We start from the raw sequence: 56,175 nt of genomic DNA, 5'->3' as shown, positions 1-56,175 counted from the left end.
ACGAGGCGCTGGCAGTCGTCGAACGTGCCGTCGACGACGATGTTGTGCACGTTGTCGTCGAGCAGCGAGTACATCTGGGCGCGCTGGAAGATGCTCATGCGTCCCTGCGGCGAGAGCATGAACACCGAGAGCCGGTCCCGGCCCCGCAGCGCGTACTCGGCGGCCGAGCCGGTGTCGCCGGAGGTGGCGCCGAGGATGTTGAGGACCTCGCCGCTCTGACCGAGCACGAAGTCGAGTGCCTCACCGAGGAACCGCATCGCCATGTCCTTGAAGGCGAGCGTCGGCCCTTCGGAGAGGCCGACCAGCGTGATCCCGTCGTCGAGTGCGTGCAGCGGGACGACCTCCTGCGACGCGAAGGCCTCGGGACGGTACGCCGCGTGGCAGAGCCGGCTGAGGTCGTCGCGGGGGATGTCCGTCGCGAACAGGCCGATCACCTCGGTGGCGAGGTCGGCGTAGTCCAGCGGACGCCACTGCTCCAGCAGGGCGGCAGTGAGCTGCGGCAGCTCCTCGGGAACCGCGAGCCCGCCGTCGGGAGCGAGCCCTTCGACGAGGATGTCGCAATACGATCCGAGCCGGCCGCCGCGTGTGGAGATGTACTGCACGTGTCGTTCCCTCGTCCTTCGAGTGTGGATGTGTTTTCAGCCTAGGCGACGCGGCTACGCAGCCGTGGCAGCGACGGCGCTCTCGCCGAGCCAGGCGGCCAGGACCGCGCGGCGCAGTACGTTCGCGCGCTCGGCGAACCCGCGCTGACGGCGTACGTACTCGGCCTTGCCCTCGGGCGTCTCGATCGCGACGGGCTCGGCACCCCAGGGCCGCATGTCGTACGGCGACGCCTGCATGTCGAGCAGGCGGATGCCGCGGGCCAGCTCGAACGCGTCGAGCAGCAGCTCGCCCGGCACGAGCGGGCCGAGCTTCATCGCCCACTTGTACACGTCCATCCCCGCGTGGAGGCAGCCGGGCTGCTCCAGCTCGGGCTGCGTCTCGCGGGTGGGCGCGAAGCGGTTACGCGGCACGGCGTCGGGGGTGAAGAAACGGAAGGCGTCGATGTGGGTGCAACGCAGGTCGTGCGCCTCCACGACCGCGTCGGTGCCCCGGCCGCCGAGGCGCAGCGGGACCTCGTGGCGCGTCTCGTCCTGCCGGTAGACCATGGCCCACTCGTGCAGCCCGAAGCAGCCGAACTGGCCGGGGCGCGCAGCGGTGGAGCGGAGGATGCGCTCGATCCCGCGCAGCAGTGACGTCTTCTCGGCCTCGAACGCGGCTTGGTCCACCACGAGGGAGCCCGGGGTCGTGCCAGGGGCGTACCAGCGCCAGGAGGCGCGTGGATCGCCCGCGGCCTCCGCCAGCTCGACGCCCGGCCCGGGATGCCACCGGCGCAGCACGCGCGGTGCGTACGAGTAGTAGGTGAAGAGGAAGTCCTCGACCGGGTGCTTCTCGCCCCGCCCCGCCCGCTCGCGATGCCCGGCCGTGAGCGCGTCGGCGCGCGCGGCGTGGGCCGCCTCGCGGGCGCGCCAGTCGGCGGGGTCGAGCAGTGTGGTCACCCCTCGAGGATAGGCCAGGCGGGCGACGGCATATCAGGCGAGCGACTCCAGCGGGTTCGCGGCCAATTTCGCGCGCACGCCGCCGAGCACCAGGCGGTGCGCCTGGGTGTCGGGCTTGCGCTGGGCCTGGTCGGCGACGCCCGCTCCGAACTCGGCGGCCAGGTCGAGCCTCGGGTAGGCGCCCACGACCTCCCGGCGCAGGCCGAGCGGGAGGTCGTCAGCACGCGCACCCGAGATGTCGAGCCCCGTGGCGGTCTCGAGCAGGTAGCCCTCCTCGTCGAACGCGGGGTCGACCGCGGCCCAGTTGTGCCGCACGATCACCTCGTGCGCGCGGGTGCGGCGGGCATGCTCCCAGCCCGCGCCGGCCGTGAGCGCGACGGCGACGTGGCCGCCGGCGTCCTCGTACGAGAGCGCGACGTTGTCGAACTCCGGCACGATGCCGATGTCGTGGAGCAGGGCCGAGACGTAGAGGAGCTCGTGGTCGATGTCGTCACGCCCCTCCAGCTGCGCGAACGCCTCCGCCCACAGCCACGACCGCACGACGTGGTTGAGCAGCGCGGGGGAGTGGTAGGCGGCGGCGAGCTCGCGGGCGGCGTGCGCGGCCTGCGTGTCGGGTGCGGCGGGCAGATCGGAGAGCAGCATCCCTCCATCCTGGCAAGGCGCCCGCCCTCGCGCCGCTCAGATCCAGCCGGAGGCGGGGGAGATCCCGCCAGATGGCGCGGGGTCAGTCGCGGGTCGGGTCGAGCACGGCGATGCCGACGGGCGGGGCGGAGGCGGCCGCGGGCAACAGCAACGCCGCCTCCGCGAGGCCGACGTGCGAACCGACCAGCGCCTCGGGCGACACCGCGCCCGACGCGACGAGGTCGAGCATCTCGGCGTAGTCGGCGGCGGCCATCCCGTGGCTGCCCAGCACATCGAGTTCCCAGCCGATCACGCGGTCGAGCGGCAGCACCGGTCCGCCGCCGGGCAGCAGCCCGATCTGCACGTGCCGTCCGCGCCGGCGCAGCGAGTGGAGGGCCGCCCCGGCCGTCGCGGGCGAGCCCACGGCGTCGACGGAGACGTGCGCTCCCCCTCCGGTGAGCTCGGCGATCGCCGAGGGAGTCCCGTCGCCTGCCTCCAGGGTGTGCTCGGCGCCGAACCTCCTGGCCAGCTCGAGCGCGGCCGGTGAACGGTCCACGGCGATCGGCCGCGCACCCAGGGCGGCGGCGATCATCACGGCGCTGAGCCCGACGCCGCCCGCACCGTAGACGGCGATCCACTCGCCGGGCTGGATGCGCGCCCGCGCGGTGACCGCCCGGTACGCGGTCGCGAACCGGCAGCCGAGACTCGCCGCCGCGGCGTCGTCGATGTCGTCCGGGAGGGCGACCAGGTTGAGGTCCGCGGCACGCACCGCCACCAGCTCGGCGTGCGATCCCCAGTGCGTGAAGCCGGGCTGCGTCTGGTCGGGGCACACCTGCGCCTGACCGCTCCGGCACCACTCGCACCGCCCGCAGCCGTTGACGAACGGCGCCGTCACCCGGTCACCCGGCCGCCACCGCTCCACGCCCGCGCCGACGGACTCCACCACGCCGGCGAACTCGTGCCCGGGCACCTGCGGCAGGCGGACGGTGTCGTCGTGCCCCGCCCAGGCGTGCCAGTCGCTGCGGCAGAGACCGGACGCCGCGACGCGCACGATCGCGCCGCCCTCCGGGGCGACGGGATCGGCGACCTCCGCCACCCGGACCGGTCCGGCGAACGTGTCGTACAGCAGTGCTCTCATGGGGCTCCCGGAATCAGCGCTGCACGGCGCGGCAGGCGAGGTGGACGGCGAGGCGGGTCTCCGGGTCGCCGAGGTCGAGCCCGAGCAGCTCCTGCGCGCGGGCGACCCGGGTGGAGACGGTGTTGCGGTGGAGGCCGAGGGCGTCGGCGGTCGCGGCGATGCCGGACTCGTGGTCGAGGTAGGCGGTGAGCGTCTCGATCAGCTCGGGCCCGCGGGCGATCAGCGGCGCGAGCAGGGACTCCGCGGCCGGGACGAAGGTGTCGCTCTCGGTCCAGGAGAGCAGGAGCTGCTCCAGGCCGAGCGCGTCGATGCGCACGAAGTGGCCGGTCGCGGAGCGGTCGGCGGCGATGCGCGCGGCGTCAGCAGCGCCGTCGATGGTCGCGACCAGCCCGGCCGACCCGCTCTCGAGCGTGCCGACGCCGGTCGCGACGTTGAACACGCGGCGGGCGGCGGTGTGCAGGGCGTGCAGGGCGCGCACGTTCTCCTCCACCCGGCTCGGCGCGGGAGGTGCGGCGAAGCTGAGCCAGCCGGTCACCCCGCGCCCGCTCGTCGCCGCGTGGGAGTCGACCGGCAGCGCGGTCAGCTCGCGGGTGACGAAGCGGAGCAGTTGGAGGGTGTCGACGCGCGAGCGGCCGATCAGGCGGAACCCGAGGTGGTAGCCGCTGGTGCGCCAGCCGCGCTCGACCATCCGCTGCTCGAGCTCCGCGTCGCGGCTGTCGCGCAGTTCCAGGAAGTCGCGGAGCAGGCCGGACGACACGGATGCGTCGTTGACGTCGGCGACCTCGTCGATGAGGATGCGCGCTGCGACCGCGGGCATGGCCACCTCGGCGGCGACCGCCAGGGCGCTGAGCTGCTGCTGTCCGAGCCCGCGCCCGAAGACGGCGAGGCGCAGCCCCGCACGGCTCGGGGAGTCCACGCGCACGGATGCCGCCGCCCCCTCGGGCAGCGAGACGGTGTCGATCCAGGGCGCGAAGTCGATCGCGGCGTGGACCGTCGCGGGCAGGGTCTCACCGGCCTCCAGGAGCACGCCCTCGCTGTCGATCAGGGCGACGCCGTGCCCGACGCTCGCCGAGAGGTGGCGCAGCAGGTCGGCGAGGTTGTCGGCGTGGTACTCGATGGACTGCGCGACCCGGCGCACGTAGCCGAGGGTGAGCGCGTCCCGGCCCTCCAACAGCTCCCAGCCCGCACGCGCGAGCGCCATCGGCTCCTCGGCGTCGAGCAGGGCGAGGCCGAGGCGTTCCGCGAGCGAACGGGTGCCGGGGCCGAACGCCTCCGCGCCGGGCAGCGCCAGCCCGCGGTAGCCGCGGTCGCGCACGCGGCGCACGAGGGCGTCCTGCTGCCACGGCGTCGCGGGAGGGGCGACGGTGAGCACGGCGAGGGCGCCTCCTCCGTCCGCAGCGAGCTCGGACTCGGTCGACGCGACGACCAGCTCCCGCCACACGACGGAGGGGTCGGCGGCGGCGATCGGGCGCAGTCCGCCGTTCGCGGGATGCGCGAAGAGCGCGGCGAGGTCGAGCTGGTCGTTCACGCGGCCACCTCCAGCCCGGTCAGGCCGAAGCCGGCGGGCGTGACGTGGCGCAGCCGGTCGGGCGACGCCGTCCACCACCCGGGAGCCGGGAGGGCGAGCACCGTCACATGGCGCGCCAGCGTCACGCCGTCCACCTGCAGGATGTCGCGGGAGATGGAATCGAGGGCCACGATGATCTCGGGGCTCGCGGCCGTGGTCTCGCCGTCGCGCACCACAGCCAGCAGCTCGGAGCGCGCGACCAGCCGCAGCAGCGCGCCGTCGTCGCCGTCGAGCTGGATGGCGCTGACGTACGGGTCGTCCGGCAGCGGCACGACGGCACTCACCCGTCCCGAGCCGAGCAGCCGCCCTCCCGTCGCCGCGGCCAGCTCGTGGGGAGAGAGGGAGCGGTCGGCGGTGGCGTCGCCGAGGGCGAGCGCCCGCTCGAACGTTCCCAGCACGGCGTGCTCGGCCAGGTCGCCGACCGTGAAGCCCGCGACGAGCACCGCGCCCCCTCCACCGGCCTGCACGATGGCGGAGCGCACCTGGCTCTCGACATCGGCGGGGCGCCGGGTGTCGATCACCACGACCCCGCCTCCCGTGTCGCACACCGCGACGACGCCGGGGAGGGCGTCGACCAGCAGCGAGACCTGGTCGAGGCGGGGGAGCGCGCGGCCCATCAGATCGGCGTCGACCAGGGGGAGGCGGTCGGCCAGCAGCAGGGGAGTCAGGCCGTTCATCCCGGCGCCTTCGAGGGCGCACACGGCGGCGGCGCGGACTCCGGTCCAGCGCTCCGCGGCGGCGACCAGGGGAGCGAAGACATCGGCGCCCGGGAGGCGCTCGGCGAGCAGGTACGTGGAGCCGGCGAACGCCACCGCCACACACGGCGTCGCGGGATCGAACTCGGCGGGGGTGCGCGGGGTGATCGGCCAGGCGGGCGCGTCCTGCACCATCAGCTCGAGCATCGTCGTGCCGCCGCCTCCACCTGAGCCGAGCAGCGAGAACCCCCTGGCGAGCGCGGGCAGGCGCTCCGGCCCGAGGGTTCTCATGCCCTCCAGGGTAGGCGGTGCGGGCGCCCGCCTGCGCGAGCGCCCGCGAGTCGTGGTGCTGCTCAGACCAGCGCCGAGGTCTCGACCGGCACGAACTCCTCGGTCAGCCCGAACGCGCGCGGACCGAACGCCGCGAGCGCCTCTGGCGTGCGCATCATCTCCGGCGTGGAGATGCCGAGCACCCGCACCCGCTGGCCGTAGCGCAGGCCCTCGGTCGTGATCGGCTCGCCCGACTCGATGTCGGTGACGCAGATGAGGTCGGGCACGATCGCGACGAGCTCGCCGTCGCGCAGGGCGATGAGGTTCTCGTTCTGGAAGCGGATCTCCAGCGTCTCGGAGGCGCTCGCATCCAGCGATGAGATCGTGGCGCGGCCCTTGGCGAAGCCCTCGGTCGTGCGCCGCTCGACATCCGTCACCTTGCCGGAGAAGAGCTCGCGCACCTCCGAGTAGAGGGTCGTGGAGAGGGTCTGCGCGATCGCCTCGAACGGCGAGCGGTGCTGCTCCCGCGCCTCCCGGATCGCCCGGCCCAGCGCGAGCGCCATCGAGAGCGTGCGGGGGACGGCCGTGCGCTTCACGTCCGCGCCGGTCATCGCGTACTCGGCGATGTGCCCGACGCCGCCGAGACGGATGGTCACGCCGCGCGCGAGCCACTCCATCTGCCGGTCGTCGTCGCCGGTGTCGATCACGACGGTCTCGCCGCGCTCGCCCGCGAGGGCCAGCGGGGATCCGTGCACACCGTAGACCGCGAACGTCTCCATCGAGAGCTCCGGGAAGGCGCGGCCCATGCCGTCCGCGTCCACCACCGGCAGACCGGTCTCGGCCGCGACGATCAGCGGGATCATCGAGTTGATGCCGCCGCACTCGATCGGCATCGTGGCGTCGGCGGTGCGGCCGAGGTGCGCCTCCAGCGTGCGCAGCGCCAAGGTCGGCTCGGTGCCCGCGGGGATCTTCTCGATCATGACGGTCGGCGCGCCCATCTGGGCCGTGGGGATGACGAACAGATCGTCGTCGAGCTCGTCCGGATCGAGGATGGTGATGCCGCGCTCGCCGGGACCCTTCTGATCCAGCACGCGCGCGACGAGCATCTGCCCGATGTAGGGGTCGCCGCCGCCTCCCGTGCCGAGCAGGGTGGCGCCGCGGGCGAGGTCGGGGAGGTCCGCGGCGGTCAGCGTCCAGCTCATGCGGCGGCCTCCTCGAGGGTGCGCTCGGCGGTGCCGTCGAAGCGATGCGAGGGGAGGTCGTAGCCGAAGTAGCCGGGGCCGACCATCGCGAGTGCCTCGGCGCTGTGCCAGCGCGGGTCGCTGGGCGCGGCGATCACGCGGACGCGCTGGCCGTAGCGGAGGGCCTCGGTCGTGATCGGCTCGCCGCTCTCGGCGTCGAGCACGATGATCAGGTCGGGGGTCGTCACGAAGACCTCGTCGCCCGCCTGGGCGATCAGGTGCTCGTTCTGGAACGACAGCGCGAGGGTCGAGTCGGCCGCCGAGCCCGTCGCCGTGCCCTCGATGCGGGCGCGCCCGCGGGCGAAGCCGGCGGTGGTGCCGCGCTCGACGTCCACGACCTTGCCGCCGAAGAACTCGCGGCCGCCGAGCAGCGCGACGGTCGCCGCGACCGGGTCGGCCTTGGCGGTGCGCGCCTCCGCGATGCCGGATCCGATGGCGACGCAGTGCGCGAGGGAGCCGGGGACGAGCGCCTCGCGGGCGACCGTGCCGGTCATCGGGAAACCTGAGATCATGATCGAGCAGCCCATCTCGACGCAGGCCACGCGCGCGATGCGCTCCGTCCAGTTGTTGTCGACGGTCTGCAGCACGCCGACGTTGCCCTTCTCGTCGGCGAACGCGAGCGGGGAGGCGGTGACGCCGTACAGGGTCGGGAGCACCATCTGCAGCTCGGGGAACGCGCGGCCCATGCCGTCCGCGTCGATGAGGGGGAGTCCGAGAGCGGCCGCGGCGGCGACCGGGATGGTGGAGTTGACGCCGCCGACCTCGGCGCACGCCACGTGCGTGACCGGGCGGCCGAGGTAGGTGCCGAGCGCGGCGACCGGGGCGATGACCTCGTCGAGGCTGGGCAGCTTCTCGACCATGACGGTCGGCGCGCCCATCATCGCGACGGTGAGCACCAGCGCGTCGTCCGGCACCTCGTCGAGGCCGACGACGGTGACCGGTCCGTGCTCGGCGAGCGCCTGCTTCGCCAGCAGCGAGCCGATGTAGGGGTCGCCTCCACCACCCGTGCCCAGCACCGCGGCGCCGCGCGAGAGGTCGCCGATCGCGTCGGCCGTGAGCGTCCAGCTCATACCCGCACCTCCATCGCCAGATCGCCGACGGCCTTCACGCGGATGCGCGTGGCGTTGCCCGGCAGGTAGGGGATGGGGACCTCGTCGAAATCGACGATCGCGACCGACGAGGGGGAGGCGCCGGCCGCGATCGCCTTGTCCACCGCCTCCGCCCGAACGGCGGCGATGGCCTCGTCGCGACGGCCGGGCTCGACGGCGTACACCTTGTCGATCTCGCCCCCGACCTGTGCGATGGAGGCGCCGATCGCGTTCGCGACGGCGTAGTTCTCCGGCCGGTGCACGGCGCCGAAGATCGGCAGCTCGTCCGGCAGGAGGATGGACCCGCCGCCGACGGCGACGACGGGGATGGGGTCGGGGGAGGTGCGCATCCGGTCGACGGCCTCGGCGACGCGCTCGGCGATCCGGTCGAGCACGCGCTGCACGAAGGCGGGATCGAGGTGCGCGACCTTCGCGGGGTCGCCGACCTGCGCGCGCCCGGCGGCGACGGCGATGTCCGTCGCGGTGAGGGTCGAGCCGCCGAACACCAGCGCCTCGGTCGTCAGCCGGTAGCCGACCGACTCCGGGCCCACCTCGGCGGTCTCGGTGTCGACGATGGAGCCGCCGCCGATGCCGAGCGAGAGCACGTCCGGCATCCGGAAGTTGGTGCGGACGCCCGCCACCTTGACCTCGTTCGCCGTCTCGCGCGGGAACCCGTTGACGAGCAGGCCGATGTCGGCCGTGGTGCCGCCGATGTCGACGACGGCGCAGGTCTCGAGCCCGCTGGTGAGGGCGGCGCCGCGCATCGAGTTGGTCGGGCCGGAGGCGAAGGTGGCGACGGGGTAGAGGCGCACGTAGTCCTCGTCCATCAGGGTCCCGTCGTTCTGGCTGAGGAAGATCGGCGCCTCGATGCCCTGGGCGCGCACCGCGGAGGTCAGGCCGTCGACGATCTCGCTCGCCAGCTCGCGCAGTGCCGCGTTGATGATCGTGGCGTTCTCGCGCTCCAGCAGGCCGATCCGGCCGATCTCGTGCGACAGCGAGATGGCGACGTCGTCGCCGAGCTCGTCGGCCAGGATGGCGGCGGCGCGGATCTCGACGTCGTGGTTGACCGGCGAGAAGACGGACGAGATCGCGACGGACCGCACGCCGTGGGCGGCCATGTCGGCGGCGATGCCCTTGAGCTCCGCGACATCCAGCGGGGAGATCGGGCGTCCGTCGAACTCGTAGCCGCCGTGCGCGAGGTAGCTGCGGGCGTCGATCGCCTCGATCAGCGCCTCCGGCCAGTCCACCAGTGGCGGGAGCGCCTTGGTCGCCGGGAGGCCCAGCCGCAGCGCGGCCGTCGGCGCGAGCCGCTTCGCTTGCACGAGCGCGTTGATGAAGTGCGTCGTGCCGATCATCACCGCGTGGATCTCGGAGCCCTCGAACGAGCGCGCCTCGCGCAGCGCCTCGATGGCGCTGACGATGCCGGCGGTCACGTCCGGGCTGGTCGAGTTCTTGACGCCGGCGAGAGGGGTCCGGCCGTCCATGAGCACTGCGTCGGTGTTCGTTCCGCCGACGTCGATGCCGATATGCATGGTGTTTCGCTTTCTGCCGCGGTGACGGCGGGGTGGGGCTGGTGGAGACGGGTCGAGCTGGTCAGCTGGAGGCGACGGCCTCCGAGCCCGGCGTGCTGCCCGCGGCGGTGCCGTCGGCGGCCTCCGGGGTGTCCTGGATGGTCCGGGCCCGGCCGACGCCGCGCACCCAGCCGAGCTTGCCGGCGATCGTGTACAGGATGATCGAGAGGAAGAGCGACCAGAGGGCCGGGATGCCCCAGGTGAAGAAGTAGCCGAAGAGCGACGATGCGAGCCACACCACGAGGGTGGCCGGAACGATGCGGGGCGCGAACTCGGGCAGCCGGCCGGAGGCGCGGGTGGCCTCCAGGTCGCCGCGCCAGCGCCGCACGAAGAAGTACTCCGCGACGATGATGCCGGCGATCGGCGGGAACGCGACGCCGAGGATCGTGAGGAAGCCGGTGAACTGCGACAGGATGCCCGCCGCCGCGAGCACCGAGCCGACGATGCCGAGCACGATCGTCGTGGTGACGCGGTTGAGGTTCTTCGCGAACGCGGTGGAGATGAAGTTCACCAGGCCGAGGGTCGACGAGTACAGGTTCCAGTCGTTGATCTTCAGCGTGCCGGTGATGACGATGATGAGGCCGACGAAGCCGATCGAGGAGGTGACGATCGCGACGATGTCGCCGGTGGCCGCCGCGTGGGCGAGCAGCACGCCCGCCAGGCCGATGACGAACTCGCCGAGGGTCACGCCCACCACGGTCTGCTTGACGACGTCGGCCTTGCTGCGGTTGAAGCGCGTCATGTCGGCGGTGATGATCGCTCCGACGATGAGGCCGCCCGCGACGATGCCCGTGCCCGCCCAGACCGACATCGTCGGGCCGGGAGCCGGGGAGGTGAGGAGGTCGCCGAGCGAGTGCTTGCTCAGCTCGCTGATCACGGACCAGCCGACGAGGATGAGGAAGAGGGGGACGGTGATGTTCGCCAGCCACTGCATCCCGACGAAGCCGTAGGCCACGATCGCGGTCACGGCCAGGCCGAACAGCAGGCTCCAGACCCAGATCGGCAGCACGCCCGGCATGAGCGCGTCGAGGGACTGCGCCGAGATCGCCGACTGGATGCCGAACCAGCCGATCAGGCTGATGCCGATCGCGAGGCCCACCAGCGCGGCGCCGACCTCGCCGAAGCCGGTCCACCGGGCCAGGAGCGCCGTGTTGAGCCCCTCCTTCTGCCCGATGATGCCGACGATGCACATGATGATCTCGAGGATGACCGAGCCGAGGAGCAGAGCGAGGGCGGCTTCCCCGAAGGTCATGCTGTAGCCCAGGGTGGCCCCGAGCAGGAACTGCGAGAGGGCCGAGACCTGGCCGAACCGCTGCACCGCGATCCCGAACCACGGTTTGCGCGCGTCGGGGGTCACACGGGAGAGGGCGAAGTCGTCGGCAGGAGCTGTGCGTGCCATGAGGGGAGTCCTTCTGACGGGGGACGGGTGTGGGGGTTTCGAACACCGTAAACCGACCACCGGCAACGCGGAATGTGCGATCTGCACGAAGTTGGGATGGTTCTGTGCGGTGTGCACAGCGCGCGGATGGAGCGGAAACGCTCTCGCGGCTCGTTTCCGAGTGCCGTACAATTGTCCGTACGAGAGAGGAAAGACCATGACAGCGACCGAACGCCTCGAATTCCGGGTGTCACGCGACCACCTCGACCGTATCGCCCGTGCGGCACAGCTCTCCGGCGAGAAGGTCGGCGCCTTCGCGCGCGACGCCGCCGAGGAGCGTGCCGAACGGGTCCTCCGCGCGTACGAGGCGACCACCACCGTGCCGGTCGAATTCTTCGACGACCTCTGGCACGCGCTGGATGCTCCCGCCGTCCCGAACCCGGCGCTGGCTGCTGCAGGCGAACGTCTCCGCGGTCTCGAGCGTGGCTGATCGACTCCGCTCAGAACGGTTCGACCCGGCGATCCACGACGTCTCGTCCTTCGCGTGCGGAGAACCCGCGCTGGATACGTGGCTCCGCGATCACGCCGCGGACGCTGATCGCCGGCATACCGCGGCCACCTGGGTGTGGGTCGCCGATGGCGAGGTCGTCGGGTATTACGCGCTCTCTGCCCACAAAGTGGCTCGGGCAGAGGTGCCCGGCTCGATCGGTCGTGGAGGGCCTCGCGAGATCCCGGCCGTCTTGATCGGCAAACTCGCTCTGGCGGAGCGCCTGCGCGGCCGAGGTCTCGGCGATCTCCTCCTGGCGGACGCCCTCACCCGTGTACTCGCGGCTACCCAGCACGTCGCTGCGCGCGTAGTGGTGGTCGACGCTCTCGTCGAGAATGTGGCCCGCTTCTACGAGCGGTTGGGCTTCGTGCGCGTGCCGGGCAGCCTGGTGCTGGTGCAGCGGGTCCGGGATGTGCGGGCTGCGCTCGCACCCGACGCCGAGTAGGCCGTCGTCTCGTTCAGCGACCGCCGAGCACCCGCACGACGGGCCGGTCGGCGTCCGCCCAGTGCAGCGCGTCGAGGTCGCCGGGCTCGACCCAGCGCAGGAGGTCGTGGTCGGTGCTGCTCTCGGGCACCGACCCCTTGAAGTCGGCGGCATAGCAGGCGAGGTCGATCGCGCGCGTGCCGACGATCGTGGTCGTGCGGTCGAGCAGGGCGCCGACCCGGACGGGCACGCCGAGCTCCTCCCGGATCTCCCGCTCCAGCGCCTCCTCGGGCGTCTCGCCCGCCTCCACCTTGCCGCCCGGGAACTCCCAGCGGCCGGCGGCGTCCTTCCCCGGCCCGCGACGGCAGGCCAGCACACGTGAGCCGTCGGAGATCACGGCCGCGACCACGCGCAACGGCTCGGAGGCTGCGGCGGAGAGAGGCATGGGTCCATCCTTGCCCGGATCCTCGTCGGGCGGGCACTAGCATCCAGGTATGTCGGCTCCCGTCAGCGCGCGGCGTGCGCCCATCGTGATCGGGTTCATCCTGAGCCTGCTCGTGCAGCTCGCGATGATCGTCGTGGGCGTCTGGCTCGTGCTGCTCGCCGAGGACGACGACTCCACCCTCCTGCTGCTCGCCGTCTGGTGCACCATCGGCACCCTGTACGAGATCGTCGTGCTGATCGTGCTCGGCCGGGCCGCGCGGCGGCCGCCGGTCGAAGGCGACCGCCCCTCCCGGTTCGAAGTGGGCCGGGTCGCCCGGCTCGTGTCGATGACCGCGACCATCCTCGCCAGCCTCATCGGCTTCACCGCGGCGGTGCAGGTGCTCGGCCTCCACAACGACCCGGAGGTGGGGTCGATCACCGACATCGTCGGCGTCTGGTCGATGCTGCTCGCGTGGGGGTTCCTGCACTGGGGCTTCTCGCAGATCTACTACCAGCGGTACTACTCCAGCGACGTGCCCATCCTGCGCTTCCCGGCGACCGAGCATCCCCGGTTCGTGGAGTTCGTGTACTTCGCGTACACGCTCGGCACCTCCTTCGCCGCGTCGGATGTGGAGGTGCTGACCACCCGTCTGCGCTGGACCGTGCTCTGGCACTCGGTGCTCAGCTTCTTCTTCAACGGCCTCATCATCGTGCTGGCGCTCAACACGATCACCTCCTTCAACAAGTAGGGTCCGCGCCGCGGGCGGTGCGGCGGTCCCTGCTGGCAGGATGGTCGGGTGAGCGCATCCATCCCGACCGTCCTGCTCGTCATCGACCTGCAGAAGGGGGTGCTGCCCGGCTGCTGGGACGCCGACGGCGTCGTCTCCCGCGCCGCGGGTCTCGTCGACCGCGCCCGTGCGGCGGGCACACCGGTGGTCTGGGTGCAGCACGAGGCCGACGACCTGCCCGCCGGCAGCGACGAATGGGCGTTCGCCGACGGGCTCGACCCGGCCGACGGCGAGCCCGTCGTGCACAAGCGCTACCGCGACGCCTTCGCCGACACCGACCTCGACGAGGTGCTCGAGGGTCTCGACGCCGCCCGCCTGGTCGTCGCCGGCGCGCAGAGCGACTACTGCATCCGCACCACCACGCAGAGCGCGGCCGTGCGCGGCTACGACGTCACGTTGGTCGAGGACGCGCACACCACCACCGACGCCGAATGGGACGACGTCGAGATCACCGGCCAGCAGATCGTCGCCCACACCAACCGTTACTTCTCGGGCCTGCGCTACCCCGACCAGCAGTTCGCGGTCGAGCGCGCCGCCGAGGTCGAGTTCGGGTAGTCGCCGTCGGGATGCGACCGCCGGGGGACGGGGGAGGGATGACGGGACGACGACGCGGTCGCGCCCGGCTGCTCGCGGGCGCTGCGCTCGCGGGGTCCCTCGTCGCGGTGCTCGCCGGGTGCGCGCCGGCGCAGGACCGGCCGCAGTTCTGGTCGCCCTACGGACCGCCCGAGTTCCGCCAGCCGGGTGCGCCGCTGCCGTTCGTGCCGTCGCAGGCGCCGGAGCCGCCGCCAGAGGCGGAGGGGGAGGCCGATCCCTCGCAGGGGAGGGTCGACCTGGTCGATCCCGACGTGCTCGTCACGCACACGTTCGTCCTCTCGGACGGGACGGCGGTGACCTGCACCCTCCAACTGGCCGCGGCTCCGGACGGCGTCGTCGATGACGGCGGCGCGGCGGCCGGGCTCGCCACGGAGGCGCTCCGGACGACCGACTGGGGGACCGTCATCTCCGCCCCGAGCGAGCTGCCTCCGTTCACACCGGAGCAGGCGTCCGCCGGGCAGTCCGAGGCGTACCAGCGGTCGGATGAGGCCCTCCGCCGCATCGTCATCGAGCTCTTCGACCGCATCGACACGGGCGGCTTCACCGTGATGGGGCAGAGCTCCTGCGGCTGACTCCGGAGAACCGGATATCCGGAGATACGGAGATCTGGTCCGACGCGCCGCCCGAAACGCCGGAACTCCGGAGGTCCGCGCCGTCAGAGGCGGGAACTCCGGAGTTCCGGGGTCGAGCGGGTGGAGGGGCGAGCTAGACCTGCGCGCCGAGCTTGAAGCCCTTCTCCTCGTCGCCCGCGCGGGTGTACGAGAAGCCGTCGGCGCCGATGGTGACCTCCATCTCGGAGTCGTCGGTGCGGGTGACGAGCGGCTGGGGGTTGCCGTCGAGGTCGAGCACCAGGGAGGCCTCCGTGTACCAGGAGGGCACGACGGGGTTGCCCCACCAGTCGCGGCGCTGGTTGTCGTGCACGTCCCAGGTGACGACCGGGTTGTCGGGATCGCCGGTGTAGTAGTCCTGGGTGTAGATCTCGACGCGGTGGCCGTCGGGGTCGCGCAGGTAGAGGTAGAAGGCGTTGGAGACGCCGTGGCGGCCGGGGCCGCGCTCGATGCGGTCCGAGAGGCGCAGGGCGCCGAGCTTGTCGCAGATGGCGATGATGTTGTGCTTCTCGTGCGTGGCGAACGCGACGTGGTGCATGCGCGGGCCGTCGCCGCCGGTCATGGCGGTGTCGTGCACGGTCGGCTTGCGGCGCATCCACGCGGCGTAGGTGGTGCCCTCCTCGTCCTGGATGTCCTCGGTCACGCGGAAGCCGAGGTCCTCCATGTACGCGACGGCACGGGGGACGTCCGGGGTGACCTGGTTGAAGTGGTCGAGGCGGACGAGCGCGCCGGGCGTGTAGAGGTCGTAGCGCCAGGCGAGTCGCTCGACGTGCTGCACGTCGTAGAAGAACTCGTACGGGAAGCCGAGCGGGTCCTCCACGCGCACGCTGTCGCCGATGCCCTTCGTGAAGCCCTCGGACCGGCGCTCGATGCGGCAGCCGAGCTCGGTGTAGAACGCGACGGCGCGGTCCAGGTCTTCTGGGCTGCGCACGCGGTACGAGAAGGCGGCGACGGCGGCGACCGGGCCCCTGCGCAGCACGAGGTTGTGGTGGATGAACTCCTCGAAGCTGCGCAGGTAGACGGCGTTCTCGTCCTCCTCCGTCACGACCAGGTCGAGCACGTCGACGTAGAAGTCGCGGCTGGCCTGCAGATCGGTGACGACCAGCTCCATGTAGGCGCAGCGCAGGATGTCCGGCGGGGCGGCCTGCGGGGTCGGGATGCGGTTCGCGGGAGCGGGGATGGGGCTGCTCATGGTGGTTCTTTCTCTTCGTCGAGTGGATGCGTGGGTCAGTGGGCGCCGAACGTGGGCGTGTGCACCGGGCCGAGCGTGATGTGGACGGCCTGCTGGTCGGTGTAGAAGTCGATGGAGCGGTAGCCGCCCTCGTGGCCGAGCCCGGAGGCCTTCACGCCGCCGAACGGGGTGCGCAGGTCGCGGACGTTGTGCGAGTTGAGCCACACCATCCCGGCCTCCACGTTCTGCGAGAAGGTGTGCGCGCGCTCGAGGTCGTTGGTCCAGATGTAGGCGGCGAGGCCGTAGCGCACGCCGTTGGCGAGCTCCAGCGCCTCCTCGTCGGAGTCGAACGGGGTGATGGCGACGACGGGGCCGAAGATCTCCTCCTGGAAGATGCGCGCGTCCGGCTTGACGTCGGCGAACACGGTCGGCGCGACGTAGTTGCCGTGGTCGAGGCCCTCGGGGCGGCCGCCGCCGGCGAGGAGCCGGCCCTCCTGCTTGCCGAGCTCGACGTAGCTCATCACCTTGTCGTAGTGCTCGGGGTGCACGAGCGCGCCGACCTCGGTCTTCGGGTCGTGCGGGTCGCCGACGACGATGTTCTTCGCGCGGGCGGCGTAGCGCTCGCAGAATTCGTCGTACACGGCGCGCTCGACGAGGATGCGGGAGCCGGCGGTGCAGCGCTCGCCGTTCAGCGAGAAGACGCCGAACAGGGTGGAATCGATGGCGGCGTCCAGGTCGGCGTCGGCGAATACGACGGCGGGGGACTTGCCGCCCAGCTCCATCGAGAGGCCCTTGAGGAAGGGCGCGGCGTTGCCGAAGATGAGCTGGCCGGTGCGGCTCTCGCCGGTGAACGAGATGAGCGGCACGTCCGGGTGCTTCACCAGGGCGTCGCCCGCCTCCTCGCCGAGGCCGTTGACCAGGTTGAACACGCCGTCGGGCAGGCCGGCGTCGCGGAAGATCTCGGCCCACAGGCTCGCCGACAGCGGAGTGAACTCGGCGGGCTTGAGCACGACGGTGTTGCCGGTCGCGAGCGCCGGCGCGAGCTTCCAGCTCTCCAGCATGAAGGGCGTGTTCCACGGCGTGATGAGCCCGGCGACGCCGATCGGCTTGCGGTTCACGTAGTTGAGCTGGCTGCCCGGCACCTTGTACGCGTCGTCGCGCTGGGCCACGATCAGGTCGGCGAAGAAGCGGAAGTTCTCGGCCGCGCGCCGCGCCTGGCCGAGGGCCTGGGTGATGGGGAGGCCGGTGTCGAAGGTCTCGAGCTCGGCGAGCCGCGCATCCTGCGCCTCCACGGCATCCGCGATGCGGTTCAGCACCCGGGCGCGCTCACGGGGCTTCATGCGTGGCCAGGGGCCGTCGGTGAACGCGCGGCGGGCGGCGGCGACGGCGAGGTCGATGTCCTCCTTCTGACCCGCGGCGGCGGTGACGTAGGTCTCGTTGGACACCGGGTCGAGCACGTCGAACGTCTTTCCCGAGACGCTGTCGACGAACTGTCCGTCGATGAAGTGCTGGATCTTCCCGGGAAGGTTCTCGGGGACGTAGTGCTGCGCCATGCGCGTGCTCTCCTTCAGGGTGGGGTGGTCAGTGGGTGTGCTTGTGCTCGCTCTGGTACGCCTGGAAGGCGTCCAGGGTCGCCAGGCGGTGGCGCCGGGCGGCGAGCTCGATCTCGAGCGGGTCGGCGCCGCCCTCGATCAGGGTCAGGATCTGCTCGTGCTCGTCCACCGACTCCCGGGCGCGGCCGGGCACGAAGCCGAAGGTGGAGTCGCGCAGCACGGTCAGGCGGTTCCAGCCGCGGTGCACCAGGTCGAGGATGTGCGGGTTGGGGCACTCCTCGAACAGCACCGAGTGGAAGCTCTGGTTGAGCTGCGTGAACCGGTGCGGGACGAAGTGGTCGAGGCTGGCGATCATCTCGGCGTTGACCGCGCGCGCCCGCTCGATGTGGTCGGCCGTGAGCAGCGGAGCGGAGAGCTGGGTCGCCGCCCCCTCCACGAGCGCGAGGGTCTGCATCGTGTAGGCGTACTCGGTGTCCTGCAGCAGCGCGACCTGGGCGCCGACGTTCTTCTCGAACGTGACGAGACCCTCCGCCTCCAGCCGCCGGATCGCCTCGCGCACGGGGACGACGCTGATGTCGAGCTCGCCGGCGATCTGCCCGAGCACGAGGCGGAAGCCGGAGACGTAGCGGCCGTCGTCGATGCGCGCGCGGAGGAACTCGTAGGCGAGCTGCGATTTGCTCGGCGCCGTGGCTGCGGACCTCACCGCTGCGTCAGCCATGCGCGGTACCGTTCCTTCCACTCCGCGTTCATCGGGAACAGTCCGTCCACCGGGTGCCCGGCCGCGACCTGATCGGCGATGTACTCCTCCTCGCGCTCCTGCTCGATCGCGTCGGCGACGACCTCGGCCACGAGCGCGGGAGGGATGACGATCAGGCCGTCCGCGTCGCCCACGATCACGTCGCCCGGCTGCACGGCCGCGCTGCCGCAGGCGATCGTGACGTCGGCCTCCCACGGCACGTGCTTGCGGCCGAGGACGGCCGGGTGCGCGCCGCCGTGATAGGTCGGGATGTCGAGGGCGGCGACCACCGCGAGATCGCGCACGCCGCCGTCCGTGACGATGCCGGCCGCGCCGTTCACCTGGGCGCGCAGGGCCAGCACGTCGCCGACGGTCCCGCTGCCGCGCTCGCCGCGGGCCTCGATGACGAGCACCTCGCCCGAGCCGACCGCGTCGAACGCGCGCTTCTGGGCGTTGTAGCCGCCGCCGTGGCTCGCGAAGAGGTCCTCGCGGTTCGGGATGTAGCGGAGCGTCTTCGCCGTGCCCACCAGCCGGGCGTCGGGCCGGGTCGAGGCCAGGCCGTCGATGGAGACGTTGTTCAGGCCGCGCTTGCGCAGCTGGGAGCTGAGGGTCGCGGTCGCGACGCTCGCGAGAGCAGCGCGCAGGTCGTCGGTCAGCGCGAAGGGCGGTTGAGCGGGCGTCGGGGGCGTGCCCCACGCCTCCGCGCGCTGGTGGTCGTCGACGCTGGGCTGGGTGCCGAAGTCGCCGAACGGGACGCGGCCCTCGGTGATCCGGGTGACGAGCCGGCCGCTGGTCGGGGCCCCGGGCGCGCTCGGCGCATCCACCTCCACCTCGACGGTGTCGCCGGGCTGCGTGACCGACGAGCCGGCAGGGGTGCCGGTGAGGATGACGTCGCCCGGCTCCAGCGTCATCAGCTGGGAGAGGTCGGCGACGAGGCGGCCGAACGGGAAGAGCAGGTCGTCGGTGGTGCCCTCCTGCACGAGCTCGCCGTTGAGCCAGGTGCGCACGCGCAGCGCGTCCGGGTTCACGTCGGCCGCCGGGATGACGTCCGGGCCGAGCGGCGTGAAGCCGTCGCCGCCCTTGGAGCGCACGTTCGATCCTTTGTCGGCCGCGCGGAGGTCGTAGAGGCCGAAGTCGTTCGCCGCGGTGACGCCGGAGACGGCGGCCCAGCCGTCCTCGGGCGAGACCCGGCGGGCGGTGCTGCCGATGATCAGCGCGATCTCGCCCTCGAAGGCGAGCAGCTCGGTGCCCGCGGGGCGCTCAAGCTCGCCGCCGGTCGCGGCGACGGAGGACGCGGGCTTGAAGAAGTACGAGGGCTGGGCCGGGGTGCGCCCGCGCTGGGCGGCGCGCGACCGGTAGTTCAGGTGCACCGCGATGATCTTGCCGGGGCGGGCGAGCTGGCTCACGGGGTGGTTCTCCTCGTCGTCGGGGATGGTGGTGCCGGTGGGGCCGCTACGTGCGGCTCAGACCGTATTCGAGATTGTATACGATCCGTGGAGGTCGTTCAAGGACTGTGGGGAAGGGAGGGGATTCGGGCTCGGCCGAGACCGGACAGCGGGGTGCGGAGGAGATCGAAGGAGCGGGGGCCGCGATCTCCTCCGTTGCCGACGCGGCGCGCACACGCAGGCAGCGGAGGAGTTGCGGGCCGTTTTCCGCACGAACTCCTCCCGAGCCTGCGCTGCGAGCTGCCCACGAGCGGATCTCCTCCGTTGCCGACGTCAGTAGCTCGCGGGAGCCGTGCCGTCGGAGCCGGCGTCCGGCACGAACCGTTCGGCGAGGGTCTCCGAGGCACGCGCCAGCAACGTGACGTCCGAGCCGACGAGCAGATAGGCGGCGCCCGCCGCGGCGTAGCGATCGGCGGTGGCGGGGTCGAACGCGTTGACGCCGACCGGGGTGTCCGCTGCGCGGCCGGCCGCGATGACGGACTCGACGGCCGCCACCACGTCGGGGTGGTTCTGCTGGCCGAGCAGGCCCATGGATGCGGCGAGGTCGGCGGGGCCGACGAGGAGCGCATCCACGCCCTCCACCGCGGCGATGTCCGCGGCGACGGCCACGGCCTCCGCCGTCTCGATCTGGACCGTGAGCGAGACGAGGTCGTTCGCGCGGGCGAGATAGTCCGGGATGCGGCTCCAGCGCGACGACCGCGCCAGCGCGCTCCCGACCCCGCGAACCCCGTGGGGCGGGTAGCGGACGGCGCGGACCATCGCGGCGGCCTGCTCGGCGGTGTCGACCATCGGCACGAGGATGTTCTGCGCGCCGAGGTCGAGCAGCTGCTTCAGGATGACGGGGTCGCCGATCGGGGCGCGCACCACCGGGGTGACCGGGTAGGCGGCGACGGCCTGGAGGATGGCGAGCACGGACTCCAGCCCGATGGGGGAGTGCTCGCCGTCGATCACGACGACGTCGGTGCCGCTGCCGGCGACGATCTCGGCGACCAGCGGGCTGCCGGAGCACACCCACTGCCCGTACTGGACACGGTCGGCGGACCCCAACCGGTCGGCGAAGGTCGGGGCGGCGGTCAGACGAATCGGCATGTCACGGCTCCCAGGGTTCCGTAGTCGGCGTGGACGGTGTCGCCGCGCTCGACCCACATCGGGCGGGTGAAGGAGCCGGCGAGCACGATGTCGCCGGCCTCCAGGCGCGAGCCGTGCTGGGCGAGCTTGTTCGCCAGCCAGACCACACCGTTGGCGGGATGGTCGAGCACGGCCGCGGCGACGCCGGACTCCTCGATGGTCTCGTTGCGGTAGAGCAGGGCGCCGACCCAGCGCAGGTCGACCGCGTCGACCGGGACGGGACGGCCGCCGACCACCATGCCGCCCATCGCGGCGTTGTCGGAGATCGTGTCGACGATCGTGCGGCCCTGCATCTCGATGCGGGAGGAGAGGATCTCCAACGCCGGCACGACGTACTTCGTCGCGTCGAGCACGTCGTACAGGGTGATGTGCGGGCCCTCGAGGGGCGCGCCGAGCACGAAGGCGAGCTCGACCTCGATGCGCACGTTCGAGTATTGGTCGAAGGGGATGACCGAGCCGGTCTCGTAGACCATGTCGGCGAAGATCGCGCCGTAGTCGGGCTCGGTGATCCCCGTCGCCTGCTGCATCACCTTGGAGGTCAGGCCGATCTTGCGGCCCACCAGGCGGCGGCCGGCGGCGAGGCCGCGCTCGACCCACACCTTCTGCACGGCGTAGGAGTCCTCCACCGTCATGTCGGGGTGCCGGGCGGTGAGCAGGGGCACGGTCGTGCGGTCGCGTTCGGCGGCCGCGAGCTCGTCGGCGATGGCCTGGATGGTCGTGGTGTCGAGCACCGCGGGGCTCCCTTCGACGTCGGAGGAGGGCCGTTGAGGCCCTGGGTGGATCGTATATCATCCCGTACACCCTGACCACGGGTGATGCGCGATCCGGCAACAGGGATGCGTGGATTTCCTGTTCCAGGTCGCGCCATGTCAGGCTTCTCCCGTTGTTTTTCTCCACTGGTTGCCTTTCTTGTCAACAACTGTAGAATTACCGCCACGACACAGCGGAGTGTCAGCCGTACCCCGGTCGACGACCGTCTCCACTGTGCTGTTTCGAGTTCCACACCCGCCTTGCGAACCGAGAGAAGACAAGATGAAGAAGGCACTGATCGCGGTGGCCCTGGCCGCCGCGACCACACTGGCGCTGAGCGCCTGCGGCTCCGGGGGGAGCGACACGAAATCGACCACCGGCGCCGCCGGCGGACCGCTCAACATCGGCAACTTCGCCGACGTCACCAGCTGGGATCCCTCGCTGGCCGACATCGGCTTCGACGGACCGTACCTGTCCGCCGTCTACGACCCGCTGATCGCCTCCGACGGCGACGGCAAGCCCGTCCCGGCCCTCGCCACAGCATGGAAGGTCTCGGACGACTTCAAGAAGGTCACCCTCACGCTCCGCACCGGGGTGAAGTTCTCCGACGGCGAGAAGTTCGACGCCGACGCGGCCGTGAAGAGCCTCGACTACCTCAAGCAGGGCGCGCGCAGCGGCGAGGCCTACGAGAACGTCGAGAAGTTCGTCGCCGTCGACCCCACCACGGTCGAGATCGACCTGACGCAGCGCGACGACACCCTCCTGTACTTCATGGGGATCGGCCGCAGCTACATGATGGCGCCCAAGGCGATCGCCGCCGGCACCCTCGCCAAGGAGCCGGTCGGCTCCGGACCGTACACGCTCGCCTCCTCCAGCGTCGCGGGCTCCGAGTACCACTTCACCAAGGTCGCGAACCACTGGGACGCCAAGCAGTTCCCGTTCGACCCGCTCGCGATCTACCCGATCCAGGATGCGACCGCCCGCGACAACGCGATGCTCTCCGGCCAGATCAACGTCAACTACGCCGACGACACCGCGCTCAAGCAGGCGTCGGAGAACAGCTGGAACGTGGCCGCGAAGGTCTCCGGCTGGGTCGGCCTGCAGTTCACCGACCGCACCGGATCGAAGTTCAAGCCGCTCGGCGACGTCAAGGTGCGCCAGGCGCTGAACTACGCGTTCGACGGCGCGAACATCCTGAAGTCGGTCGGCAACGGGGCGGGCAAGGTCTCGAACCAGGTCTTCCCGGCCGGGCTGCCGGGCAACCTGACCTCGCTCGACGACATGTACAAGACCAGCATCAGCAAGGCGAAGTCGCTGCTGGCCGAAGCCGGCTACGCGAACGGCTTCGAGCTGCACATGCCGATGTCGCAGGTCTTCCAGGTCTGGCAGCCCGTCGCCGACCAGGTCTTCAAGGACCTCGGGATCACCGTCACCTGGGACGACATGCAGTACATGGACTACCAGAAGAACGCCCCGACCTACCCGATGTTCGTCGCCTTCCTCTCGATGGACGCCAACCCGGTCGCGACCGTTCAGCGTCAGATCAACCTGCCGCAGTGGTACAACCCGACCCCGCAGGTGGACCAGTTCCCCGACGTGGAGGCCGCGGTGAAGAAGGTGCTCACCGCCGACCCGAGCGATCAGGAGAAGCAGATCGAGGCGCTCAACACGCTCGTCACCCAGAAGGCGTGGTACTCGGTCTGGTACCAGGCGAACAACAGCTACGTCAGCACCTCCGGCATCCAGGTGACCCCGGTCGTCGGGATGATGTTCCCCACCCTGCGGCAGATCGCCGTCAAGGGATAGCTGAGCGGGCGGGCCGCGCCACCAGCGCGACCCGCCCCTCCACTCCACCACCGCCATCGACCGCCACCGGCATCGACAGGAACCCCGCACATGATCAGATTCACGGTCAAGAGGCTCGTCTCGGGCGTGATCCTCCTGGTCGCCGTCTCCGTCGGCACCTTCTTCCTCGCCCATCTCGCGATCGGCGATCCCACCGCGGGCCTGCTCGGCAGCGCGGCCACGCCCGCCCAGCAGGCGGCGCTCGCGGCCAAGATCGGCACGGACCGCCCGCTGCTCGTGCAGTTCTGGGACTGGGTGAGCCATGCCGCCGTCGGCGACTTCGGCACCTCCTGGCGCAACTTCCAGCCGGTCGGCGCCCAGATCGCGCTCAAGCTGCCGGTCACCCTCTCGGTCGTCACGGCGGCGACGCTGCTCTCGGCCGTGTTCGGCGCCCTCTTCGGAGTGGCGGCCGGTCTGCGCCCGAGCAGCGTCCTGGACAAGGTCGTCACGGCCGCGTCCGTCATACTCTTCGCGCTCCCCGGCTTCTGGGTGAGCCTCGTGCTGGTGATCTGGTTCGCGGTCGACCTCAAGTGGTTCCCGGCCGTCGGCTATGTGCAGCCGGCGCTGAGCGTGGAGGGCTGGCTACGGTCGATCACGCTGCCGGCCATCGCGCTCTCGCTCGGAGCGATCGTCATGATCGCCGAGCAGCTGCGCAACGCGATCATCTCCGCCAACAGCCAGGACTACGTGCGCACGCTGCGCAGCCGCGGTCTCTCGCAGCCGCGCGTGGTCGTGCACCTCGTGCGCAACGCGGCCCCCGCCGCCCTCACCGTGCTCGCCCTGATGTTCGTCGGCCTGCTGGGCGGCGCGATCGTGGTGGAGCAGATCTTCTCCCTGCCGGGGATCGGCGCCCTCACCTCGGGCTCCTCCCAGAACGGCGACATCCCCATCCTGCTCGGCATCACGGTCGTCACGGTCATATTCGTGGTGATCGTGAACTTCCTCCTCGACGTGGTGCTCGGCTGGATCAACCCGAAGGCGCGTGTGCAATGACGGCGACCGAAGTGATCATCGACCCGCGGGACTCCGCGAAGGCGGCGGCCACCCCGCGCCGCGGCTCCACGTTCGTGCGCTTCCTGAAGCGCCCCGCCGGCGCCGTGTCGTTCGGGATCCTCGTGCTCGTGCTCCTCGTCGCGGTCTTCGCCCCGCTGCTCTCGCCGCACGACCCCAACTTCGTCGACCTGGCCCTCACCAAGGCGCCGCCGAGCGCGGCCCATCCGCTCGGCGGGGACAGCTCGGGCCGGGACGTGCTGAGCCGGCTGATCTGGGGCACCCAGTCCACCCTCTGGGGCGCGTTCGTCACGATCGTCGTCGCGCTCCTGGTCGGCGTGCCCGCCGGACTCGCGGCCGGATACTACGGCCGCGCCTTCGACCGCACCGCCGCCTGGGTGAGCGACGCCCTCCAGGCCGTCCCCGGCATGATCATCCTGCTGATCGTCGCCGCGGGCACCCGTAACGACTTCACCGTGCTCATGGCCACCCTCGGCGTGTTCATGGCGCCCGGGTACTTCCGGCTCACCCGCTCGACCGTGCTGGCCGTGCGCAACGAGCCGTATGTGGATGCGGCGCGCGTCTCGGGTCTCGGCGATCTGCGGATCATGTCGCGCCACATCGTCAAGGCGGTCTACGCGCCTGTCATCATCCAGACCGCCCTGACCGCGGGCCTCGCGATGGGCATGCAGGCCGGTCTGCAGTTCCTCGGCATCGGCGGCGGCAAGACGCCGGGCTGGGGCGCGATGATGAACGAGGGCTTCCGCACCATGATGACGAGCCCCCTCCTGCTGCTGTGGCCCTCGCTCGCGCTCGGCATCACGATCGCGGCGCTCGCGGTGCTCGGCTCGACGCTCGCCGACGTGGTCAGCGTGAAGACGCCGGTCGCTCGTCGTCGCCGACCGCGCCGGACGCCCGGCTCCGAGCCGGCGCCGGTCACCACCTCCACCGGAGCGGTCGCCCACAAGTCCGTCGACTCGGCGGTGCAGCTCACCAACCTGCACGTCTCGTACGCGAAGCCCGACGGCGGCGAGGTGGAGGTCGTGCACGGCATCACCCTCGACGTCGCGCCGGGCGAGGTGCTCGGCATCGTGGGGGAGTCCGGTTCCGGCAAGTCGCAGACGGTGTTCAGCATCCTGGACCTGCTGCCCGCCGGCGGCGCCTGCACGGCCGACGCCATCTGGATCGGCGGCCGGGATGTCACGCGGCTGAACCATCGCGACCGCCAGCGGCTGCTCGGCCACGAGGTCGGCTACATCCCGCAGGAGCCGATGTCGAACCTCGACCCGTCGTTCACGATCGGCTCGCAGCTGATGGAGCCGCTGCGCACCGTGCACAAGCTCTCCCGGAGCGAGGCCCGCGCCCGTGCGCTCGAGATGCTCGAGAAGGTCGGCATCGTCGACCCGCCGCGGGTCATGAAGTCGTACCCGCACCAGCTCTCCGGCGGCATGGCCCAGCGGGTGCTGATCGCGGGCGCCATCGCGGGCAAGCCGTCGGTGCTGGTCGCCGACGAGCCCACGACCGCGCTCGACGTGACGGTGCAGGCGGAGGTGCTCGAGCTGCTGCGCGAGCTGCAGCAGGAGTACCGGATGGCGCTCGTCATCGTCACCCACAACTTCGGCGTCGTCGCCGACATCTGCGACCGCGTCGTAGTGATGCGCGACGGCGCGATCGTCGAGATCGGCGCCGTCGACCGGATCTTCGCCCGGCCCACGAGCGACTACACCCGCGAGCTCATCGCGGCCTCCCTCGACGGGGCCGAGAGCCGCGCCCAGCTGGATGCCGCGCAGACAGCCGCGGGCACCTCCGACACGCGAAAGGCGGTGCTGGCATGACCGCCGCATCCATTCCCGTACCCGGCACTCCTCTGCTCCGGGCAGAGAACGTCGTCGTCGACTACGGTCAGCGACGCGGTTCGTTCCGGGCGCTGAAAGAGGTGTCGATCGAGGTCGGCGCCGGCGAGTGCGTCGGGCTGGTGGGGGAGTCGGGGTCGGGCAAGTCGACCCTCGGCAAGGCGATCCTCGGGCTGGTCCCCGTCACGAGCGGCACCATCACGTTCGACGGGCGCGACATCACCCGGCTGAAGGGTGCGAAGCGGCGGGAGCTGGCGTCGAGCATCCAGGTCGTGTTCCAGGATCCGTACGGGTCACTGAACCCGGCCATGACGATCGGCGAGATCCTCGCCGAGCCGCTGACGACCGCGGGCGCCGGACGCCGGGAGGCGCGCGCGACCGTGCAGGAGATGCTCGACCGGGTGAAGCTGCCGGCGGCCGTCGTCGACCGCTACCCGAAGGAGTTCTCCGGCGGCCAGCGCCAGCGCATCGCGATCGCCCGGGCGCTCGTGCGCAAGCCGCGCCTGATCGTCTGCGACGAGCCGGTCAGCGCGCTCGACCTTACGACGCAGGCCACGATCATCGACCTGTTCATCGAGCTGCAGCGCGACACCGGGGTCTCCTACCTGTTCGTCTCGCACGACCTCGGCGTCGTGCGCCGCATCTGCCACCGCGTGGCCGTCATGTACCACGGCGAGATCGTGGAGACCGGCGACGGCGAGCAGATCACCCGCGACCCGCAGCATCCCTACTCGCGCCGGCTGCTCACGGCGTCGCCCATCGCCGACCCGGCCAAGCAGGCGGAGCGACGGGCGGCCTGGCTGCGGCTGCGCGAGAGCGCGGCGTGACCTCCGAACGAGCGCCGGAAGGGCGGGCATCGGGCCGCTAGGCTGTGCGGTGAGCGCTGCCTCCCGGGCGTGTCCGTCTCGCTGGGCCGCCGGGATCCGCTCTCGTCACCAGACTCCCGCCCGACCCGAAGGATCCCCGTGCGTCGACGCCGCCTCCTGCCCGCCACCCTGTCCGTCCTCGGAGCGGTCGCGACCGCCGCGTTGCTGGCCGTCGCGCCGACCGCGGCCGTCGGTGCCCCCGCTCCGGTCTGCATCACGGACTGCACGGTCACGTTCGACACGCCCTCCACCGGCATCGTGGGGATCCCGGTCGGCGTCACGTCCGTGTCGGCGACCGTGACCGGAGGCGCTGGCGCGCCCGTGGCCGCGCAGATCAGCCCCGACCCCGCCGGCGTCGGTGGCACCGGCGGCAGCGCGACCATCGACCTGGGCGCGGCGTACGCCGGGAAGACCCTCGGCTTCACGGTCGGCGGCGTCGGCGGCGGCAGCTCGATCTCCGGCGACGGCAGCACGCTCGCCATCGCCGGTGGTGGCGGCGGCGCGGGCTACGCGGGCCTCCTCACCCTGCCCGACCAGGTGTTCGCCTCCTACGCGGGAGGCGCGGGTGGCGCGCCCGCCACGACCGGCGTCACGCCCGGCGGTTCCGGCGCGGCCTTCGGCACCCTTCCGGCCAACGGCATCGGCGGCAGCACCGTCGGCGGCGCCGGCGGAACGGGCGTCGCTCCCGGCACCGCGGGCCTGTCGCCCGCGGGCGGCCTTCCCGTGGCCGGCGGCACCGGCAGCACGATCACGATCGGCGCCTTCGACCGCACCGGCGGCGCAGGCGGCGCCGGATACGCCGGAGGAGGCGCGGGCGGTGTCATGCGCAACGTCTCCAACGGCGACCTCGACATCGACGTCGTGGCCCCGGGAGGCGGCGGCTCGGGCTACCTCGCTCCCGGTCTGACCGCGACCGCGAACTCCGGCAACCCGGGCATCGCCGAGGTCACCGTCACCTGGTCGTTCTCGCCCGCCGCGACGACGACGGCGTCCACGGTCGCATCCGTGCTGCCCGGCGCCACCGTACCCGTGTCGGTGACCGGCCTGCCCGCCGGCGTCGCCTTCACCGGAACCTTCGACGGCACCACAGTGTTCTCCGGGACCTCCGACGCGAACGGCGCCGCCACCTTCTCCTTCGTCCTGGCGAACACGCAGCGCGCCGGCTCCTTCCCGATCCAGATCGTCGCCGGCACCGCCGTCGTCGCGAGCACCGCCCCGGTGACCGTCGCCGCGGTCGCCGCGACCGCTGCGAACCCGGCCGCTCCGGGAGCGGCGACCCTCGCCGCGACCGGCTCGAGCGTCCCGTGGATCATCGTCGTCGTCGCGGCCGTGCTCGTCGTGGGCGGCGCGGTGCTGCTGGTGATCCGGGCACGCCGCGGGCGGGACGCGGGGTAGACGGCTCGGGCTCTCCAGCGGCAGCCGAGCTGTCGCCACGGCTGTTGATATGCATGCATTGCGCAGCGCAGAAACCGTGGACAGCGGATACTTTGCACCCCTATGATATTCGAACAACAAAATGTTGAATATTAGCTGCGACGCCGGAGTTTGCGTGTCGAGCCATCCGAGGTGCGCGCAGCATCTGCGCCCGGATGCTCGGATCGCCGCCGAGGTAGTTCTCGCGAGCATCAGCCAGCACATCGCGTGCGGTACGGCTGCTCGCTGTTCTTGATCTGCTGACGAGCCGTTGTCGCCGCCTTTCGATGATGAGAGGAATGGCCTTGAAAGCAAGACTGAGACTGAGCAGGGCGACCACCACAATCGTCGGTGTCGCGGCGCTAGCGGCCTCATTGCTGGTCGGTGGCGCCGCGAATGCTGCGGTCGTCGGTGACGACGACACGTTGTCGGGGGGTGTCGTGTCGGACGGTCCCGGCCCTGACACCGTCCAGTTCCCCGATGGAACCTACGTCGAGTATCCGACGGGCTCTCTGACGATCACGCGCACGGTGACGGGGACGTCGACCGAGCTTCCCGACGGGACGACAATCGACGTTCGTAACGCGGGCGCAGGTGGCATCACCCCGCCGGCTGTCTACCCTCCGGTGACGATCTGGTACTCCCGTGCAGCGGTTGAGGAGATGTGGCGGGCGAAGAACAACATCAACAATGTCTGCCGGGTCCTGCCGCTGTCATTCTTCGCCTCGCTCGGGTGCAGCGCGCCCGGCAATCTAGCTGACGCGTTGGACCAGGCTCACTACCAGCAGAAGCGGATCAAGGCTCTCTACTACCAGTGCATCGGCGCCACGTACTGCAGCTACTACACCTACACGGTCGCCGCGTAAGGGCCCCTGGGCTGCCAGAATCGACTCCGGCGGCCCTGCCGGTAGTGAGTCAGGAGAGCTCGTGCAGTATCGGATCACCTCACCTCAGGGCAAGGTCACGTACGTGGTCGTGGGGTACGTGGTCGCGTTGACCGCCGCGGTGGTCGGGGCGTTGGCGGCGAGTCCGGCGGTCGGAGTGGTGGTGTATTCCGTCGTCGTCGTGCTCCTCGTCTGGTGCGGGACCCGCCTGTTCCGAGGCGAGGGCGAGGACCCGAACGGGACGCGACCGATGTGGCGCATGACAGCACGACCCACGGCCGGCTTCGTGTTGGCGATCCTCCTGATCCTGCAGGCCGCGTCGACGGCGATCAATGCTGCATCGGCGCAGCGGCTCGCCCCTCTGTACGTCGTCGCCGTGGTGCTCTCCCTCGGATTGGCCGCGGCCTATCTCAACTCCTCACTCCGGCTTCGGCGCACGACGTAGCGAAGACGAGCAGACCCTAACGCCCCACCGCCAGCAACGGTCGCGCCGCCGAGAACGCGCACGCCCCGGCGATGGTCGCGGCGATCGCGATGGTGAGCGCCATGCTCAGGGCGGTCGTTCCGCCGAGCGCGGCGAGCGGGCCGACGATGGGGCCGACGGTGAAGGTCACGGTGCCGAGCACCGCGGCGGCCGTGCCCGCGCGCATCCCGTGGCCGTTGAGTGCGAGCGCCGTGCCGTTCGGTCCGCCGACGCCGGAGGCGAAGAGGAAGCAGGCGAGTGCCGTCAGCACGCCCGCGACGCCCCAGCCGAGGAGCACCCCGGCCAGCAGCAGGAGCGCGGCAGCGACGGCGGCGACCTGCCCGATCAGGTACAGCCGCGCGGGGCCGAGGCGGCGGACGAGCACTCGGCTGAGCTGGGCGCCCGCCAGGTTGGCCAGGGCGTTGAGGGCGAAGAAGAGGCTGAACTGCTGCGGGCTGAGGCCGAACTCGTCCTGCAGCACGAAGCTCGACATCGAGAGGTACCCGAAGAATGCGGCCCCACCGGCCGCCGCGGCGATGACGATGACGAGGAAGAGACCGTCGCGCGAGAGCGCCCGGAAATCGGCGGCCGTCCGACGCAGCCCGCCGCCGTGCCGCAGCCCCGGCGGCAGGGTCTCGCGCAGGCCGGTGAGCGCGAGGATGAACAGTGCGGCGCCGATCCCGGCGAGCACTCCGAAGATCCCGCGCCAGTCGAGCACGAGGGCGAGCGCGCCGCCGATGACCGGCGCGATGATCGGGGTGGAGGCGCTGACGAGCGCCAGCAGCGACAGCATCCTGGACAGCTCGACGCCGCTGTACATGTCGCGCGCGACCGCCATCGTGATGACGAGCCCGGCCGACCCCGCAAGCCCCTGGAGCAGGCGAGCGACCAGCAGCACCTGGATGGTCGGGGCGAGCGCGCACACCAGCGACAGGATCGCGAACAGCGCGACCCCGACCAGCAACGGCCGGCGCCTCCCGAACCGGTCGGAGAGCGGACCGGCGACGAGCTGGCCCACGCCCAGCCCGACCATGCAGACCGACATCGTCGCCTGAGCGAGCGCGTCGCTCGTGCCGAGTCTGCCGGCGAGCTGGGGGAGCTGCGGGAGGTAGAGGTCCATCGACAGCGGGCCGAACGCCTCCAGCACGCCGAGCACGAGGATGCTGCGCCGCACGCTCATCACGGGGCCGGCAGCACCAGGTGCAACGCCCGCGCCGGAGGCGGAGGCCGCTCCCGCGTCGACGCCCGGCAGCCCGCTCACGGCAGCCGCAGCACGCGCCGCACCCAGCTGTCGCGGGCGTCGAGCGCGGCGCGGGAGACGATCGCGTCCGGCGAGAAGCCGGAGAAGCCGTGGTACGCGCCCGACCAGACGTGCAGTTCGGCCTCGCCTCCCGTCGCCCAGATGCGGCTCGCGTAGTCGATCGACTCGTCCCGGAAGACCTCGGCGGCGCCGACCTCGACGTACGTGGGCGGCAGCCCCGAGAGATCGGCGGCGCGGGCCGGAGCCGAGTACGGCGAGACCCGGTCGGTGAAGCGATCGGAGCCGAGGATGGCGTCCCACGCGGTGTCGTTGTTGTTGCGGTCCCAGGCGCCGATGCCGTCGTACTGACGGCTCGACGGCGTGCGGTTGCGGTCGTCGAGCATCGGGCAGTTCAGCAGCTGGCCGGCCAGAGCCGGGCCTCCGCGGTCGCGCGCCATCAGCGCGACGGCCGCCGAAAGACCGCCGCCCGCGCTCGCGCCCGAGACGAGGAGGCGGGCGGGATCGATGCCCAGCTCGTCGGCGTGCTCCGCCATCCACACCAGCGCGGCGAAGCAGTCCTCGCCCGCGGCGGTTCCGGGATGCTCGGGCGAGAGCCGGTACTCGACGGCGACGCCCACGACGCCGTGCCGTACGGCCAGGTCGATCAGCTCGCCCGTCCCGAAGAAGCGCGTGCCGAGCACCTGCCCGCCGCCGTGGATGCCGAGCACACCGGGCGCGCCGGGCGCGGCATCCACGGGCCGGATGACCGTGACGGCCACCTCGGGCGCACTCGCGGGACCGGGGATGACGCAGTCCTCCCACGTGACGGGCGCGTCGGCGACCTGCTGCTCGACGGGCGGGATGATCGTGGCGAAGTGCGCGCGGTTCGCCAGGATCGTGTCCTCGCGCAGGGGGATGCGCTCGACCAGGTCGAGGAAGGCGGCCAGGCCGGGTTCGAGCTCCCGGTCGTACGGCACGGGAGGCGGTGCGGCGGTCATCAGAGGCCCAGCACCCGGCGCAGCCAGGAGAAGCGCGCGTCGAGCGCGGCCCGGGTCAGCTCGCTCGCGGGAGCGTACATGTCGAAGCCGTGGAAGCCTCCCGACCACACGTGCAGCTCGGCCGCGCCGCCGACCGCCCAGATGCGGGAGGCGTACTCGACGTCCTCGTCGCGGAACGGCTCGGCCGCCCCGACCTCGATGTAGGCGTGCGGGAGGCCGGAGAGGTCGTCCGCACGGGTCGGCGCGGCGTAGGCGGGGGCTTCGGCGCTGAACGCCAGCTCCTCGCCGAGCACGCACTCCCACGCGAGCAGGTTCGCCTCCCGCGTCCAGGTGCCGATCCCGGCGTACTGCAGGCTGGAGACGGTCGTGTTGGTGTTGTCGATCATCGGGCACAGGAGCAGCTGGCCTGCGAGCGCGGGGCCGCCGCGGTCGCGGGCGAGCAGCGAGATCGCGGCGGCGAACCCGCCGCCCGCGCTGCCGCCCATCACGACGATGCGGTCGGGATCCGCGCCGAGCTCGCGGGCGTTCGCGGCGAGCCAGACGAGCCCGGCGTAGCAGTCCTCCACGCCGGCCGGGTACGGGTCCTCGGGGGCGAGGCGGTACTCGACGTTCACGGCGATCACTCCGAGCTCGTCGACGAGCTGCACCAGGCGGCCCGTCTCCCAGCTGCGGTGCCCGACGATCATGCCGCCGCCGTGGATGTTGTAGAGCACGGGCAGCGCCGGCTTGGTCGCGTCGTGGCCGCGCGGGGTCAGCACCGTGATCTCCAGGTCGGGCGCACCGGCCGGGCCGGGGATGACGCGGTCGTGCGCGTCGATCGGGAGGTCGCCGATGACCTCCTCCGTGCTCGGGAAGGCCGTGGCCGCCCCGTCGCGGGTGAGCGGGATGGTCTCCCGGCTGAGCGCGGGCTGCGGGTCGGCGGCCATCGCGTCGAGCACGGGGGCGATGTCGGGGTCGAACGGGACGGGGATCATCGGTGACTCCTCAGCGGTGGTGGGTGGATGGAGGGTGTGGCGCGGAGCGGCTCGGGGCTCAGGGGCCCTCGGGGTCGACCGCATCCCGGTCGGCCCAGAACGGCGCGACCCGCTCGCGGATGACGTCGGCGCCGATCGTCTCGAGCAGCGCGACGGCCTCGAGGTTGGCCTGCACCTGCTCCAGCCGGCTGGCACCGAAGAGGGTGGTCGCCGTGGCGGGGTGCGTCAGCGTGAACGCGACGGCGAGCTGCGCCGGGGTCGTCCCGAGGTCGTCCGCCAGCGCGACGAAGGCGGGCACGTCGGCGACGATCCGCTCGCGCACCGCACCCGGGTCGCGGCCGACCTCGCGGCCCGGCGTGGTGTTGCCGGCGAGGATGCCGCCCTCCATCACGTCCGACGCCTGCATCGAGAGGCCCTGCTCCCAGAGCCGGGCGAACGGGCCACCATCGGGGATGGAGCGGCGCGCGACGCTGTACTTGAGCTGCGCCAGCTGCGGGCCGGGCACCCCTTCGGCCGCCGCGATGTCGATGAGCGACTGGATGTTCGTCGCCGACCAGTTGTTGACGCCCCAGGCGCGGATGAGCCCGGCGTCCGCGAGCTGCGCCAGGTCGAGCACTAGGTCGCGCAGCTCCAGGTCGTCGCGCCGCAGGTCGCCGAGCACGACGAGGTCGGCGTGCTCGCTGCCGACGCGGAAGAGGGCGTGCTCCAGCTGGGGGCGGAAGCCTCCCTCGCCGAAGCCCTCGAGCCAGAGCTTCTCCGAGAGCAGGTAGCGCTCGCGCGGGATGCCGGCGGCGCGCACGATCGCCGAGAACAGCACGTCGGTGAAGACGGGCGGCTGCATGCCGCGGAAGCCGTAGACGCCGACGTCGAACAGGTTCACGCCGCGCTCGACCGCGAAGGAGACCATGTCGACGGCGTCGGCGAAGTCCATCCGGTCGTAGGTGTGCCAGGAGCCGAGCGCGAGCACGCTCGCCTCCAGGCCGGAGGTGCCGATGGGGCGGGTGGGGATGCGGGAGGTCACGCTGCTGCTCCTTCTGCGCTCAGCCGAGGCGCGGGTCGATGACGGCTTTGATCTCGCCGAGGGCGGCCATGGTCGCGATGCGATCCGACGCCTCGGCGAGGCCGACCGGGGCGCTGAACAGGTCGTCCCACGGCATCCGGTCGGCGAAGACGCGGAAGAAGTCGACGGCGCGGGCGTAGTCGCCGATGTCACCGTTGAGGGAGCCGACGACGGTGAGCTCCTTGCCCATGATCGCGCTGAGCGCGACGGGGTCGCCGACCGGGCCGGTCGAGCCGACGACCACGAAGGTGCCGCGCGTGGCGGCCATCGCGACGGCCTCCGGGCCCACGCTGCGCGCCCCGGCGAAATCGAGCACGAGGTCCGCGCCCGCACCGTCGGTGAGCGCGAGGACGCGCTCGATGGTCGCCTCCGATCCGCCGGCGATGTCCACGACCTCGTCGGCGCCGAACCGGCGGGCCGCCGCGAGCCGGTCGGCCGGCGCCCCGACGGTGATGACCTGGCCCGCGCCCGAGAGGTGCGCGACGGCCGTCGCGAAGATGCCGAGCGCTCCCGAGCCCTGCACGACCACGCGCGACCCGGGGCGCACGCCGCCCGCGCGGGAGAAGGCGCGCAGCACCGTCTTGGCCGCGCAGCCCGCCATCGACGCCCAGGTGTCCTTGACCTCGGGAGGCAGGAGCAGCTTGGCGGCGCCGGGCACGACGTAGGCGTGGTCGGCCAGCCCGGCGGTCGCATAGGGCGGCACGTCGGAGCGCTGCAGGAAGCCGTAGCCGCGGCGCGAGCAGTGGACCGGCTCCCGCAGCACGGTGCAGCCGAAGCACTCGCCGCAGGTCGACTCGGACCAGCCGATGCGGTCACCCACGGCGATCGGGCGGCCCAGGGCGTCGCGCGTGCCCTCGCCAACAGCGACGACCTCGCCGACCATCTCGTGCCCGAGCACGAGCGGCAGCATCCCGGGGAAGGTCATCGCGCCCGACCAGATCTCGATGTCGGTGCCGCAGAGCGTCGCGCACGAGATGCGGACGAGGGCCGCGCCGGGTTCGATCGCCTCCGGGAGGGGGAGCGTCTGCAGCGCGAGCGGCTCACCGTGCGCGGTGAGGACGGCGGCGCGGGTGGTGCGCGGGACAGTCAGGGGGATCGTCATCGATTGCTCCGGATCTCGACGCGCGGATGTCGTCGGTGTGGGTTATTCTACATACGTTGACCAAAATCGGAAGAGGGCATCCCGCCTCCCTCCGGTCGTCTCGAGGAGGAGCCGTGCATCCAGCAGCCACCCCCGACCGCAGCGCGGACCTCGTCCTGCGCGGCGGCGTCGTCCACGCGCTCGACGACGCGGGCACCACCGGCCAGGCGATCGCCGTGCGGCACGGCCGGGTGCTCCGCGTGGGCAGCGACGCCGAGGTCGCCGAGACGATCGTCCGTGGCACGCGCGTCATCGACCTCGACGGCCGCGCCGTGCTCCCGGGCATCAACGACTCGCACCTCCACGCCGCCTGGCTCGGCGCGATGTGGCCGCAGACCGTCTTCGGGCCGGGCGGGGCTCCCGACGCCGACGCGCTCGGTGCGGCCGCACCCGATGGGGCCGACCCTGCCGCTATCGAGGCGACCGGAGACCCGCACGACACCTCCGGCGCCGCCCCGCTGCTCACGACACGGAAGGAGCGCCGCTCGGCCATCCTGCGCGCGGGCGAGCTCATCGCCTCCCTCGGCATCACGAGCTACACCGAGCCCGGCCTGGGCCCTGGCGAAGACGACGGTGCGACCGGTTGCTTCGGGCAGGACGTCTTCGAGGCCTACGCCGAGCTGGAGGCGGAACGCGCCCTCACTGCGCGCGTCACCGTCCTCGGCCTGTTCGGCGTGCTCGACGGGCCCAGCTCGCTGCGGGATGTGCTCGCCGGGCTGCCCGAGCTGCGGCGCGAGACCGCGCGGCCCAGCCGGCTGCGCGTCGCCGGGGTCAAGATCTTCGCCGACGGCATCCCGCCCATGCACCAGGCGTGGACGCACCGCCGCTATCCCGACGGCACGCAAGGCGGCCTCCTCATCGATGGAGCCGATCCGGACGAGCGCGCCGCGGCCCTGCGCCGGATGATCCGGGAGGCCAACCGGCTCGGCCTGCAGGTCGGCGTGCACGCGACCGGCGACCGCACCATCGACACCGTGGTCGAGGCGGTGGAGGAGGCGCTTGCGCAGACCAGGACCGACCTCGGCCACTACATCATCCACGGCGACCTCGTGAGCCCCGATGCGCTCGCCCGGATGGCGCGCCTCGGGATGGGACTCAACGTGCAGGCCGGGATCGCCGCGCACACCGCCTCCTGGGTCGCCGCCGTGCTCGGCGACGAGGTCGCGGCCTCGGCCTGGCCGATCAGGGCGGCGTGGGAGGCCGGCGTGCCGGTTTCGCTCAGCTCGGACGCGCCCATCCTCGCCCCCGATTGGAGGCAGGGGGTCGCCGACGCCGACGCCTGGATCGGTGCGCCCGCGCCCGGTGAGGAGCGCGACCGCATGCTCGCCCTCCTGCGGGCGTACACGACCGTTCCCGCGCTGCAGGACGGCGCCGCCGGCTGGAAGGGCTCGCTCGAGCCGCGCAAGGCCGCGGATCTCTGCGTGCTGGAGGCCGACCCGCTGACCCTCGCCCCGGCCGACCTGCCGTCGGTGGGCGTCGACCTCACCGTGGTCGACGGCGACGTCGTGTTCGAGCGGGTGCCGGTCTCGTCGGTGTGACGACCGGCGCGGGGGACCGCCGGGAGGTCGCCCGTCGGAGCGGGCGACCTTCCCTCAGGCCAGCAGCTGCCCGCCGTCGACCGCGAGGCTGACGCCCGTGATGTGAGCAGCGTCGGCCCCGGCGAGGAACACCACGGCCGGGGCGATGTCGTCGACCTCCGCCAGGCGACCGAGCGGGATTCGGGACGACCAGGCGGCGCGCTCCGGCGAGCCCTCGGGCATCCCGAGCTGCAGCATCGGCGTGAGCACCGGGCCGGGGGCGACCGCGTTGACGCGGATGCCGTCGGCGGCGAGTTCGATCGCGGCCCAGCGGGTGAGGGAGTCGACGGCGGCCTTGCTCGACTCGTAGGCGCCCATGCCCGGCGTGGGCTGGCGGCCGCCGATCGAGGAGATGTTGACGATGGAGCCGCGGGTTCCGGTCGCGGTCATGTGGCGCGCGACGGCCTGGGTCACGGTGAAGGTGCCGAGGATGTTGACGCGCACGATGAGGTCGTAGTCGCTCGGCGCGAGCTCGGTGAGGCGGCCGTGCACCGAGAGCACGCCGGCGTTGTTGACGAGCACGTCGACCGGACCGTGGTCGGCGGCGACCTGGTCGACCATCGCGGCCACGGCCTCCGGGTCGGTGATGTCGACGGCCACGGCCGCCACGCCGAGCTCGCTCGCGGCGGCGGCCACCGCGTCGGCGTCGACGTCGGCGAGCACGACCCGGTCGCCCAGCTCGGCGAAGGCGCGGCCGATTCCGCGGCCGATGCCGCCGGCGCCGCCGGTGACGACGACGGTGCGGGCGGGGGAGGGGGATGCGGTCATGGCGGGGCCTCTCTGCTCCTGGCCGCGCGATCGCGGCGCGTAGTTATATTATACGAGTGTAGAAAAACCGACATCGCCCGCCCGACGCAAGGAGGCCTCGTGCCCGAGACTGGAACCATCCCCACCCGCCCGCTCGGCCCGAACGGCCCCGAGGTTCCCGTGTTCTCCCTCGGCTCCTGGAACACCTGGGACCGCATGGAGCCGGACGACGCCGTCGCGCTCATCCACCGCGCCCACGAGGTCGGCACCGCCTTCTTCGACGTCGCGCACTACAACATGGGTCCGCACGCCGAGAACGCCCGCACCGACCTGCTGTTCGGCGAGGCCGTGCGCGCCGCCGGGTTGGCGCGCGAGGACTACCTGCTCTGCGGCAAGCTCTGGCTCTGGGAGTACCCGCAGACCTCCTTCGCCGACCAGCTCGCCGTCTCCCTCGACCGCATCGGCGTCGACCGCGCCGATCTCGTCGTCGTCGGCGACTATTTCGGGGAGGTGGATGTGCGCCGGATCGTCCGCGACGTCGCCGCCGAGATCGCGAAGGGCCGCTTCGACTCCTGGGGCGTCAACAACTGGCTGATCGGCGACGTGCGCCTCGCCCTCGACGTCGCCGCGGAGGAGGGGCTGACCCCGCCGACGTTCGCGCAGCTCAAGTACGGCCTCGTGCGCCGGTCGATGGCCGAGGGGGAGCCCTACGGCGCGCTCTTCGCCGACGGGCGGCTCGCGCTGCAGGCCTCCGACGTCTTCGAGGGCGGCATCCTGGCCGGCAAGCTGGCTCCCGCCCGCAAGATCGGCGCCGACGTGGGCGGGATCCGCAAGAGCATCGTCGCCGCCTACCCCGAGGTGGAGCGGATCGCGGCCTCTCTCGACGCCACGCCCACCCAGCTCGGTCTCGCGTTCGTGCTGACGCATCCCGCCGCCGCCAACGTGCTCTTCGGCGTCAGCAGGCTCGACCAGTTCGAGGACAACCTCGGCGCCCTGGCCCTGCTCGACCGCGTCGGCGCCGACGTCATCCGCGAGCGCACCGCGCACCTCTGGCTCGACCGCGACGTCGCCCCCGACGGCACCTGGGCCCCGTAACCCCCTCGTGATTTGGCCCAAATGTCGTGAATAGCGGCGCTATTCACGACATTTGGGCCAAATCTGGGCGCTGTCAGGAGGCGCGGCCGAGCACCATCGCGCGGAGGCGCTCGATCGGCGCCTTCGGGCGGCGGTCATCGGTCACGAGACCGTTGGTCTCCTGCCCGGTGTCGGCGAGCTGGGTGTAGCAGAAGCCGGCGAGCACGGGGCTCGCGTGCGTCGCCGCCAGCAGGGCGCCGACGCGCTCGGCGAAGTCCTCCGGGCTCGTCGCCGCCGAGTAGCCCCACGCACCGTCCACCTCGTGGGCGCGGTCGACGAACGAGACGCCGCCGAACTCGGTGAGCATGACGGGCGCCTGGAGGTCGCGCTCGCCTTGGACGAGCATGCGGCGACCCGCGGGCCCGAGGCCGTCGAAGAGGGCGTCGATCGCCTCCGCCGTCCCGTATCGGGCCGCGACGACGTCGCCGGACGCCTCGTAGTCGTGGATGGAGAGGATGTCGGAGCCGACGTGCTCCCAGCCGTCGTTGGAGATGACGGGCCGGGTGGGGTCGAGGGCTTTCGTCAGCGAGACGAGGGAGGCGGCGAACTCGCGCATCCGGCCGTCGTGGGCGAGGTGCTGCACGCCCCAGCTCTCGTTCAGCGGCACCCAGGTGACGATGGACGGGTGCGAGTAGTCGCGGTCGACGATGTCGGTCCACTCGCGGACGGTCCGGTTCACGGCCGTCGGCGTGAACTCGTACGCGGCGGGCGTCTCGCCCCAGATCAGCAGGCCCAGCGTGTCGGCGAAGAACAGGAACCGCGGGTCCTCGTACTTCTGGTGAAGCCGGGCCGCGTTGAAGCCGAGGTCCTTGATGAGCTGGGCCTCCGCGCGCAGGCCCTCCACCGAGGGCGCCGCGAGGTGCGACGCGGGCCAGTAGCCCTGGTTGAGCACCGAGCGCACGTAGTACGGGCGGTCGTTGAGCAGGAACCGTCCGGCGGCCACCGCCGCGGAGCGCAGCCCGAGGTACGACCGGACGGTGTCGGCTCCGACCGAGACGACGGCGTCCACGAGGCGCGGGTGCTCGGGAGACCAGAGCAGCTCCTCGTACGCCTGCCCGTTGCGCTGCTGCGGCAGGGGAACGGTCGCCTCGACCGTCCGGCCCCCAGCGGGCACGGTGACGGAGCCGAGCGGCCGGCCCGCGTAGGTCAGGGCGATGGAGAGTTCCGCGTCGTCCGGTGCCGGGCGGTTCAGGCGGATGCGCGCCTCCACCGTGCCCGCGACGAGGTCGGGCGTCCAGTGGATGCGCTCGATCGCCACCGCGGGGGCGGCCTCGAGCCAGACGGGCTGCCAGATGCCGGTGGTGCGGTGGTACCAGATCGAGTGCGGCTCGCGCTGCCAGTCCTGCTTGCCCCGCGGCTGCGAGAGGTCGGCCGGGTCGTCCTCGGCGCGGACCACGATCGCGATGCCGGCGTCACCGGCATCCGCCCGTGCCGTGGCGAGGAGCTCGGTGACGTCGAACGAGAACGGCGACCCTCCGCCCTCGTGCTCGCCGGCGAACCGGCCGCCGACCCACACCTTCGCGCGGTAGTCCACGGCGCCGAAGTGCAGGATCACTCGGGGTGCGTCGTCGCCGGCGCCGATGGCGTCGAGCTCGGTCGCGCCGATCGCGCGGCGGTACCAGACGACGGGATGGAAGCCGGTGTCGCCGATCCCCGACGACGGCGACTCCGGAGGGAAGGGGACCACGATCTCGCGGTCGAACCGGTCGCCCGCGCCGTCGGCGAACCAGGACTGCGCGACGCCTTCGTCGGCGTCGTCGTACGCGAAGGCCCACACGCCGCCGAGGTCGCACCAGCGCTCGCGCACCAGCTGAGGGCGCGGGTAGGTTCCGTCGAGCGTGCTGGCAGGGGGAAGTGTCATGGACACCATCGTGCACTAGAAATGCAGCGCTGTAAAACAGGAAAAATCGACAACGCCCCGACGAGGGGATGACGGATCAGGCGGCCGGCGCGCTCTCCCGCGCCACGAGGCGGTGGCCGACCAGCACGTGCCTGCCCATCGAACCCAGCCCGTCGATCCGCTCCACCAGCATCGCGATGGCCTGCGTCGCGAGCGCCGTGAGGTCGGGCGCGACCGTCGTGATGCTGGGGAAGGTGACCGCGGTCATCAGCGTGTTGTCCCATCCCGTGATCGCGACGTCCTCGGGCACGCGGAGCCCCCGCTCCTGCAGTGCCCGCAGTGCGCCGATGGCGGCGAGGTCGTCGCGGCACATGATCGCGTCGATCCGCAGGCCGGCATCCAGAGCGGCACCGATCGCGGCGGCGCCGTCCACGGGCGAGATGGCGTTGCTCGGGATGAGGAGGTCGGGGTCGGGGGTGATGCCCGCGTCCTCCAGAGCCGACTGGTACCCCGCGATGCGCAGCTCCGACGTGCGCGACAGCCGCTCCGGCTCGTGTCCGGCGAAGGCGATGCGGCGGCGCCCGAGGCTCAGGAGGTGCGCCGTCGCCTCGCGGGCGGCGGCGATGTTGTCGATCATCACGCGGTCGATGCTGAGCGGCGCCGCCCCCTCGCCGAGGATGACCATCGGGAGGGAGCTCCTGGTCTGGGCGAGCTCGGCCGAGCTCATCACGCTCGGCTGGAAGATCATCCCGTCGACCATCCCGGCCTCGATGCCGGAGACGGCGGCCCGCTCGCCCTCGAGCGTCGCGTCCGTCTGCTCGAGCAGCACGCGGTAGCCCTGCTCCTCGGCCACGTCGGAGACCCGGCGGGCCAGCTCGGCGAAGTAGGGGAGCGTCACGTCGGCGAACGCCAGGGCGAGCAGTCCGGTGCGTCCGGTGGCGAGCCGTCGCCCCAGGAGGTTGGGCCGGTAGCCGAGCTCGTCGATCGCCTTCTGGACGCGCTCGCGCATCCGGTCGCTGACGTGCGGATACTCGTGGACGACGTTCGAGACGGTCTTCATCGACACCCCCGCGAGCTCCGCGACGTCCTGCAAGCGCACACCCGCCACTGCGACTCCTCTCGTCGGGGAAACTCTACTGCGCGTTCCGGTGGGCACGATCGCCGAACACCCGCAATCGCTTGACAGCAAATTTCTAGCGCTGTAAATTCAAGACGAACGCGGCCTCGTCCGCGCCTCGCGCCTGTCACTCAAGGGAGAGAAATCACATGAAGAAGCGATCTGCAGCGCGGATCCTGGCCGCCGCCGTGGTCATGGGCGTCGGTCTCGCACTCACCGCCTGCGGCAGCTCCGGCGGATCGAGCGGAGAGGTGGCGTCCGGCGACTACTCCGGGCCCCAGGTCACGGTCACCTTCTGGAACGGCTGGACCGGCGGCGCGGCCCCGGTGCTCGTCCCCAAGCTCGTCGACAAGTTCAACTCCGAGCACAAGAACATCGTCGTCAAGGACGTCCCGATGGAGTGGGCGGATCTGGCGAAGAAGATGCCGCTCGCCGTCAAGGCCGGCAAGGGACCGGACGTCGCCGTCGCGCACGGTGACGACATCGCCACCTACGCCGCCCAGGGGCTGCTCCTCAAGAGCGACTCCATCGTCAAGTCGCTCGGCTACAGCGCCTCCGACTTCCCGGAGGGCCTGATGAAGGCGGGCGAGTACAAGGGCGCCCAGTACGGCATCCCGTGGAGCGTCACCCCGCTCGGTCTCTACGTCAACAAGGACGTGCTGAGCCAGGCGGGCATCGACCCGACGACCATCCCCGCCGACAAGGCCTCGTACATGGATGCGCTGGCCAAGCTCAAGACCGCGGGCATCCAGGGCGAGTGGGTCGACGGCTACGTCTTCACCGGCACGTTCGAGTTCGAGTCGCTGCTCTGGCAGTTCGGCGGCGACCTCTTCAACGACGACGTCACGAAGGCCACCTTCAACTCCGACGCCGGCGTGCAGGCGCTCACCCACATGGTCGACCTGATCAAGGAGGGCTACAGCCCGGCCAACGTCGCGCAGGACGGCAACATCAACGCCCTGATCGCGGGCAAGACCGCGTTCAACTGGAACGGCGTCTGGCAGACCACGAACACCGCGTTCGACAAGCTCGCCTGGACCGCGGTCGCGGTGCCCCAGATCGGCACCGAGAAGGCCGTGTGGTCCTCGTCGACGCACTGGATGTTCATGAACAACAAGGGCCAGGACAAGAACAAGACCGCCGCCGCCGCGACGTTCGTCAAGTGGATGAACGACAACTCGGCCAGCTGGCCCGACACCGGTGAGCTGCCCGCGAGCAACACGGTGCGCAACGACCCGGCTCTGGTGCAGAAGTACCCGAACCTGAAGCCGTTCCTCGACGAGCTCCCGTACGCGCACTACGAGACCTCGGCCCCCGGCATCACCAGCGTCACCGCGACCGTCACCACGGCCGTCAACGAGGCCGTCACGGGCAAGAAGTCGCCCAAGCAGGCCCTCGACGACGCCGTCGAGAAGGCCAACACGCTGCTGAAGCAGAACCAGCAGACCTATGGCGAATGAGCTCGCTGTAGAGGCGGCATCCCGGCCCCGCGCCGGGGTGCCGCCTCGGCGCGCCCGGCGCAGCACCCTCGCTGCGCCGCGCCGGACGAAGACGGCCTACCTGTTCCTGGCGCCGTTCCTCGTCCTGTTCCTGGTCTTCGTCGCCGGTCCGGCCGTATTCGGCCTCTGGATCAGCCTCACGAACTGGAGCCCGTTCCGCGACACACAGCAGTTCATCGGGCTCAAGAACTACATCGACCTCTTCACCCCCGATTCGGCGACCTCCGGGGACTTCTGGCAGTCCATGGGCGCCACCGGGATCTTCACGGTCGCCAGCGTCCCGTTCCTCCTGGTCATCCCGTTGCTGATCGCGCAGCTGCTCAACCGCAAGATCCGCGGCGGCACCGTGTTCCGTGCCGTGTTCTTCGCGCCCTACGTGCTCGGCGTCGCCGTCATCGGCGTGATCTGGAAGTACCTGCTCGACACCCAGTCGGGCATCGTCAATCACGTGCTCGGGATGCTGGGCCTGCCGTCCGACATCCCGTGGACGGTCAACGTGCCCTGGGTGTGGGTCTCGCTGGTCGGTGTCACCGTCTGGTGGACGCTCGGCTTCAACACCGTCATCATCCTGGCCGGGCTGAAGGGCATCAACGCCGACCTGTACGAGGCGGCCGCGCTCGACGGCGCCGGCCCGTTCCGCACGTTCTTCAGCGTCACGCTGCCGGGACTGCGCCAGGTGATGACCTTCGTCGTCACGGTGACCATCCTCGCGTCGGCCAACATGTTCGGGCAGTCGTACATCCTCACCAAGGGCGGCCCGGGCAACCAGACCCGCACCGCGATCATGTACATCTCCGATCAGGGTCTGTCGCAGAACAACATGGCCGCGGCGTCCGCCATGAGCTACGTGCTGTTCGTGTTCCTCGCGATCATCAGCGTCATCAACTTCCGCCTGCAGCGGGAGCGCACGGAAAGGGCACCGCGTTGACGTCCCTCATCTCCCAGAAGCCTGTCGCCGGCGGCGAGGAGGCTCCGCGCACGCGACCTTCGCGGCGGCGGCGGTCACCCCGCCGGACCGCCGGCCGGGTCGTCCTGTACGTCGTGCTGGCCCTGGTCACCCTCCTCATCGTGCTCCCGCTGGTGTGGATCGTGCTCACGTCGTTCAAGACCGACAGCGACGCCATCCGCAACCCGTTCTCCGCCTTCCCCGCACCGTGGTCGATGGATGCGTACATCACGCTGGCCAGCGGGCAGCAGCCGATCTTCCGCTGGTTCCTCAACAGCCTGCTGGCGGCGACGCTGCAGACGGCCATCATCCTGGTGACCGCCTCCGCTGCCGCATACGCGCTCGCCCGGCTGGAGTTCTGGGGCAAGAAGATCGTGTTCGGCGCGATCATCGCGACCCTGCTCGTCCCGCCGGTCATCTTCCTCATCCCGAACTACCTGATCGTGCAGAACCTCGGCTGGCTCGACACCATCTGGGCCATCTCGATCCCGGGGGCGGCGAGCGCGTTCGGCGTGTTCTTCCTGCGGCAGTTCTTCATCGGGCTGCCGGTCGAGATCGAGGAGGCGGCGCGCATCGACGGCGCCGGCGACATCCGGATCTTCCTGCAGATCGTGATCCCGCTGGCGCGGCCGGCGCTGGCGACCCTCGCCGTGCTGAGCTTCCTCGCCAACTGGAACGACTTCCTCTGGCCGGTGTACGTGCTCCTCAGCCCGGAGAACCTGACGCTGCAGCCGGGTCTCGCCCAGCTCCAGGGCGCGTACTCGACGCACTTCGCGATCGTGATGGCGGGCGCGGTGATCGCCTCCATCCCGGTGCTGATCCTGTTCTCGATCGCGCAGCGCCACATCGTGGACAGCGTCGCGAGCTCGGGAGTGAAGGGGTGAGGTCGGCCGCGGCCGTGGCCGCGCGTGCCGCGGGAGCGCTGGCGGCTGCCGGTGTCGCTCTCGCGGCGCTGAGCGGCTGCTCGGGAGGTGCGCAAGCCCCGACCGCGTCGGCCACTGCCACGGAGACGTCTCCGGCGTTCGCGATCGATCAGGACTTCGCCGACCCGGACGTGCTCGTCCACGACGGGACGGCGTACGCGTTCGCGACCAACACGCCCGGCTTCCTGGTGCGCTCGGCGACGTCCACGAACATGCGCGACTGGACCGTCTCGGAGTCGGACGCGCTCGAGGCGCTGCCGGCCTGGGCGCAGCCCGGCCGCACCTGGGCGCCCGAGGTCGCCGAGGTCTCGCCCGGAGCGTTCGTGCTGTACCTGACGGCTCAGGATGCCGCGTCCGGCCGGCAGTGCATCGGCACGGCCACCTCGAGTGCGCCGGGCGGCCCGTTCACCCCTGCCTCCGACGCCGCGCTCGTCTGCCCGGTGGAGGCGGGAGGAGCCATCGATGCCGCGACTTTCCGCGACGACGACGGCAGCCTCCACCTGCTCTGGAAGACCGACGGCAACTGCTGCGACCTCGACACCTGGATCGAGACCGCCCCGCTCTCCGCCGACGGACTCAGCCTGACGGGACCGCCGGTGAAGCTGCTGAAGCAGGACCGCGCGTGGGAGGGCGCGCTCGTCGAGGCGCCCGACCTGGTGAAGCGCGACGGCGTGTACGTGCTGTTCTTCTCCGCCAACGACTACGGCGGCGACGACTACGCGATCGGCACGGCGAGGGGGTCGTCGCTGACGGCGCCGTTCACCTCGCAGGAGAAGCCGTTCCTGACCTCCGCGTCGAAGCGAGGGACCTTCCACGGGCCGGGTGGCCAGAACGTGGTCACGTTCGACGGGCGCGACTGGCTCGTCTTCCACAGCTGGGACGACGCCTACGCCTACCGCGGCATGCTGGTGCGCCCGCTGACCTGGGACGGTGCGACCCCCGTGCTCGGCTGACCTCCCCTCACTACCCCTCACCACCCCTCTCGATTTGGCCCAAATGTCGTGAATAGTGCCGCCATTCAGGACATTTGGGCCAAATCTGTGCGGGGCGGCTCAGGCGAGGAACGTCAGGGCGGCCTCGCGGAACCCGGAGGAGTGGAGCGCGCCGAGGTGGTCGCCCGGCACGCGGACGAGGCGCGCGTCCGGGACGACCGCGGTGAGCACTTCGAGGCCCTGCGTCATCGGGTCGTCGGCGCCGGCGACGAGCAGAGTCGGCACGTCCGGGCAGGCGGATGCGGGATCCTCCGGCGCGAATGGCTCCGACCCGAGGCCGGCCATCAGGGCGAGCAGCGAATCCGTGTCGCGGCCCGCGCCCGACACCATGCCGGCCATCATCCCGACGAAGGGATCCGCCGGAGGTTCGCCGTCGACGGCGCGCGCGATGGCGACGATGTCGATCCCGGCGAACGGCTCGAACGGGCTGAGCCCGCCGAGCACGAGCCGTCGCACGCGTCCGGTCGCCGCGGGGAGCTCCCACGCGAGGCGGGCACCGAGCGAATAGCCGATCACGTCGACGCGCTCGGCGTCGATCGACCGGACGACGTCCGCGAGGGCCGCCACGACGGCGCTCGTCGTTCCCGCGTCGACGCCCGGAACCGCGGGCGAGCAGCCGTGCCCCGGGAGGTCGACCAGGTACGCCTCGCGCCCGGCGGCGGCCAGCGCCTCGCCCCAGCCGTCGAAGTCCTCGGCGGAGGAGGAGCCGAAGCCGTGCACGAGCAGCACCGGAGGCAGAGCGGTCGCCGGGATGGAGCCGGTCGGGGCGGCCAGACGGCGGACCGCGAGCGGGGACAGGGGCGTGGGAGCGGGCATCGTCGACCTCCGGGTGAATTGTTTTTCTATGATAGTAGAAAATAAACGTCTCCATCGGTAGAGTCATCCCGATCCCGTCGGACTCCACCGTCCGCCACCTGACAGAAAGAGCGTGAACGTGACAACGACCCGTCCAGTGACGCCCGAGGCCATCGTCGACATCGCGATCGGCTTCATGGGCGCGAAGCAGCTCTTCGCCGCCAGCCGCGTCGGCCTGTTCGCCGCCCTCTCCGACGGCCCGCTCGATGCCGACGCCCTCGCCGCAGCCACCGGTGTGCCGCCTCGCCAGGCGCGCGTCCTCGCCGACAGCATGGCCGCCCAGGGTCTCCTGACCCGCACCGACGGCCGGTACGACCTCGAGCCCGACGCCCGCGCCTTCCTGACCGGGGAGGACGCCGAGCTCGACCTCGCCCCCTTCCTCGCCTTCCTCGGCACGACGAGCTACACGCAGTGGCTGGGCTACGACTCCACCGTCGACACCGACGCCCCCGGCGTGCTGGAGCTGGACGAGGCGGGCTGGGGCGACTTCCTCGCCGGCGTCATGCGCTACAACGAGCTGCATGCCGCGATGCTCGGCGACGCCTTCGACTTCACCCCGTACCGCTCGGCACTCGACCTCGGCGGTCTCAGCCCCGCCTTTGCGGTGGAGGGGCTGAAGGCGAACCCCGAGCTGCAGGTCCGCTTCGTCTTCGACCCGGCCTCCGTCGACTCGGTCCGGGAGGCCGTCGAGGCGGCCGGCTACGGCGACCGCACCACGGTCGAGGGCGCCGACACCGCGACCGCGCAGCCCGGCGGGGAGCACGATCTCGTGCTCGTCAACCACGTCATCCACCGGTTCGACGACGCCCAGAACCGGGCGATCTTCGCGAACGCCCGCGCGGCCGCGGCGGACGGCGCGACGCTCGTCGTGCTCGACTTCTTCCTGGACGACGACCCGCAGCAGCGCAAGATCGACGCGCTGCACGCGGGGGAGTACTACAACATCGACGGCACGGTCGTGTACCCGGAGGCGACCGTGCGCGACTGGCTGGAGGCGGCCGGTTGGCGCGCCGAGCGGACGGTCGCCCTGCCGGGCAGCCCGCGGATCCTCCTCGCGACCGCCGTCTGAGCTCGGCTAGCGTGAGGGCATGGCCGCCCTCGAGAGCATCCGACCCGATGTGCACCTGGTGCGCATCCCGATGCCCGGCGGCGGCCTGCCCTACTCGCTCTGCTACCTGCTGCAGGATGCGGCCGGCGGCGTCCACCTTATCGACCCGGGTTCTCCCGGGCCGGACGCCGTGGCCGTCATCGATGATGCGCTCCGCGGCGTCGGCCGGCGGCTCGACGACGTCGCGTCGATCCTGATCACGCACCTCCACTCCGACCATGCCGGTGCGGCGGCGGCGGTCCGGGAGGCGACGGGCGCGCGGGTGCTGATGCACGAGCGGGAGCGCGACGCCCTCGCCGGGGTGGCGACCTCCGGCGGCCCGGATGCCGGGACCCTCGAGGCCTGGGGCGTCCCCGACGATCGCCGTCTCGAGCTGCTCGCCCTGCCCGCCCTCCCGATCGCCGGCGTCACCGCGCCGGACGCGGTGCTGGCGGACGGTGAGCTCCTCGACATCCCGGGCCGCCGCATCCGCGCGCTCTGGACTCCCGGGCACACCAGCGGCCACCTCTGCTTCGACGACGAGGACCACGGCCTCCTCTTCACGGGCGACCACGTGCTCCCGACGGTGAACCCCGGGCTCGGCCTCGGCGGCCGGGCCGACGACCCGATCGGCGACTACCTGCGCTCGCTGCGCCGCGTCGCCGACCTCGATCGCCTGGCCCTGCCCGGCCACGAGGCCCCGTTCCCGAACCTCCACGACCGTTGCGCCGCGCTCGCCGAGCACCACCTGCGCCGGGCGCGGGAGGTCCGGGACGCCCTCCGCGCGCATCCGCAGGCGACGATCTGGGAGGTCGCCCAAGGCATGACGTGGACGGGCGGGTGGTCCGCCCTCGCCGGGTTCACGCTCGCGTCGGCTCTCGCTCAGACCGCGATGCACCGCGCCTTCGTGCGGTAGGGTGCGCCTATCGCGCGGTGAGTCGCTGGAAGAACGCCTCGATCTGCGCCTCCAGCAGGGCCGGCGTCGACAGATCGGGGGCGATCAGGCTCATGATGTTCGCGCCCGCGTTGATGAGCACGATCTCATCGACCAGCTGCTCGTCCGGCGTCGCGGTCACGATGTCGCCGTCCGCACGGCCCTGGGCGATGTAGGAGGCCAGACCCGCGCGCCACGAGACGAGGTGATCCCGGTACGCCTGGTGCAGCTCCTCGTTCGAGAGCGCGCGCTCCCAGAAGCTGAGCAGCACACGGCCGGCGGTGATGGCCTCCGGAGTCGTCGGCGCGGAGGCCTCCACGATCGCGCGCAGCGCCTCGAGGCCGGTCTTGTCGCCGACCGCCCGCTCCACACCGCCGCTCATCATGCCGAGGGCGCGCTCGTACGTGCCCTGGATGATCTCGTCCTTGCCGGGGAAGTAGTGCTTGAGCGCGCCGTTGGCGAAGCCCGCCTCGCTGGCGATCTCGCGCATCGTCGCCGCCTCCAGGCCGCCCTTGACGATCAGCCCCCAGGTCACGTCGATGATGTCGGAGCGTCGCTGATCGTGGTCGATCACCTTGGGCATGGTCCTCCACTCGTGGGACGGCACGTCGTTGTTCGTCCACAAGTGTAGGGGAAAGGCGTCACTCCCGACGGTGCACGGCGCGCCCGGCGAAGTAGGTCGCGCGCGGGCGCAGCCCGACGAGCTCGTCCACCGGGAGGGCGAAAGGATCGTCGTCGAACACCACGAAGTCGGCCGAAAGGCCGGGGGCGAGCGACCCGGTCGTGTCGGCGAGACCCATCGCGCGGGCGCCGTTGACGGTGAAGACCTCGATCGCCTCCGCCAGCGTGATGGCCTGCTCCGGCCCGAGGGTGCCGGGACGACGGCCGGACGGGTCGGCGCGCGTCACCAGGCCCTGGATACCCTCCCACGGGTTCGGCGTCTCGCTCACCGGCCAGTCGGAGCCGCCCGCGACGAGGGCCCCGGAATCGATGAGCGAGCGGTTCGGCTGCAGGCCCGCGACCTCGTCGGCGGGGCGCACCGTACTGAGCGCGTCCGCGATCACGCCCGGGAACCACAGGAACGGCGAGATGTCCGCCGCCACCCCCAGCCGAGCGAACCGGGGGAGGTCCTCCGCGGCGATGAACTGGCCGTGCGCGATCTGGTAGATCGGCTCGGTGTGGCCCTCCGCTCGCACGGCCTCCACCGCATCCAGCACCATCCGCACCGAGGCGTCGCCGGTGCAGTGGATCTTCGCGGAGATGCCGAGCGCGGCGGTGCGGCGCAGCCAGCCGAGCAGCTCGTCGGCGGGCATGGTGGTCCCGCCGTGCCAGGGCGCCCTGTCGTGCTCGTCGGCGGGGAGGTACGGCTCGAGGAACGCGCCGGTCCGGGCCGGCGGGGTCCCGTCGAGGAAGATCTTCACGAAGTCGGGCCGGTGGTGCTCGCCCGCCAGCTCGTCCCGGTGCGCGATGAGGGCGTCGCCGAGCTCCTCGTAGCCGAAGATCTGGTCGTTGACCGTCATCGACGAGACGACCCAGGCGTCGAGCTCGCCGCGGGCGTCGAGCGTGGCGAGGGCGCGCATCTGCGGCAGCGAGATCGCGGCGTCCTGGAACGCGGTGATCCCGTAGGTGTGCAGGATCTCGATCCCGCGGGCCGACGCGCGCACGTCCTTCTCGGGCGTCAGGGCGACGGCAGGAGCCGCGACGGCCTCCACCAGCAGCCCCGCCGCCTCCAGCAGCACGCCGGTCGGCTCGCCGGTCTCAAGATCGCGGAGGATCGACCCGGCGGCCGGGTCGGGCGTCGTCGCGTCGATCCCGGCGAGCTCGAGCGCGCGGGCGCTCGCCCACCGGTTGTGGTGGCTGTCGTCCGTCAGGAGCACGGGACGGCCCCCGGCGGCCGCGTCGAGCGCGTGGCGCGCCGTGGCGCGCCCGAGCGTGTCGAGGAGTCCCGTGCCCCAGCTGCTGCCGACGATCCACTCGTCGGGTCCGAGCGTCGCCGCCCGGTCGCGCACCGCCTCGACGATCTCGTCGAGCGAGGCCGTGTTGGGGAAGGTCAGTTCGTAGAGCTCTGCCCGCCCGGCGTGGGCGTGGTGGTTGTGCACGTCGACGAGACCCGGCATGGCGAATCCGCCGGCGAGGTCGACCGTCTGCGTCTCCGCGCCGCGGAACCTCTCGATCTCGGCGGCCGTCCCGACGTCGAGGATGCGACCGTCCCGCACCGCGAAGGCCTCGGCCCGCGACCGAGCCGCGTCGACCGGGTAGACGATGCCGCCGGTGACGATCAGGTCGGCGGTGCCCTGGTCGGCGGGGCTCATGCCGTCGCGGGGTCGTACTCGGCGGGGTGCACCGTGTTGCTGAGGAGCCGGCCGTGTGCCCCGAAGGTGAAGTGCGTCGGCACGTTCCCGCTCTCGTCGAGGCCGAAGAGCACCCCGTGCGAGCGGAGGGCACGCTGATCGCGGTGGTCCGCGATCGTCACAGAGGCGCACGGGATGACCTTCTCGCGCCAGGTGAAGACGAGGATGCCGGGCCGCACCTCCCACACCGAGCACTCGTCCGTGTCGGCGAGGCCGCGCTCGGGGCCGGCGAGGCACTGCCAGGTGTACCACTGCGGCCCGAGGTAGATGTGCTCGTACGCGTGCTCGGCGCTGTACTCCCACAGCACCCGCCGGCCGACCAGGGTCGTGGAGGGCGCGGGGGCCGAACCGCTGGTCTCGAGCTCCTCGATCACCGACGGCACGAACAGCTGCTTGACCGCGGTGTTGCCCGGGAGGTCGCCGCCAATCGCCTGCACGATGGACAACGCTCGCCCCGAGCGCAGGTCGAGGACGAGCGAGACCGCCTCCGCCGGCTCGTACTCGTGGTGGAACTGCACGAAATAGAGCTCGTCGTCGACCAGGAACGCCTCGTAGTCGTCGGAGCTGGACGTCTGCGGGATGGGGTCGCCCGCACCCGGGGTGTACTCCCACTCGACCCGGTGCTCGTCGAAGGTATGCGCGATGCGCGTGCCACGATCGTCCACGAGCGTCACCGTCCGGCCGGCCAGGTCGGTCGTGTGCGGGGCCTTGCTCGCGTCGAAGCCGGGGGCGAGGCCGTCGAGCGGCAGCCAGGTGGCGGTGTCGGTGAGGTCGTCGATGGGCATTGCGGTTCCTTCCGTCGTCCGCCCAGTATCGGCAGCGGTTCGCGCGCGGGGAAAGCGCGCGGCGGAGGATGTGCGGCTGCGGTCAACCCTCGTTCCGGCGTCGCCAAGTCGGCGTGCTCGGGTCGGCGTGCCCGGTCAGCGCAGTTCGGCCGCGATCGCCTGCGCGGCCTGGCGCAGCCGCTCGGCCACCGCCTCCACCTCGCGTCCGTTCGCCACGAACACGACGGCCACCGCCGCGGGCGCGCGGTCGGGGAGCACCAGCGGCACCGCGACCGACGCGAGACCCGGGATGACCTCGTCGTGGCTGGTCGCGAACCCGCGCTCGCGCGCCTGGGCGGCCTCGTCACGCGGGTGCTCGTCGGGCAGGGCGCGCCACTGCGAGCCGGTGAGCGCGGACTGGATCGCGATGCCCGGCGCGCCGGAGCCGAGGGGATGCCGGGTGCCGGGACGCTGCACCACCGTCGCGTGGGCGTGCGATGGCTCGACGCTCACCAGCGTGACGACCTCGGTCCGGTCGAGCACGGCGACGAACGCGGTCATCGAGAGGTCGTTCGCGATGGCGGTCAGCTGCGGCAGGGACGCGGACTGCAGGTCGCGCGAGACGGAGCGCGCCAGCGTGGCCATGCGCGGCCCGAGCTGTACGGCGCCGGCCGCGTCGCGGACGACGAGCCCGTGATCCTCGAGCGTGCGCAGGATGCGGTACGCGATCGAGCGGTGCACCCCGAGCGCGTCGGCGAGCGCCGCGATCGTCATCGGGTCCTCGGACTCGGCCAGGACCTCCAGCAGCCGGATGCCCCGCGAGAGCGTCTGCGAGTGCGGCGCGCTCTGCTCGCCCGGTCGGTCCATGAAGCCATTCTGTCCCATCCCGGAACGGCTACAGCAGCGTCTCGACCCCGAGCCGCACCCGGTCGCCGAGCCCGACGCCCTCGGCCTTCCTGATGTCGCCCTTGATCGACACGATGTACGCGCCCTCGGCGCTCTCCGGGAAGATCGACGTCGACCAGCGCGAGGAGCCCAGCGTCATCATCACCTTGACCGAGCCGAACCCTGCCGGGGGATGCGGCTCCAGCCGGATCTCCTCCGACACGTCGTCGGGCAGCCGCGCGAAGACCCACAGGTCGCGCCGGGCCTCCCACCGGAACAGCTCGGCCTCGAACTCGTACCGCACTCCCGCCATGCCTCCACCCTGGCACGGACCACCGACATCCACCCCCTCCCGTCGGACGCATCCCGGCCGATAGGGTGACCGTGATCGGATCGACACCGCGTCCGTCCCCGAGGAGGTCCCATGTCCGCCACGCGTCCCGGATCGGTGACGTTCGTCGCCGTGCTGACCTACATCAACGGCGTCCTGAACATCATCGGCGGCGTGGTCGTGCTCTTCACGCGCGAGTCCGCGCCGGGCGCTGAGACGGCCGGCGGCCTGGCCGGCATCACCACCTCGGCGATCGTCTCGATCGTGCTCGGCATCGTCATCCTGATCGTCGCCCGCGGCCTCCTCAACGGCAGCAAGGTCTCGCGCGCTCTCGTGACGCTGGTCATGATCCTCAACCTGATCAACGGCGTCCTGCTGCTCTTCACGCTGCAGGTCTTCAGCGGCGTGATCGACATCGTGTGGGTGATCATCGTGCTCTCGCTGCTGTTCACGCGCCGCGCCAACGCGTTCTTCAACGGGCAGTCGGCCTGAGCCGTCCCGGCCGCCCGGCCGGATCGGAGAGAATGGTCTCGGGCGCCGCCGCCGCGTCGTCCGCGGGCGCTCCCGCACGACGAGAGGGAAGGTGGAAGACGATGCGCTGGCCGACGTGGTTCCACCGCGGAGCCCCGAAGAGGAAGACGGTGCGCACCCGTCCCTTCGACGAGGACGCTCTGACCGCGCCTCCCGCGCCGACCCTCGACCAGTCCGTCGAGGAAGGCATGCTCCTGGCGGAATACGCCACGCGCATGGCGATCAAGAACCACATCGTCGTCGACACCATCCAGTACGGCAACGACTTCGACCCCGCGCGTCACACCGGCGAGGCCGCCCGCATCCTGCGCGAGCTCGCCTCCGAGCAGGGCCAGGCGGCCGGGCGCATCGACGAGGAGCTCGCCGTGGCGACCGGACTGCGCGGGGACGCGACGCATCCGCACGACTACCGCGACGTCGACCTCGCCAATCTGAACCTGCGCAAGTCCGCCGCTCTCGAGCTCGCCCAGCAGTTGCGCGCCAAGGCCGACTCGGAGGAGCAGTTGCTGGCGCTGGTGGAGCGCGGGCGGAAGGACGCCTGGGACGACGTCGGCACGGCGATCGAGGCCGGCCTCGACGCGCTCTCGGGCGTGGAGGCCCTCCGCGACGACTACGAGCGCGAGAAGCCCGCGCGGCTCAAGCTGCTCATCTGGCGCGACCTCGCGAAGCTCCAGGAGGAGCGCACGGGGTACTGATCCGGCTCACCCGCGCAGCGAGACCGGCGGCACCAGCAGCCCGACCTCCGTGCGCACCCAGCGATCGCCGGTCGCCCGCTTCTCGGCGTGCGTCGTGAAGCGGTAGAGGTGCATCGTCGCGCGGACGGCGCGCGGAGGTTCGCCGCCGAACGGGTCGGCGCGCAGCAGACGCAGGGTCGGTGCGTCCGCCTCGAGCAGCCGGAGCAGAAACACCTGGAACCAGGGGGAGTCGCGCGATCCCAGGGCGAGGAACCACATCAGCCAGTCCAGGCGCAGGTGGTAGGGCGCGAACTGGCGCGGGAGGCGGCGCACGTCGCCGGGTTTCCCCTTGAATGCGTACTCGAGCCAAACGGCGTGCGGATCGTGCGGGTCGTCCGCCGTCCCCTCGACGGTGACCTCGTAGCGTTCGCGGGTCACGCTGCCGAATGCGCCGTAGGCGTTGACGAGGTGCCAGCGGTTGAAGCTCGCGTTCATGAGCTGGCGCCGCCGGAACAGATTCCGGAGCGGCGCCCAGCTGAGCACCAGCAGGCCCGCCGTCACGAGCACGGCGACCACCGCGTACCAGAGCGGGACGCTCGGGGCGCCGATGCCGCCGAGCTGGGCGCCCCCGTCCGTCCACGAGAGGGCCCAGGACCACACGGGATCGCTCACCGCCGAGAACGCCAGGACGATCGTGATCACGTTCAGCCAGGCGAAGTTGCCCGTCGCGACCAGCCACAGCTGCGTCAGCACCACGACCGCCGCCGCGGCGCTCGCGACGGGCTGCGGCAGGAACAGCAGCCACGGCACCACGAGCTGCGCGAAATGATTGCCCAGCACCTCCATGCGGTGGAACCATTTCGGCAGGAGGTGCGCCGTGCGGCTGAGCGGGTTCGGCATCGGCTGCGTCTCGTGGTGGTAGTAGAGCGCGGTCAGATCGCGCCAGACCCGGTCGCCGCGCATCTTGATCATCCCGGCGCCGAACTCCAGCCGGAACACCAGCCAGCGCAGCAGCACGATGATCGTGATCGGCGGCGCCGTGTCGGCGGCTCCGAGGAAGGCGACCGTGAACCCCGCCTCGCACAGGAGGCTCTCCCAGCCGAAGCCGTAGAAGGTCTGGCCGATGTTCACGATCGAGAGGTAGAGATACCAGATCGCGAGGAACAGCGGGACGAACAGCCAACTGGGCAGGAATTGCGGGAGCCCGAGCACGATGAGTGCGGAGAGAGCGGCGCCCGTCCAGGCGACCGCGCGCACGAGCCGATCGGAGTAGATCGTCTCGCCCTTCCGGCGCCATCCGAACAGCGTCGGCTGGGCGCGGCCGTAGGCGGAGCGCAGGAAGCGCTGTGCGGGCAGGAGGCCGTGCTCGCCCAGGAGCGCCGGGAACTGGTTCGCCGCCGATACGAACGCCACGACGTAGAGCAGGGCGACGCCGCGCTGCAGGATCTCCCGCGCGATCGTGTACTCGCCGCCCGCGAGCCACCCCAGCAGATCCATCCGTCACCACCTTGCGTCCGCGCTCTGGCCGGCCTCTCGGCTCCTTCGTACGCTCGAAACCACAGGCAACACAATCGGGGGGAAGAGTTCATGCTGCACGTATCCATGGTCGGCGACGCCTTCGCGGAGGTCGACGCGACACTGATCACCATCGACGACGCGACGCTCGTCTGCTGGTCCGCGGCGGGGGAGGAGCCGGTGGCCCGCTACGGGCTGGAGCAGGTGCTGAGCGTCCAGCTCGTGCAGCCGCTGGTCGCCGAGCCCGAGCCCGAGCCCGCGTCGTCGCGCTCCAGTCCGGAGCATCCGAACGCGTTCCGGCGCTGGACGCCCGAGCAGGAGGCCGCGGTCGTCGAGGCGTATCACCGGGGTGACACGTTCGAGCAGATCGCGGCGGCCGCAGGGCGCCGCGTCGGCGGCGTGCGGGCGCGGCTCATCGCACTGGGCCTGATCGAGCCGGAGGCGACGGATCGGCTGCGGTTCCCCGTCGCCG

Annotated in this window: 55 protein-coding genes (2 of these 55 only partly in view); 23 read left to right on the top strand and 32 right to left on the bottom strand. The window is 71.6% G+C overall.

From position 1 onward, the window contains the following. From thrC to HNR14_RS01600, 10 genes are all read right to left on the bottom strand, one after another. Positions 1-602 carry the 5' portion of a threonine synthase gene (thrC, locus tag HNR14_RS01645; RefSeq protein WP_179699518.1) on the bottom strand. 823 nt of this gene lie to the left of the window's left edge, so the window shows 602 of its 1,425 coding nt (coding positions 1-602); its start codon is at positions 600-602; the stop codon falls past the left edge of the window. A 54-nt stretch (positions 603-656) separates the two neighbouring features. After that, entirely contained in the window at positions 657-1,538 is an 882-nt protein-coding gene (locus HNR14_RS01640; RefSeq protein WP_179699517.1) for a 3-methyladenine DNA glycosylase, read from the bottom strand. Positions 1,539-1,571: 33 nt separating this feature from the next. Beyond that, a complete protein-coding gene (locus tag HNR14_RS01635) occupies positions 1,572-2,180 on the bottom strand; it encodes an HD domain-containing protein (RefSeq protein WP_179699516.1) in 609 nt (202 codons plus the stop codon). Between the two features lie 82 nt (positions 2,181-2,262). Next, positions 2,263-3,297: a zinc-binding dehydrogenase gene (locus tag HNR14_RS01630; RefSeq protein ID WP_179699515.1), complete on the bottom strand. Its 1,035-nt coding sequence runs from the start codon at positions 3,295-3,297 to the stop codon at positions 2,263-2,265. A 13-nt stretch (positions 3,298-3,310) separates the two neighbouring features. Beyond that, the gene (locus HNR14_RS01625; protein ID WP_179699514.1) at positions 3,311-4,825 is read right to left on the bottom strand and encodes a helix-turn-helix domain-containing protein; all 1,515 of its coding nucleotides are present in this window, start codon (positions 4,823-4,825) and stop codon (positions 3,311-3,313) included. Further along, positions 4,822-5,850, bottom strand: coding sequence for an S-methyl thiohydantoin desulfurase domain-containing protein (locus HNR14_RS01620; protein ID WP_179699513.1), 1,029 nt, complete (start codon positions 5,848-5,850; stop codon positions 4,822-4,824). The genes HNR14_RS01625 and HNR14_RS01620 overlap by 4 nt, the downstream gene beginning before the upstream one ends. Positions 5,851-5,912: 62 nt before the next feature. After that, positions 5,913-7,031 (bottom strand): S-methyl thiohydantoin desulfurase family protein, encoded by a 1,119-nt coding sequence (locus tag HNR14_RS01615; RefSeq protein ID WP_179699512.1) that lies wholly within the window; start codon positions 7,029-7,031, stop codon positions 5,913-5,915. Continuing rightward, entirely contained in the window at positions 7,028-8,140 is a 1,113-nt protein-coding gene (locus tag HNR14_RS01610; RefSeq protein WP_179699511.1) for an S-methyl thiohydantoin desulfurase family protein, read from the bottom strand. The genes HNR14_RS01615 and HNR14_RS01610 overlap by 4 nt, the downstream gene beginning before the upstream one ends. Further along, complete coding sequence (locus tag HNR14_RS01605) at positions 8,137-9,690, bottom strand: hydantoinase/oxoprolinase N-terminal domain-containing protein (protein ID WP_179699510.1); 1,554 nt, start codon at positions 9,688-9,690, stop codon at positions 8,137-8,139. Before HNR14_RS01605 ends, HNR14_RS01610 begins: the two co-directional genes overlap by 4 nt. A gap of 61 nt (positions 9,691-9,751) precedes the next feature. Next, positions 9,752-11,128, bottom strand: a complete 1,377-nt coding sequence (locus tag HNR14_RS01600; RefSeq protein WP_179699509.1) for a purine-cytosine permease family protein — start codon at positions 11,126-11,128, stop codon at positions 9,752-9,754. Between the two features lie 196 nt (positions 11,129-11,324). Here HNR14_RS01600 and HNR14_RS01595 point away from each other — a divergent pair, with 196 nt between their 5' ends. Both HNR14_RS01595 and HNR14_RS01590 read left to right on the top strand, forming a co-directional pair. Beyond that, a complete protein-coding gene (locus tag HNR14_RS01595) occupies positions 11,325-11,597 on the top strand; it encodes a type II toxin-antitoxin system TacA family antitoxin (RefSeq protein WP_179699508.1) in 273 nt (90 codons plus the stop codon). Next, on the top strand, positions 11,590-12,099 hold the full coding sequence (locus HNR14_RS01590; protein WP_179699507.1) for a GNAT family N-acetyltransferase: 510 nt from the start codon (positions 11,590-11,592) through the stop codon (positions 12,097-12,099). The genes HNR14_RS01595 and HNR14_RS01590 overlap by 8 nt, the downstream gene beginning before the upstream one ends. A gap of 13 nt (positions 12,100-12,112) precedes the next feature. Here the strand turns inward: HNR14_RS01590 and HNR14_RS01585 are convergent, their stop codons facing one another. Next, positions 12,113-12,523: a (deoxy)nucleoside triphosphate pyrophosphohydrolase gene (locus tag HNR14_RS01585; RefSeq protein ID WP_179699506.1), complete on the bottom strand. Its 411-nt coding sequence runs from the start codon at positions 12,521-12,523 to the stop codon at positions 12,113-12,115. Between the two features lie 49 nt (positions 12,524-12,572). Here HNR14_RS01585 and HNR14_RS01580 point away from each other — a divergent pair, with 49 nt between their 5' ends. From HNR14_RS01580 to HNR14_RS01570, 3 genes are read left to right on the top strand one after another with little or no spacing between them, the layout of a single operon-like run. Beyond that, the gene (locus HNR14_RS01580) at positions 12,573-13,250 is read left to right on the top strand and encodes a DUF1345 domain-containing protein (protein WP_179699505.1); all 678 of its coding nucleotides are present in this window, start codon (positions 12,573-12,575) and stop codon (positions 13,248-13,250) included. Between the two features lie 48 nt (positions 13,251-13,298). Beyond that, positions 13,299-13,844: an isochorismatase family protein gene (locus HNR14_RS01575; protein WP_179699504.1), complete on the top strand. Its 546-nt coding sequence runs from the start codon at positions 13,299-13,301 to the stop codon at positions 13,842-13,844. Positions 13,845-13,882: 38 nt separating this feature from the next. Then, positions 13,883-14,455 carry a hypothetical protein gene (locus HNR14_RS01570; RefSeq protein WP_179699503.1) on the top strand — a complete coding sequence of 191 codons (573 nt, stop codon included), beginning with the start codon at positions 13,883-13,885 and terminating at the stop codon, positions 14,453-14,455. Between the two features lie 133 nt (positions 14,456-14,588). Here HNR14_RS01570 and hpaD read toward each other — a convergent pair whose 3' ends face one another. The 6 genes from hpaD to hpaH form a co-directional block, all read right to left on the bottom strand. Continuing rightward, on the bottom strand, positions 14,589-15,683 hold the full coding sequence (gene hpaD, locus HNR14_RS01565) for a 3,4-dihydroxyphenylacetate 2,3-dioxygenase (protein ID WP_179699502.1): 1,095 nt from the start codon (positions 15,681-15,683) through the stop codon (positions 14,589-14,591). A gap of 35 nt (positions 15,684-15,718) precedes the next feature. Continuing rightward, the gene (hpaE, locus tag HNR14_RS01560; RefSeq protein WP_179699501.1) at positions 15,719-17,215 is read right to left on the bottom strand and encodes a 5-carboxymethyl-2-hydroxymuconate semialdehyde dehydrogenase; all 1,497 of its coding nucleotides are present in this window, start codon (positions 17,213-17,215) and stop codon (positions 15,719-15,721) included. 28 nt (positions 17,216-17,243) lie between these two features. Beyond that, positions 17,244-17,933 carry a GntR family transcriptional regulator gene (locus HNR14_RS01555; RefSeq protein WP_179699500.1) on the bottom strand — a complete coding sequence of 230 codons (690 nt, stop codon included), beginning with the start codon at positions 17,931-17,933 and terminating at the stop codon, positions 17,244-17,246. Continuing rightward, complete coding sequence (locus HNR14_RS01550) at positions 17,915-19,357, bottom strand: fumarylacetoacetate hydrolase family protein (RefSeq protein ID WP_179699499.1); 1,443 nt, start codon at positions 19,355-19,357, stop codon at positions 17,915-17,917. Before HNR14_RS01550 ends, HNR14_RS01555 begins: the two co-directional genes overlap by 19 nt. Before the next feature lie 312 nt (positions 19,358-19,669). Next, complete coding sequence (locus HNR14_RS01545; protein ID WP_179699498.1) at positions 19,670-20,485, bottom strand: aldolase/citrate lyase family protein; 816 nt, start codon at positions 20,483-20,485, stop codon at positions 19,670-19,672. Next, a complete protein-coding gene (gene hpaH, locus HNR14_RS01540) occupies positions 20,470-21,255 on the bottom strand; it encodes a 2-oxo-hept-4-ene-1,7-dioate hydratase (RefSeq protein ID WP_179699497.1) in 786 nt (261 codons plus the stop codon). The genes HNR14_RS01545 and hpaH overlap by 16 nt, the downstream gene beginning before the upstream one ends. 301 nt (positions 21,256-21,556) lie before the next feature. Between hpaH and HNR14_RS01535 the strand changes: the two genes are divergently transcribed. From HNR14_RS01535 to HNR14_RS01505, 7 genes are all read left to right on the top strand, one after another. After that, positions 21,557-23,080: an ABC transporter substrate-binding protein gene (locus tag HNR14_RS01535; RefSeq protein ID WP_179699496.1), complete on the top strand. Its 1,524-nt coding sequence runs from the start codon at positions 21,557-21,559 to the stop codon at positions 23,078-23,080. 90 nt (positions 23,081-23,170) lie between these two features. Beyond that, positions 23,171-24,112: an ABC transporter permease gene (locus HNR14_RS01530; protein WP_179699495.1), complete on the top strand. Its 942-nt coding sequence runs from the start codon at positions 23,171-23,173 to the stop codon at positions 24,110-24,112. Then, on the top strand, positions 24,109-25,944 hold the full coding sequence (locus HNR14_RS01525; protein WP_179699494.1) for a dipeptide/oligopeptide/nickel ABC transporter permease/ATP-binding protein: 1,836 nt from the start codon (positions 24,109-24,111) through the stop codon (positions 25,942-25,944). Before HNR14_RS01530 ends, HNR14_RS01525 begins: the two co-directional genes overlap by 4 nt. Continuing rightward, on the top strand, positions 25,941-26,789 hold the full coding sequence (locus HNR14_RS01520; protein ID WP_179699493.1) for an ATP-binding cassette domain-containing protein: 849 nt from the start codon (positions 25,941-25,943) through the stop codon (positions 26,787-26,789). Before HNR14_RS01525 ends, HNR14_RS01520 begins: the two co-directional genes overlap by 4 nt. A 138-nt stretch (positions 26,790-26,927) precedes the next feature. Continuing rightward, on the top strand, positions 26,928-28,223 hold the full coding sequence (locus tag HNR14_RS01515) for a hypothetical protein (protein ID WP_179699492.1): 1,296 nt from the start codon (positions 26,928-26,930) through the stop codon (positions 28,221-28,223). A gap of 317 nt (positions 28,224-28,540) precedes the next feature. Continuing rightward, a complete protein-coding gene (locus HNR14_RS01510) occupies positions 28,541-29,107 on the top strand; it encodes a hypothetical protein (protein WP_179699491.1) in 567 nt (188 codons plus the stop codon). 61 nt (positions 29,108-29,168) lie between these two features. After that, positions 29,169-29,570, top strand: coding sequence for a hypothetical protein (locus tag HNR14_RS01505; protein ID WP_179699490.1), 402 nt, complete (start codon positions 29,169-29,171; stop codon positions 29,568-29,570). Between the two features lie 16 nt (positions 29,571-29,586). Here the strand turns inward: HNR14_RS01505 and HNR14_RS01500 are convergent, their stop codons facing one another. From HNR14_RS01500 to HNR14_RS01480, 5 genes are read right to left on the bottom strand one after another with little or no spacing between them, the layout of a single operon-like run. Next, entirely contained in the window at positions 29,587-30,849 is a 1,263-nt protein-coding gene (locus tag HNR14_RS01500) for a multidrug effflux MFS transporter (RefSeq protein WP_343064388.1), read from the bottom strand. Then, a complete protein-coding gene (locus HNR14_RS01495) occupies positions 30,846-31,826 on the bottom strand; it encodes an alpha/beta hydrolase (RefSeq protein WP_179699489.1) in 981 nt (326 codons plus the stop codon). The genes HNR14_RS01500 and HNR14_RS01495 overlap by 4 nt, the downstream gene beginning before the upstream one ends. Beyond that, the gene (locus HNR14_RS01490) at positions 31,826-32,800 is read right to left on the bottom strand and encodes an alpha/beta hydrolase (RefSeq protein ID WP_179699488.1); all 975 of its coding nucleotides are present in this window, start codon (positions 32,798-32,800) and stop codon (positions 31,826-31,828) included. Before HNR14_RS01490 ends, HNR14_RS01495 begins: the two co-directional genes overlap by 1 nt. 58 nt (positions 32,801-32,858) lie before the next feature. After that, entirely contained in the window at positions 32,859-33,821 is a 963-nt protein-coding gene (locus tag HNR14_RS01485) for an aldo/keto reductase (RefSeq protein ID WP_179699487.1), read from the bottom strand. A 19-nt stretch (positions 33,822-33,840) separates the two neighbouring features. Beyond that, a complete protein-coding gene (locus tag HNR14_RS01480) occupies positions 33,841-34,962 on the bottom strand; it encodes a zinc-binding dehydrogenase (RefSeq protein ID WP_179699486.1) in 1,122 nt (373 codons plus the stop codon). A gap of 113 nt (positions 34,963-35,075) precedes the next feature. Between HNR14_RS01480 and HNR14_RS01475 the strand changes: the two genes are divergently transcribed. Continuing rightward, the gene (locus HNR14_RS01475; RefSeq protein ID WP_343064387.1) at positions 35,076-36,539 is read left to right on the top strand and encodes an amidohydrolase; all 1,464 of its coding nucleotides are present in this window, start codon (positions 35,076-35,078) and stop codon (positions 36,537-36,539) included. A gap of 54 nt (positions 36,540-36,593) precedes the next feature. Here the strand turns inward: HNR14_RS01475 and HNR14_RS01470 are convergent, their stop codons facing one another. Then, a complete protein-coding gene (locus HNR14_RS01470; protein WP_179699484.1) occupies positions 36,594-37,346 on the bottom strand; it encodes an SDR family NAD(P)-dependent oxidoreductase in 753 nt (250 codons plus the stop codon). 99 nt (positions 37,347-37,445) lie between these two features. Between HNR14_RS01470 and HNR14_RS01465 the strand changes: the two genes are divergently transcribed. Further along, complete coding sequence (locus HNR14_RS01465) at positions 37,446-38,420, top strand: aldo/keto reductase (protein WP_179699483.1); 975 nt, start codon at positions 37,446-37,448, stop codon at positions 38,418-38,420. 73 nt (positions 38,421-38,493) lie between these two features. Here the strand turns inward: HNR14_RS01465 and HNR14_RS01460 are convergent, their stop codons facing one another. Then, a complete protein-coding gene (locus tag HNR14_RS01460; protein ID WP_246311504.1) occupies positions 38,494-40,320 on the bottom strand; it encodes a glycoside hydrolase family 2 protein in 1,827 nt (608 codons plus the stop codon). 76 nt (positions 40,321-40,396) lie between these two features. Continuing rightward, a complete protein-coding gene (locus tag HNR14_RS01455; RefSeq protein ID WP_179699481.1) occupies positions 40,397-41,407 on the bottom strand; it encodes a substrate-binding domain-containing protein in 1,011 nt (336 codons plus the stop codon). 158 nt (positions 41,408-41,565) lie between these two features. On the opposite strand from HNR14_RS01455, the gene HNR14_RS01450 reads away from it, so the two are divergent. Genes HNR14_RS01450 through HNR14_RS01435 form a run of 4 tightly spaced genes read left to right on the top strand, consistent with a single transcriptional unit; the run spans position 41,566 to position 45,737 of the window. Next, positions 41,566-42,876, top strand: a complete 1,311-nt coding sequence (locus HNR14_RS01450; protein WP_179699480.1) for an ABC transporter substrate-binding protein — start codon at positions 41,566-41,568, stop codon at positions 42,874-42,876. After that, a complete protein-coding gene (locus HNR14_RS01445; protein ID WP_179699479.1) occupies positions 42,866-43,843 on the top strand; it encodes a carbohydrate ABC transporter permease in 978 nt (325 codons plus the stop codon). Before HNR14_RS01450 ends, HNR14_RS01445 begins: the two co-directional genes overlap by 11 nt. Then, positions 43,840-44,745 (top strand): carbohydrate ABC transporter permease, encoded by a 906-nt coding sequence (locus tag HNR14_RS01440; RefSeq protein ID WP_218874949.1) that lies wholly within the window; start codon positions 43,840-43,842, stop codon positions 44,743-44,745. The genes HNR14_RS01445 and HNR14_RS01440 overlap by 4 nt, the downstream gene beginning before the upstream one ends. Before the next feature lie 14 nt (positions 44,746-44,759). Beyond that, entirely contained in the window at positions 44,760-45,737 is a 978-nt protein-coding gene (locus tag HNR14_RS01435; protein ID WP_179702490.1) for a family 43 glycosylhydrolase, read from the top strand. Between the two features lie 99 nt (positions 45,738-45,836). Here HNR14_RS01435 and HNR14_RS01430 read toward each other — a convergent pair whose 3' ends face one another. Further along, a complete protein-coding gene (locus HNR14_RS01430) occupies positions 45,837-46,592 on the bottom strand; it encodes an alpha/beta fold hydrolase (RefSeq protein ID WP_179699478.1) in 756 nt (251 codons plus the stop codon). Between the two features lie 118 nt (positions 46,593-46,710). On the opposite strand from HNR14_RS01430, the gene HNR14_RS01425 reads away from it, so the two are divergent. Beyond that, positions 46,711-47,700: a methyltransferase gene (locus HNR14_RS01425; protein WP_343064386.1), complete on the top strand. Its 990-nt coding sequence runs from the start codon at positions 46,711-46,713 to the stop codon at positions 47,698-47,700. A 19-nt stretch (positions 47,701-47,719) separates the two neighbouring features. Then, entirely contained in the window at positions 47,720-48,634 is a 915-nt protein-coding gene (locus tag HNR14_RS01420) for an MBL fold metallo-hydrolase (RefSeq protein ID WP_179699477.1), read from the top strand. Between the two features lie 7 nt (positions 48,635-48,641). Here HNR14_RS01420 and HNR14_RS01415 read toward each other — a convergent pair whose 3' ends face one another. From HNR14_RS01415 to HNR14_RS01395, 5 genes are all read right to left on the bottom strand, one after another. Beyond that, a complete protein-coding gene (locus tag HNR14_RS01415; RefSeq protein WP_179699476.1) occupies positions 48,642-49,235 on the bottom strand; it encodes a TetR/AcrR family transcriptional regulator in 594 nt (197 codons plus the stop codon). A 58-nt stretch (positions 49,236-49,293) separates the two neighbouring features. Next, a complete protein-coding gene (locus HNR14_RS01410) occupies positions 49,294-50,964 on the bottom strand; it encodes an amidohydrolase (protein WP_179699475.1) in 1,671 nt (556 codons plus the stop codon). Further along, a complete protein-coding gene (locus HNR14_RS01405; protein ID WP_179699474.1) occupies positions 50,961-51,788 on the bottom strand; it encodes a molybdenum cofactor biosynthesis F family protein in 828 nt (275 codons plus the stop codon). Before HNR14_RS01405 ends, HNR14_RS01410 begins: the two co-directional genes overlap by 4 nt. A 135-nt stretch (positions 51,789-51,923) precedes the next feature. Beyond that, the gene (locus HNR14_RS01400; protein ID WP_179699473.1) at positions 51,924-52,634 is read right to left on the bottom strand and encodes an IclR family transcriptional regulator; all 711 of its coding nucleotides are present in this window, start codon (positions 52,632-52,634) and stop codon (positions 51,924-51,926) included. Positions 52,635-52,662: 28 nt separating this feature from the next. Further along, positions 52,663-52,965, bottom strand: a complete 303-nt coding sequence (locus HNR14_RS01395; RefSeq protein WP_021763674.1) for a DUF1905 domain-containing protein — start codon at positions 52,963-52,965, stop codon at positions 52,663-52,665. Positions 52,966-53,076: 111 nt separating this feature from the next. On the opposite strand from HNR14_RS01395, the gene HNR14_RS01390 reads away from it, so the two are divergent. Further along, positions 53,077-53,475, top strand: coding sequence for a DUF7144 family membrane protein (locus tag HNR14_RS01390; RefSeq protein WP_179699472.1), 399 nt, complete (start codon positions 53,077-53,079; stop codon positions 53,473-53,475). A gap of 149 nt (positions 53,476-53,624) precedes the next feature. Next, positions 53,625-54,209 carry a hypothetical protein gene (locus HNR14_RS01385; protein WP_343064385.1) on the top strand — a complete coding sequence of 195 codons (585 nt, stop codon included), beginning with the start codon at positions 53,625-53,627 and terminating at the stop codon, positions 54,207-54,209. Positions 54,210-54,215: 6 nt separating this feature from the next. On the opposite strand, the gene HNR14_RS01380 is transcribed toward HNR14_RS01385, so the two are convergent. Then, positions 54,216-55,685 (bottom strand): lipase maturation factor family protein, encoded by a 1,470-nt coding sequence (locus tag HNR14_RS01380; RefSeq protein ID WP_179699470.1) that lies wholly within the window; start codon positions 55,683-55,685, stop codon positions 54,216-54,218. Positions 55,686-55,775: 90 nt separating this feature from the next. Here HNR14_RS01380 and HNR14_RS01375 point away from each other — a divergent pair, with 90 nt between their 5' ends. After that, positions 55,776-56,175, top strand: partial view of a sigma-70 family RNA polymerase sigma factor gene (locus tag HNR14_RS01375; RefSeq protein ID WP_021763670.1) — the 5' portion only. It continues 5 nt past the right edge of the window; the window shows 400 of its 405 coding nt (coding positions 1-400); the start codon lies at positions 55,776-55,778; its stop codon lies off the right edge, out of view.

The sequence above is a fragment of the Leifsonia naganoensis genome, assembly GCF_013410615.1.
Taxonomy (GTDB): Bacteria; Actinomycetota; Actinomycetes; order Actinomycetales; family Microbacteriaceae; genus Leifsonia; species Leifsonia aquatica.
Note: the sequence above shows the minus strand (reverse complement) of the source record. Positions and strands in the feature narration are given on the sequence as shown.

Excerpts from the sequence above, each read along its gene's own strand:
- HNR14_RS01635 (WP_179699516.1), bottom strand. The coding sequence starts at position 2,180 with ATGCTGCTCTCCGATCTGCCCGCCGCACCCGACACGCAGGCCGCGCAC.
- HNR14_RS01630 (WP_179699515.1), bottom strand. The coding sequence starts at position 3,297 with ATGAGAGCACTGCTGTACGACACGTTCGCCGGACCGGTCCGGGTGGCG.
- HNR14_RS01620 (WP_179699513.1), bottom strand. The coding sequence starts at position 5,850 with ATGAGAACCCTCGGGCCGGAGCGCCTGCCCGCGCTCGCCAGGGGGTTC.
- HNR14_RS01615 (WP_179699512.1), bottom strand. The coding sequence starts at position 7,031 with ATGAGCTGGACGCTGACCGCCGCGGACCTCCCCGACCTCGCCCGCGGC.
- HNR14_RS01610 (WP_179699511.1), bottom strand. The coding sequence starts at position 8,140 with ATGAGCTGGACGCTCACGGCCGACGCGATCGGCGACCTCTCGCGCGGC.
- HNR14_RS01605 (WP_179699510.1), bottom strand. The coding sequence starts at position 9,690 with ATGCATATCGGCATCGACGTCGGCGGAACGAACACCGACGCAGTGCTC.
- HNR14_RS01600 (WP_179699509.1), bottom strand. The coding sequence starts at position 11,128 with ATGGCACGCACAGCTCCTGCCGACGACTTCGCCCTCTCCCGTGTGACC.
- HNR14_RS01595 (WP_179699508.1), top strand. The coding sequence starts at position 11,325 with ATGACAGCGACCGAACGCCTCGAATTCCGGGTGTCACGCGACCACCTC.
- HNR14_RS01585 (WP_179699506.1), bottom strand. The coding sequence starts at position 12,523 with ATGCCTCTCTCCGCCGCAGCCTCCGAGCCGTTGCGCGTGGTCGCGGCC.
- HNR14_RS01580 (WP_179699505.1), top strand. The coding sequence starts at position 12,573 with ATGTCGGCTCCCGTCAGCGCGCGGCGTGCGCCCATCGTGATCGGGTTC.
- HNR14_RS01570 (WP_179699503.1), top strand. The coding sequence starts at position 13,883 with ATGACGGGACGACGACGCGGTCGCGCCCGGCTGCTCGCGGGCGCTGCG.
- hpaD (WP_179699502.1), bottom strand. The coding sequence starts at position 15,683 with ATGAGCAGCCCCATCCCCGCTCCCGCGAACCGCATCCCGACCCCGCAG.
- hpaE (WP_179699501.1), bottom strand. The coding sequence starts at position 17,215 with ATGGCGCAGCACTACGTCCCCGAGAACCTTCCCGGGAAGATCCAGCAC.
- HNR14_RS01555 (WP_179699500.1), bottom strand. The coding sequence starts at position 17,933 with ATGGCTGACGCAGCGGTGAGGTCCGCAGCCACGGCGCCGAGCAAATCG.
- HNR14_RS01545 (WP_179699498.1), bottom strand. The coding sequence starts at position 20,485 with ATGCCGATTCGTCTGACCGCCGCCCCGACCTTCGCCGACCGGTTGGGG.
- HNR14_RS01535 (WP_179699496.1), top strand. The coding sequence starts at position 21,557 with ATGAAGAAGGCACTGATCGCGGTGGCCCTGGCCGCCGCGACCACACTG.
- HNR14_RS01530 (WP_179699495.1), top strand. The coding sequence starts at position 23,171 with ATGATCAGATTCACGGTCAAGAGGCTCGTCTCGGGCGTGATCCTCCTG.
- HNR14_RS01525 (WP_179699494.1), top strand. The coding sequence starts at position 24,109 with ATGACGGCGACCGAAGTGATCATCGACCCGCGGGACTCCGCGAAGGCG.
- HNR14_RS01520 (WP_179699493.1), top strand. The coding sequence starts at position 25,941 with ATGACCGCCGCATCCATTCCCGTACCCGGCACTCCTCTGCTCCGGGCA.
- HNR14_RS01510 (WP_179699491.1), top strand. The coding sequence starts at position 28,541 with ATGGCCTTGAAAGCAAGACTGAGACTGAGCAGGGCGACCACCACAATC.
- HNR14_RS01495 (WP_179699489.1), bottom strand. The coding sequence starts at position 31,826 with ATGACCGCCGCACCGCCTCCCGTGCCGTACGACCGGGAGCTCGAACCC.
- HNR14_RS01490 (WP_179699488.1), bottom strand. The coding sequence starts at position 32,800 with ATGATCCCCGTCCCGTTCGACCCCGACATCGCCCCCGTGCTCGACGCG.
- HNR14_RS01480 (WP_179699486.1), bottom strand. The coding sequence starts at position 34,962 with ATGACGATCCCCCTGACTGTCCCGCGCACCACCCGCGCCGCCGTCCTC.
- HNR14_RS01470 (WP_179699484.1), bottom strand. The coding sequence starts at position 37,346 with ATGACCGCATCCCCCTCCCCCGCCCGCACCGTCGTCGTCACCGGCGGC.
- HNR14_RS01460 (WP_246311504.1), bottom strand. The coding sequence starts at position 40,320 with ATGACACTTCCCCCTGCCAGCACGCTCGACGGAACCTACCCGCGCCCT.
- HNR14_RS01450 (WP_179699480.1), top strand. The coding sequence starts at position 41,566 with ATGAAGAAGCGATCTGCAGCGCGGATCCTGGCCGCCGCCGTGGTCATG.
- HNR14_RS01445 (WP_179699479.1), top strand. The coding sequence starts at position 42,866 with ATGGCGAATGAGCTCGCTGTAGAGGCGGCATCCCGGCCCCGCGCCGGG.
- HNR14_RS01430 (WP_179699478.1), bottom strand. The coding sequence starts at position 46,592 with ATGCCCGCTCCCACGCCCCTGTCCCCGCTCGCGGTCCGCCGTCTGGCC.
- HNR14_RS01420 (WP_179699477.1), top strand. The coding sequence starts at position 47,720 with ATGGCCGCCCTCGAGAGCATCCGACCCGATGTGCACCTGGTGCGCATC.
- HNR14_RS01415 (WP_179699476.1), bottom strand. The coding sequence starts at position 49,235 with ATGCCCAAGGTGATCGACCACGATCAGCGACGCTCCGACATCATCGAC.
- HNR14_RS01410 (WP_179699475.1), bottom strand. The coding sequence starts at position 50,964 with ATGAGCCCCGCCGACCAGGGCACCGCCGACCTGATCGTCACCGGCGGC.
- HNR14_RS01405 (WP_179699474.1), bottom strand. The coding sequence starts at position 51,788 with ATGCCCATCGACGACCTCACCGACACCGCCACCTGGCTGCCGCTCGAC.
- HNR14_RS01400 (WP_179699473.1), bottom strand. The coding sequence starts at position 52,634 with ATGGACCGACCGGGCGAGCAGAGCGCGCCGCACTCGCAGACGCTCTCG.
- HNR14_RS01395 (WP_021763674.1), bottom strand. The coding sequence starts at position 52,965 with ATGGCGGGAGTGCGGTACGAGTTCGAGGCCGAGCTGTTCCGGTGGGAG.
- HNR14_RS01390 (WP_179699472.1), top strand. The coding sequence starts at position 53,077 with ATGTCCGCCACGCGTCCCGGATCGGTGACGTTCGTCGCCGTGCTGACC.
- HNR14_RS01380 (WP_179699470.1), bottom strand. The coding sequence starts at position 55,685 with ATGGATCTGCTGGGGTGGCTCGCGGGCGGCGAGTACACGATCGCGCGG.